This is a genomic window from Rhodococcus sp. ARC_M12 (assembly GCF_022810385.1).
Lineage (GTDB): Bacteria > Actinomycetota > Actinomycetes > Mycobacteriales > Mycobacteriaceae > Rhodococcoides > Rhodococcoides navarretei.
Map to the genome: position 1 here is coordinate 112,846 of NZ_JALGQI010000015.1, position 53,086 is coordinate 165,931.

The 53,086-nt window shown below is 64.4% G+C and carries 58 protein-coding genes and 1 pseudogene (1 of these 59 cut by a window edge); 26 read left to right on the forward strand and 33 right to left on the reverse strand.

All coding sequences use genetic code 11. The features are described 5' to 3' along the window. Positions 1 to 91: the start of an ROK family protein gene (locus MTX35_RS19125; protein WP_243596469.1), read on the reverse strand. It extends 1,163 nt beyond the left edge of the window; only the first 91 of its 1,254 coding nucleotides appear in the window; it begins with the start codon at positions 89 to 91; its stop codon lies off the left edge, out of view. Between the two features lie 336 nt (positions 92 to 427). Here MTX35_RS19125 and MTX35_RS19130 point away from each other — a divergent pair, with 336 nt between their 5' ends. Then, positions 428 to 1,183, forward strand: a complete 756-nt coding sequence (locus MTX35_RS19130) for an SDR family NAD(P)-dependent oxidoreductase (protein WP_243596470.1) — start codon at positions 428 to 430, stop codon at positions 1,181 to 1,183. 67 nt (positions 1,184 to 1,250) lie between these two features. Here the strand turns inward: MTX35_RS19130 and MTX35_RS19135 are convergent, their stop codons facing one another. From MTX35_RS19135 to MTX35_RS19145, 3 genes are all read right to left on the reverse strand, one after another. Beyond that, positions 1,251 to 2,447 carry an Ig-like domain-containing protein gene (locus tag MTX35_RS19135; protein ID WP_243596471.1) on the reverse strand — a complete coding sequence of 399 codons (1,197 nt, stop codon included), beginning with the start codon at positions 2,445 to 2,447 and terminating at the stop codon, positions 1,251 to 1,253. A gap of 84 nt (positions 2,448 to 2,531) precedes the next feature. After that, complete coding sequence (locus MTX35_RS19140) at positions 2,532 to 4,082, reverse strand: MBL fold metallo-hydrolase (protein WP_243596472.1); 1,551 nt, start codon at positions 4,080 to 4,082, stop codon at positions 2,532 to 2,534. A gap of 61 nt (positions 4,083 to 4,143) precedes the next feature. After that, complete coding sequence (locus MTX35_RS19145; protein WP_243596473.1) at positions 4,144 to 5,160, reverse strand: UDP-N-acetylmuramate dehydrogenase; 1,017 nt, start codon at positions 5,158 to 5,160, stop codon at positions 4,144 to 4,146. Positions 5,161 to 5,218: 58 nt separating this feature from the next. Between MTX35_RS19145 and MTX35_RS19150 the strand changes: the two genes are divergently transcribed. The 3 genes from MTX35_RS19150 (at position 5,219) to MTX35_RS19160 (ending at position 7,090) form a co-directional block, all read left to right on the forward strand. Beyond that, positions 5,219 to 5,725, forward strand: coding sequence for a DUF2505 domain-containing protein (locus MTX35_RS19150; protein WP_243596474.1), 507 nt, complete (start codon positions 5,219 to 5,221; stop codon positions 5,723 to 5,725). Between the two features lie 85 nt (positions 5,726 to 5,810). Then, complete coding sequence (locus MTX35_RS19155) at positions 5,811 to 6,314, forward strand: DUF2505 domain-containing protein (protein ID WP_032380350.1); 504 nt, start codon at positions 5,811 to 5,813, stop codon at positions 6,312 to 6,314. A gap of 2 nt (positions 6,315 to 6,316) precedes the next feature. Further along, positions 6,317 to 7,090 (forward strand): class I SAM-dependent methyltransferase, encoded by a 774-nt coding sequence (locus tag MTX35_RS19160; RefSeq protein ID WP_374230333.1) that lies wholly within the window; start codon positions 6,317 to 6,319, stop codon positions 7,088 to 7,090. 52 nt (positions 7,091 to 7,142) lie between these two features. Here MTX35_RS19160 and MTX35_RS19165 read toward each other — a convergent pair whose 3' ends face one another. Beyond that, positions 7,143 to 7,730, reverse strand: coding sequence for a hypothetical protein (locus MTX35_RS19165; RefSeq protein WP_243596475.1), 588 nt, complete (start codon positions 7,728 to 7,730; stop codon positions 7,143 to 7,145). A gap of 110 nt (positions 7,731 to 7,840) precedes the next feature. On the opposite strand from MTX35_RS19165, the gene MTX35_RS19170 reads away from it, so the two are divergent. After that, the gene (locus tag MTX35_RS19170) at positions 7,841 to 8,587 is read left to right on the forward strand and encodes a DUF2993 domain-containing protein (RefSeq protein WP_243596476.1); all 747 of its coding nucleotides are present in this window, start codon (positions 7,841 to 7,843) and stop codon (positions 8,585 to 8,587) included. A 67-nt stretch (positions 8,588 to 8,654) separates the two neighbouring features. On the opposite strand, the gene deoC is transcribed toward MTX35_RS19170, so the two are convergent. Continuing rightward, on the reverse strand, positions 8,655 to 9,308 hold the full coding sequence (gene deoC, locus MTX35_RS19175) for a deoxyribose-phosphate aldolase (RefSeq protein WP_374230331.1): 654 nt from the start codon (positions 9,306 to 9,308) through the stop codon (positions 8,655 to 8,657). Positions 9,309 to 9,367: 59 nt separating this feature from the next. Here deoC and MTX35_RS19180 point away from each other — a divergent pair, with 59 nt between their 5' ends. After that, positions 9,368 to 10,210: a class I SAM-dependent methyltransferase gene (locus tag MTX35_RS19180; protein ID WP_243596477.1), complete on the forward strand. Its 843-nt coding sequence runs from the start codon at positions 9,368 to 9,370 to the stop codon at positions 10,208 to 10,210. A gap of 13 nt (positions 10,211 to 10,223) precedes the next feature. After that, positions 10,224 to 11,108, forward strand: a complete 885-nt coding sequence (purU, locus tag MTX35_RS19185) for a formyltetrahydrofolate deformylase (protein WP_243596478.1) — start codon at positions 10,224 to 10,226, stop codon at positions 11,106 to 11,108. A 98-nt stretch (positions 11,109 to 11,206) separates the two neighbouring features. Here the strand turns inward: purU and MTX35_RS19190 are convergent, their stop codons facing one another. The 5 genes from MTX35_RS19190 to MTX35_RS19210 all read right to left on the reverse strand — a co-directional run bounded on the left by MTX35_RS19190 (position 11,207) and on the right by MTX35_RS19210 (position 15,267). Then, positions 11,207 to 12,232 carry an alpha/beta fold hydrolase gene (locus MTX35_RS19190; protein ID WP_243596479.1) on the reverse strand — a complete coding sequence of 342 codons (1,026 nt, stop codon included), beginning with the start codon at positions 12,230 to 12,232 and terminating at the stop codon, positions 11,207 to 11,209. Between the two features lie 81 nt (positions 12,233 to 12,313). Then, positions 12,314 to 12,604: a DUF2516 family protein gene (locus MTX35_RS19195; protein ID WP_121873494.1), complete on the reverse strand. Its 291-nt coding sequence runs from the start codon at positions 12,602 to 12,604 to the stop codon at positions 12,314 to 12,316. Between the two features lie 67 nt (positions 12,605 to 12,671). After that, positions 12,672 to 13,460 carry a heparin-binding hemagglutinin gene (locus tag MTX35_RS19200; protein WP_243596480.1) on the reverse strand — a complete coding sequence of 263 codons (789 nt, stop codon included), beginning with the start codon at positions 13,458 to 13,460 and terminating at the stop codon, positions 12,672 to 12,674. Next, the gene (locus MTX35_RS19205; protein WP_243596481.1) at positions 13,453 to 13,920 is read right to left on the reverse strand and encodes a helix-turn-helix domain-containing protein; all 468 of its coding nucleotides are present in this window, start codon (positions 13,918 to 13,920) and stop codon (positions 13,453 to 13,455) included. The genes MTX35_RS19200 and MTX35_RS19205 overlap by 8 nt, the downstream gene beginning before the upstream one ends. Before the next feature lie 72 nt (positions 13,921 to 13,992). After that, the gene (locus MTX35_RS19210) at positions 13,993 to 15,267 is read right to left on the reverse strand and encodes a DUF445 domain-containing protein (protein WP_243596482.1); all 1,275 of its coding nucleotides are present in this window, start codon (positions 15,265 to 15,267) and stop codon (positions 13,993 to 13,995) included. Positions 15,268 to 15,340: 73 nt separating this feature from the next. Here MTX35_RS19210 and MTX35_RS19215 point away from each other — a divergent pair, with 73 nt between their 5' ends. Then, complete coding sequence (locus tag MTX35_RS19215; protein ID WP_243596483.1) at positions 15,341 to 16,078, forward strand: TetR/AcrR family transcriptional regulator; 738 nt, start codon at positions 15,341 to 15,343, stop codon at positions 16,076 to 16,078. On the opposite strand, the gene MTX35_RS19220 is transcribed toward MTX35_RS19215, so the two are convergent. Beyond that, positions 16,075 to 16,251 (reverse strand): hypothetical protein, encoded by a 177-nt coding sequence (locus MTX35_RS19220; protein WP_243596484.1) that lies wholly within the window; start codon positions 16,249 to 16,251, stop codon positions 16,075 to 16,077. The two genes, MTX35_RS19215 and MTX35_RS19220, sit on opposite strands and share 4 nt — an antisense overlap. Positions 16,252 to 16,313: 62 nt before the next feature. Here MTX35_RS19220 and MTX35_RS19225 point away from each other — a divergent pair, with 62 nt between their 5' ends. Both MTX35_RS19225 and MTX35_RS19230 read left to right on the forward strand, forming a co-directional pair. Beyond that, positions 16,314 to 16,859 (forward strand): type 1 glutamine amidotransferase domain-containing protein, encoded by a 546-nt coding sequence (locus tag MTX35_RS19225; RefSeq protein ID WP_243596485.1) that lies wholly within the window; start codon positions 16,314 to 16,316, stop codon positions 16,857 to 16,859. Positions 16,860 to 16,875: 16 nt separating this feature from the next. Then, a complete protein-coding gene (locus tag MTX35_RS19230; protein ID WP_243596486.1) occupies positions 16,876 to 17,865 on the forward strand; it encodes an iron-siderophore ABC transporter substrate-binding protein in 990 nt (329 codons plus the stop codon). 24 nt (positions 17,866 to 17,889) lie between these two features. On the opposite strand, the gene MTX35_RS19235 is transcribed toward MTX35_RS19230, so the two are convergent. Further along, positions 17,890 to 18,351, reverse strand: a complete 462-nt coding sequence (locus MTX35_RS19235; RefSeq protein WP_032394153.1) for a PPOX class F420-dependent oxidoreductase — start codon at positions 18,349 to 18,351, stop codon at positions 17,890 to 17,892. Between the two features lie 33 nt (positions 18,352 to 18,384). Between MTX35_RS19235 and MTX35_RS19240 the strand changes: the two genes are divergently transcribed. Continuing rightward, positions 18,385 to 19,242, forward strand: a complete 858-nt coding sequence (locus tag MTX35_RS19240) for a PPK2 family polyphosphate kinase (protein WP_243596487.1) — start codon at positions 18,385 to 18,387, stop codon at positions 19,240 to 19,242. A gap of 79 nt (positions 19,243 to 19,321) precedes the next feature. Here the strand turns inward: MTX35_RS19240 and MTX35_RS19245 are convergent, their stop codons facing one another. From MTX35_RS19245 to aceA, 4 genes are all read right to left on the reverse strand, one after another. Continuing rightward, complete coding sequence (locus MTX35_RS19245; protein WP_243596488.1) at positions 19,322 to 20,362, reverse strand: NAD(P)-dependent alcohol dehydrogenase; 1,041 nt, start codon at positions 20,360 to 20,362, stop codon at positions 19,322 to 19,324. Positions 20,363 to 20,458: 96 nt separating this feature from the next. After that, positions 20,459 to 20,734, reverse strand: coding sequence for a hypothetical protein (locus MTX35_RS19250; RefSeq protein ID WP_243596489.1), 276 nt, complete (start codon positions 20,732 to 20,734; stop codon positions 20,459 to 20,461). A 65-nt stretch (positions 20,735 to 20,799) separates the two neighbouring features. Beyond that, positions 20,800 to 21,675, reverse strand: a complete 876-nt coding sequence (locus tag MTX35_RS19255) for a 3-hydroxybutyryl-CoA dehydrogenase (RefSeq protein ID WP_308198145.1) — start codon at positions 21,673 to 21,675, stop codon at positions 20,800 to 20,802. Positions 21,676 to 21,839: 164 nt separating this feature from the next. Continuing rightward, positions 21,840 to 23,129 (reverse strand): isocitrate lyase, encoded by a 1,290-nt coding sequence (gene aceA, locus MTX35_RS19260; protein ID WP_008713563.1) that lies wholly within the window; start codon positions 23,127 to 23,129, stop codon positions 21,840 to 21,842. A 531-nt stretch (positions 23,130 to 23,660) separates the two neighbouring features. On the opposite strand from aceA, the gene MTX35_RS19265 reads away from it, so the two are divergent. Next, positions 23,661 to 24,641 (forward strand): DUF559 domain-containing protein, encoded by a 981-nt coding sequence (locus tag MTX35_RS19265; RefSeq protein ID WP_243596490.1) that lies wholly within the window; start codon positions 23,661 to 23,663, stop codon positions 24,639 to 24,641. A gap of 194 nt (positions 24,642 to 24,835) precedes the next feature. On the opposite strand, the gene MTX35_RS19270 is transcribed toward MTX35_RS19265, so the two are convergent. After that, positions 24,836 to 25,240 carry a hypothetical protein gene (locus MTX35_RS19270; protein WP_243596491.1) on the reverse strand — a complete coding sequence of 135 codons (405 nt, stop codon included), beginning with the start codon at positions 25,238 to 25,240 and terminating at the stop codon, positions 24,836 to 24,838. Positions 25,241 to 25,387: 147 nt separating this feature from the next. On the opposite strand from MTX35_RS19270, the gene ramB reads away from it, so the two are divergent. Together ramB and MTX35_RS19280 are read left to right on the forward strand one after the other, a co-directional pair. Continuing rightward, positions 25,388 to 26,800: an acetate metabolism transcriptional regulator RamB gene (gene ramB, locus MTX35_RS19275; RefSeq protein ID WP_243596492.1), complete on the forward strand. Its 1,413-nt coding sequence runs from the start codon at positions 25,388 to 25,390 to the stop codon at positions 26,798 to 26,800. A 17-nt stretch (positions 26,801 to 26,817) separates the two neighbouring features. Next, a complete protein-coding gene (locus tag MTX35_RS19280; RefSeq protein ID WP_243596493.1) occupies positions 26,818 to 27,582 on the forward strand; it encodes an LLM class flavin-dependent oxidoreductase in 765 nt (254 codons plus the stop codon). On the opposite strand, the gene MTX35_RS19285 is transcribed toward MTX35_RS19280, so the two are convergent. Beyond that, positions 27,579 to 28,574 (reverse strand): MBL fold metallo-hydrolase, encoded by a 996-nt coding sequence (locus tag MTX35_RS19285; protein WP_243596494.1) that lies wholly within the window; start codon positions 28,572 to 28,574, stop codon positions 27,579 to 27,581. The genes MTX35_RS19280 and MTX35_RS19285 overlap by 4 nt on opposite strands. Before the next feature lie 159 nt (positions 28,575 to 28,733). On the opposite strand from MTX35_RS19285, the gene MTX35_RS19290 reads away from it, so the two are divergent. Genes MTX35_RS19290 through MTX35_RS19305 form a run of 4 tightly spaced genes read left to right on the forward strand, consistent with a single transcriptional unit; the run spans position 28,734 to position 34,500 of the window. Continuing rightward, entirely contained in the window at positions 28,734 to 30,173 is a 1,440-nt protein-coding gene (locus tag MTX35_RS19290; protein ID WP_243596495.1) for a gamma-aminobutyraldehyde dehydrogenase, read from the forward strand. Further along, positions 30,170 to 32,107, forward strand: coding sequence for a primary-amine oxidase (locus tag MTX35_RS19295; RefSeq protein WP_243596496.1), 1,938 nt, complete (start codon positions 30,170 to 30,172; stop codon positions 32,105 to 32,107). The genes MTX35_RS19290 and MTX35_RS19295 overlap by 4 nt, the downstream gene beginning before the upstream one ends. 28 nt (positions 32,108 to 32,135) lie before the next feature. After that, positions 32,136 to 32,990, forward strand: coding sequence for a universal stress protein (locus tag MTX35_RS19300; RefSeq protein WP_243596497.1), 855 nt, complete (start codon positions 32,136 to 32,138; stop codon positions 32,988 to 32,990). Next, positions 32,983 to 34,500, forward strand: a complete 1,518-nt coding sequence (locus MTX35_RS19305) for an APC family permease (RefSeq protein WP_243596498.1) — start codon at positions 32,983 to 32,985, stop codon at positions 34,498 to 34,500. The genes MTX35_RS19300 and MTX35_RS19305 overlap by 8 nt, the downstream gene beginning before the upstream one ends. Positions 34,501 to 34,519: 19 nt before the next feature. On the opposite strand, the gene MTX35_RS19310 is transcribed toward MTX35_RS19305, so the two are convergent. The 5 genes from MTX35_RS19310 to MTX35_RS19330 all read right to left on the reverse strand — a co-directional run bounded on the left by MTX35_RS19310 (position 34,520) and on the right by MTX35_RS19330 (position 38,028). Continuing rightward, complete coding sequence (locus MTX35_RS19310; protein ID WP_243596499.1) at positions 34,520 to 35,287, reverse strand: MerR family transcriptional regulator; 768 nt, start codon at positions 35,285 to 35,287, stop codon at positions 34,520 to 34,522. A gap of 18 nt (positions 35,288 to 35,305) precedes the next feature. After that, positions 35,306 to 36,517, reverse strand: a complete 1,212-nt coding sequence (locus MTX35_RS19315; protein ID WP_243596500.1) for an MFS transporter — start codon at positions 36,515 to 36,517, stop codon at positions 35,306 to 35,308. A gap of 126 nt (positions 36,518 to 36,643) precedes the next feature. After that, complete coding sequence (locus tag MTX35_RS19320; RefSeq protein ID WP_243596501.1) at positions 36,644 to 36,970, reverse strand: hypothetical protein; 327 nt, start codon at positions 36,968 to 36,970, stop codon at positions 36,644 to 36,646. Between the two features lie 321 nt (positions 36,971 to 37,291). Further along, positions 37,292 to 37,819: a hypothetical protein gene (locus tag MTX35_RS19325; RefSeq protein ID WP_243596502.1), complete on the reverse strand. Its 528-nt coding sequence runs from the start codon at positions 37,817 to 37,819 to the stop codon at positions 37,292 to 37,294. Continuing rightward, the gene (locus tag MTX35_RS19330) at positions 37,816 to 38,028 is read right to left on the reverse strand and encodes a helix-turn-helix transcriptional regulator (protein WP_243596503.1); all 213 of its coding nucleotides are present in this window, start codon (positions 38,026 to 38,028) and stop codon (positions 37,816 to 37,818) included. Before MTX35_RS19330 ends, MTX35_RS19325 begins: the two co-directional genes overlap by 4 nt. Before the next feature lie 179 nt (positions 38,029 to 38,207). On the opposite strand from MTX35_RS19330, the gene urtA reads away from it, so the two are divergent. The 6 genes from urtA (at position 38,208) to MTX35_RS19360 (ending at position 43,722) form a co-directional block, all read left to right on the forward strand. Further along, positions 38,208 to 39,485 (forward strand): urea ABC transporter substrate-binding protein, encoded by a 1,278-nt coding sequence (gene urtA, locus MTX35_RS19335; RefSeq protein ID WP_243596504.1) that lies wholly within the window; start codon positions 38,208 to 38,210, stop codon positions 39,483 to 39,485. 72 nt (positions 39,486 to 39,557) lie between these two features. Next, on the forward strand, positions 39,558 to 40,442 hold the full coding sequence (gene urtB, locus MTX35_RS19340) for an urea ABC transporter permease subunit UrtB (protein ID WP_243596505.1): 885 nt from the start codon (positions 39,558 to 39,560) through the stop codon (positions 40,440 to 40,442). Continuing rightward, positions 40,439 to 41,530 carry an urea ABC transporter permease subunit UrtC gene (urtC, locus tag MTX35_RS19345; protein WP_243596506.1) on the forward strand — a complete coding sequence of 364 codons (1,092 nt, stop codon included), beginning with the start codon at positions 40,439 to 40,441 and terminating at the stop codon, positions 41,528 to 41,530. Before urtB ends, urtC begins: the two co-directional genes overlap by 4 nt. After that, positions 41,527 to 42,357: an urea ABC transporter ATP-binding protein UrtD gene (urtD, locus tag MTX35_RS19350; protein WP_243596507.1), complete on the forward strand. Its 831-nt coding sequence runs from the start codon at positions 41,527 to 41,529 to the stop codon at positions 42,355 to 42,357. The genes urtC and urtD overlap by 4 nt, the downstream gene beginning before the upstream one ends. After that, a complete protein-coding gene (gene urtE / locus MTX35_RS19355; protein ID WP_243596508.1) occupies positions 42,350 to 43,042 on the forward strand; it encodes an urea ABC transporter ATP-binding subunit UrtE in 693 nt (230 codons plus the stop codon). Before urtD ends, urtE begins: the two co-directional genes overlap by 8 nt. A gap of 11 nt (positions 43,043 to 43,053) precedes the next feature. Beyond that, a complete protein-coding gene (locus tag MTX35_RS19360; protein WP_243596509.1) occupies positions 43,054 to 43,722 on the forward strand; it encodes a GntR family transcriptional regulator in 669 nt (222 codons plus the stop codon). A gap of 6 nt (positions 43,723 to 43,728) precedes the next feature. Here the strand turns inward: MTX35_RS19360 and MTX35_RS19365 are convergent, their stop codons facing one another. Further along, positions 43,729 to 44,652, reverse strand: coding sequence for an iron-siderophore ABC transporter substrate-binding protein (locus MTX35_RS19365; protein WP_279396084.1), 924 nt, complete (start codon positions 44,650 to 44,652; stop codon positions 43,729 to 43,731). 91 nt (positions 44,653 to 44,743) lie between these two features. Between MTX35_RS19365 and MTX35_RS19370 the strand changes: the two genes are divergently transcribed. Both MTX35_RS19370 and MTX35_RS19375 read left to right on the forward strand, forming a co-directional pair. Further along, positions 44,744 to 45,304, forward strand: coding sequence for a carboxymuconolactone decarboxylase family protein (locus MTX35_RS19370; RefSeq protein ID WP_243596510.1), 561 nt, complete (start codon positions 44,744 to 44,746; stop codon positions 45,302 to 45,304). Beyond that, on the forward strand, positions 45,301 to 46,068 hold the full coding sequence (locus tag MTX35_RS19375; RefSeq protein WP_243596511.1) for a class I SAM-dependent methyltransferase: 768 nt from the start codon (positions 45,301 to 45,303) through the stop codon (positions 46,066 to 46,068). The genes MTX35_RS19370 and MTX35_RS19375 overlap by 4 nt, the downstream gene beginning before the upstream one ends. 7 nt (positions 46,069 to 46,075) lie before the next feature. Here the strand turns inward: MTX35_RS19375 and MTX35_RS19380 are convergent, their stop codons facing one another. The 8 genes and pseudogenes from MTX35_RS19380 to MTX35_RS19415 form a co-directional block, all read right to left on the reverse strand. Then, positions 46,076 to 46,645: a hypothetical protein gene (locus MTX35_RS19380; protein ID WP_243596512.1), complete on the reverse strand. Its 570-nt coding sequence runs from the start codon at positions 46,643 to 46,645 to the stop codon at positions 46,076 to 46,078. 16 nt (positions 46,646 to 46,661) lie between these two features. After that, positions 46,662 to 47,606, reverse strand: coding sequence for an MlaD family protein (locus tag MTX35_RS19385; protein WP_243596513.1), 945 nt, complete (start codon positions 47,604 to 47,606; stop codon positions 46,662 to 46,664). Then, positions 47,603 to 48,637: an MlaD family protein gene (locus MTX35_RS19390; protein ID WP_243596514.1), complete on the reverse strand. Its 1,035-nt coding sequence runs from the start codon at positions 48,635 to 48,637 to the stop codon at positions 47,603 to 47,605. Before MTX35_RS19390 ends, MTX35_RS19385 begins: the two co-directional genes overlap by 4 nt. Beyond that, positions 48,628 to 49,737, reverse strand: coding sequence for an MCE family protein (locus MTX35_RS19395; RefSeq protein ID WP_243596515.1), 1,110 nt, complete (start codon positions 49,735 to 49,737; stop codon positions 48,628 to 48,630). The genes MTX35_RS19390 and MTX35_RS19395 overlap by 10 nt, the downstream gene beginning before the upstream one ends. Then, positions 49,737 to 50,747 carry an MlaD family protein gene (locus tag MTX35_RS19400; RefSeq protein WP_243596516.1) on the reverse strand — a complete coding sequence of 337 codons (1,011 nt, stop codon included), beginning with the start codon at positions 50,745 to 50,747 and terminating at the stop codon, positions 49,737 to 49,739. Before MTX35_RS19400 ends, MTX35_RS19395 begins: the two co-directional genes overlap by 1 nt. Further along, positions 50,744 to 51,751, reverse strand: coding sequence for an MlaD family protein (locus MTX35_RS19405; protein WP_243596517.1), 1,008 nt, complete (start codon positions 51,749 to 51,751; stop codon positions 50,744 to 50,746). The genes MTX35_RS19400 and MTX35_RS19405 overlap by 4 nt, the downstream gene beginning before the upstream one ends. Next, positions 51,748 to 52,785, reverse strand: coding sequence for an MlaD family protein (locus MTX35_RS19410; protein WP_243596518.1), 1,038 nt, complete (start codon positions 52,783 to 52,785; stop codon positions 51,748 to 51,750). The genes MTX35_RS19405 and MTX35_RS19410 overlap by 4 nt, the downstream gene beginning before the upstream one ends. A 2-nt stretch (positions 52,786 to 52,787) precedes the next feature. Next, positions 52,788 to 52,958, reverse strand: a pseudogene (locus MTX35_RS19415) (ABC transporter permease); the annotation flags it as partial. Between the last annotated feature and the right edge of the window lie 128 nt (positions 52,959 to 53,086).

The following is a 53,086-nucleotide window of genomic DNA, read 5'->3' on the forward strand; positions in this document are numbered from 1 at the left end:
GGCCGTCGGCGATCCGCAGATCGGGTGGGACGAGTTGGAGACGCGATCGCAGCGCGGCAGATCGGGTGTGGTGCAGCGTGGTGACAGACATCCGTCGAAGATCCTCAGCAGGTGCAGGCCTTTCACCGCGGACGAACAGCGAAGAAAGGGAGAAGTGGTGCAGGTCAAGGGTGGGTGCGGTGGCCACGAAGGGGCCACGGCACGCGAATCGACTGCCTGAAGCTCGAAGAGGCTAGAGACAGATTCCTTGGCCGGGACAACACAGTTCCCGAGGAAGCGGCAAGCGAGAACCGAGTGATGCGGTCACATAGGTGACCCGCATCGCGGTGGTATCGCCGGCGGACATGGAACCAAAATTAGCACCCACCCGTCCGATGTCCAATCGGGCCCCGGCGAGCATGCGATGCGCCCGACATAGAATTTCGCCATGACCTCGTCCGAACACATTTCTCCCGATACCCGAATCGCCGTCGTCACCGGAGCGAGTACCGGCATCGGCGCGGCCACCGCCCGCCAACTCGCCGCCGACGGATTCCACGTCGTGATCGGTGCCCGCCGCCTCGACCGGCTGGAGGAGTTGGCGTCGGAGATCGGTGGCACCGCGCTGGAACTCGATGTGACGGACGAGGATTCGGTGGCCGCATTCACCGCCGTCATTCCCCGCGTCGATGTGTTGATCAACAACGCCGGTGGCGCGAAGGGCTTGGCCCCGGTGATCGACGCCGACCTCGACGACTGGCGCTGGATGTGGGAGACCAACGTGCTCGGTACATTGCGGGTGACGAAGTCGTTGCTGCCCAAGCTGATCGACTCCGGTGACGGCCTGATCGTCACCATCACCTCCGTCGCGGCGTTCGAGGCCTACGACAACGGATCGGGCTACACCTCCGCCAAACACGCTCAGGCAGTGCTGCATCGGACGCTACGCGGCGAACTGCTCGGCAAGCCGGTGCGGTTGACCGAGGTTGCGCCGGGTGCCGTCGAAACCGAGTTCTCGCTCGTCCGGTTCGACGGCGACGCAGACAAGGCCGACGCGGTCTACCAGGGCATCACGCCGCTGGTGGCGAGCGATATCGCCGAGGTCATCGGCTTCGTCGCGTCGCGCCCGTCGCACGTCAACCTCGACCAGATCATCATCAAGCCACGTGATCAGGCCGGTCCGGGGCGCTTCTCCCGCAAGTAGCGGCTTCGCCGCATGTGCACGGAAATTCGTAGTGGACTACGAATTTCCGTGCACATGCGCGTAGCGCTCACACCGCACTCATCGACTCCCACGTCGGCCAGTCGATGGCCCAGTCGTACAGGTCGCCGTCGGCTGCCGAGAGGTCGATGCGAGTTCCGGTGACCTCGACGGGGTCGCCGTACATCGCCGTCTGGAAGTACTCCTGGGCGTCGGCGTCGGAGAGGTTGATGCAGCCGTTGGTGACGTTCGATGCGCCCTGCACACCGGTGGTCAGCGGGTTGGCGTGGATGAATTCACCGTTGTTGGAAATGCGCACCGCCCAGCGTTCGCGGACGTTCTCGTAGAACGGCGGATTGGACATCAGGAAGTCCTCGTGCTTCTCGGTGACGACGTGGATGCCGCTGCGGGTGACGTTGCGGTCCTCGTTGCCCTCGCCGTAGCTGACGGGAATGTCCATGATCGTCTGGCCGTCGCGGACCACCTGCATGCGGTGGCTGGTGGCGTCGGCGACGACGATCTGACTGCGTCCGATGCTGAAGTTGAGGGTGACGTCGTCGGCCCCGTACGCGCCGTCGCCGTAGTTCACGCCGTAGAGGTCGGCGTTCACCGAGACCGTCGTGCCGGGAGCCCAGTAGTCGGTGGGCCGCCAGTGGATGCGTGAGCCGTTGTCGTCGGGGAACCAGGCCCATGCGCCGGGAGTCGGCGGGTTCGTGGTCACCGTCAATGCCTTCTCGACGGCGGCCTTGTCCGCGATCGCGGAGTCGAACTGCAGGATGATCGGCGCGGCGATGCCCACTTCCTGGCCGTCGCCGATGTTGGTGCTCACCGAGGTGCGACTGTCCGGTTCGACGGTGGTGAAGGCACCGGCGATGTCGACGATCTTGTCGTCGCTGCCCAGCGCCGAGCCGGACCAGGTGTACTCGACGCCGTAGCCAAGGGGTTCGGTGATGGCGTACGAGGTCTTGTCCGGCGAGAGCGCGCCCTGGACTACCTTGCCGTCGGGGTTGGTCAACGCGACCTCGGTGAGCGTTCCGTCGGCCACCGAGACCGAGATCGGCGCGACGGGACTGACGTCGACGGCACCTGCGACCGGGTTCTCGGTGACCTGTGCGACGGGCGCTGCCTCGGTGGTGGGGGCTGCGGCACCCGAGCCGCCCGAGCCCGATCCGACGGTGCAGCCTGCCACGAGTGCCACCAGGGCGACGAGCACGACGATCAACCACACCGCGCGCGTCCGTTTTGTCTGTTCTACCTGCTCATGCACGTTGTCCAACGTACCTGCGTCTGCGAACTACCCCGATTTTTGGGGGCAGTCTCACAGCTGCAGGAGTGGAGCCTGCGGAGTGACTCAGAGTTTGCGCGTGCGCAATTCGTGACCTTTGGAGGTGAGGCAGCGGCCGGAATCGAGGCTCCAGTCCCACCCGTGCAGATTGCAGGTGAGCTTGTTTCCCTCGACGATGCCGAACTTCGTCAGGTCCGCCTTCAGGTGTGGGCAGCGACGTTGGATCTCGTAGCCGCCCATCGTGATCGTGGCGGTGTCGTCGTGCGCCTCGGAGAACCAGCCGTCGGCGTAGGCGATGCGCTCGTCGGTGAGGCACTTGAAGAACGTGTAGAGGAATTCGTTGTAGCCGCCGACGCGTCGAGCACGGAAGCGGGTGGACAGGAAGATCGAGTTGACCCAGTCCGGCTCCTGGTCACGTATGGCGGTGCGGACGAGTTCCGGCGGGATGGTGAAGCTGTAGCGGAACTTCTCGTTCGAGATCGGTTCGCGCACGATTCTTTTCGGGAAGTCGAGCACGACGGTTTCGTCGCCCATCGTGATTCCGACGGGGTAGCCGATGCCGTCGCAGATCAGATCCGTCTGCGCCATGATCGGCTCGAACAGGCCCCGCATCGGCTCGAGCAGTGGCTCGCCCGCGGCCGGAGCCCAGCCGGCTTTCTCGGCCGCGATGACCGACGCCTGACGCTGGGCGTAGGCCTCGATGTAGTCGGCCTTGCCGGTGGTGAAGATGGCCTCGGCCTCGGCGGTGGGGATCGGGTGCTCGTGCGAGAGGAGCTCGGAACCGTCGAACGTTGCGGCGGTGCCCGGCATCATCAGCAGGCCCTTGTCGTGCCCGTGCAGTCGCATCTGCTCGAGAAAGACCATCTGATCCGGGAACACGTTGGCCGGATCGCCGTAGACGTCGTTGAGCGAGCGCAGCTCGTCGTCGAGGAAACACGGCGGGCCTGCCGACGGGATGACCCACGTCGAGCCGACCTGCTCGATGTACTGACGCGCCCGATCCATCTGACGCTGACGCTTCTGGATACCGAAGTTCTTCTTGGCGCGCGAGACCATGTCGTAGACCATCGGGTACCAGATCGCACCCGAGTACTGCAGCATGTGCACGTCCACGGGACCGAAATTCTCGGTCATGACGTCCAGGTCCACCGGCCTGGCGTCGTTCATGTTGAACGCGACGGTCTTGCCGTCCGAGACGACCAGACCCGAGTCGCCGATGGGACCGTCTGCGGGTGCTCGCAGCGCGATGATCATGATGTCCAGATCGCCCTTGGGACCGGAGATCGTGTGCTTGACCGAGTCCGTCGTCTCGTAGAACTTGTGAAAGCCGAGCTTCTCCAGCTCGTGCTTGAGATCGAGCACCGGGTAGTCCGGCAGCAGCACCGTGGCGTCCTTGTTGACGTGCTCGGCCAGGTTCTTCGGATCGAAGTGGTCCTTGTGCAGGTGCGAGACGTAGAGGTATTCGCAATCACCCAGAGCGTCCCAGTCAAGGGCCGAGTTGTCGGGGAACGGGAACCACGACGCGTAGAAAGACGGGTTCACCCACGGATCGCACAGGATGCTCCCGGCTTCGGTCCGAATATGGAATCCCGCATGTCCCACGCTGGTGACCTGCACTGATTTACCTCCTACGAGCTGGACGCGCAAAGCTCCATCGTATGCGCCGTTTCGAGTAGCTCTAACCCAGCGCGCAGTTGACGAGGTCACATTCGGGCGTGAGCGTGACGCCGAACTTCTCCTGCACCCCGTCTCGCACGTGCGCGGCAAGTGCCATGATGTCCGACGCGGTCGCCCCGCCCCGGTTCGTGATGGCCAGTACGTGTTTGGAGGACAGAGCTGCGGTCCCGCGGCCGAATTCGGTGCCGTAACCGCGCGGGAAGCCCGCGTTCTGAATCAGCCAGGCAGCCGGGATCTTGGTACCGGCAGGGTCGGGAAAGCTCGGCGCGTGGGTCGCCTGCTCCGGCACCTCCGGCAACACCGGGTTGAGGAAGAAGGACCCCACGCTCCACGTGTCGTGATCGGCCGCGTCGAGCACCATGCCGCGCTCGCCCCGCAGAGCCAGTACGGCTGCGCGGACGTCCGGCACCGGTACGACGTCGCCGATCTGCACGTCGAGACGCTCCGACAACGCCGCGTAGCGCACCGGGAGCGACTCGGTCGTCTTCTTCAGCGCAAACGTCACGTCCAGAATCACGTAGCGGGAGGACCGCTTGAACACCGACGACCGGTGCGTACCGAAACCGCACTGCTCCGGCGTCCACACCGCCGTCTCCTCGGTCTCACGGTCGTAGACGGTGAGACCGTGCAACAGCTCCGACGTCGACGCGCCGTACGCGCCGACGTTCTGAATGGGCGTCGCGCCCGTCGTTCCGGGAATCCCCGACAGCGCTTCCATACCGGACAGCCCGGCATCGATCGTCGCTTGTACGACGACATCCCACTCCACGCCTGCATCGACCGTGACGATCTCGCCCTCGATGTCCAGCCGCGAGCCGGTCACCTGAATCACCCGGCCGTCGAACCCGTCGTCGCCGACGACCAGGTTGGATCCACCGCCGACGACCAGCACGTCGGTTCCGGCCCGATCCGCGTCGCGCACCAGCGAAACCAACTCGTCACCCGTCGTCGCGACACAGAATTCACGGGCCGGGCCGCCCACTCGAATGGTGGTGAGCTCCGAAATTGCAGTAGGCACGGACTCTCACGCTACCGGTCGCGCACGAACGTCTTCAGTCACCCGGTAACCTGCGGGGATGCCTCGCCCCATTGAGCACAGCTCGACTGTGCCCGCCTCCGCCGACAAGGTCCATGCCGCACTGACGTCAGAGCAGTACTGGAAGGACCGCATCGAGCAGATCGGCGGCCCCGGTGCCAGCTTGAAGAGCGTCGCCGTCGGCGACGGCACCATCGACGTCGTCATGACCCAGTCGGTCCCCGAAGAGGAGTTGCCCTCCGCGGTGACCGCCTTCAAGAAGGGCAACCTCATCATCGAACGCACCGAGAGCTGGGGGCCGTTCGACGGCACCCACGCCGACGGCATGTTCGGAGCCACCGTCGAGGGTGCACCGGCCCGTATCACCGGCACCACCACGCTCGACGGTGTGGGCGAGACGACGATCGTCGCACTGGCAGGCACCACCGAGGTCAAGGTCCCGATCTTCGGCGGCAAGATCGAAGCGATGATCAGCGAGCAGGTGCTCTCCCTCATCGACAACGAACAGGACTTCACCGGCAACTGGATCGCCGCGAACACGAACTGAGCAACCGGGTCGCTCCGCAGGCTCCGCTCCTGCGGACCCAACCTGGTCGTTCCGCAGGCTCCACTCCTGGGTAACCTGGCGCACTATGGCTCGCCGAATGAACTACTCCGCCCGGTTCACCCACTCGACGCAGCAGGTCTATGCAGCGCTCTCCAGTCGCGATCACTGGGATGCGCGCATCGAGGAGATGCGTAAGTACTCGGAGAACGAGCTGAAGAGCTTCGAGGTGTCCGACGCTGGAATCGACATCGTGATGCACCACGTCATCCCGCGTACCGAACTGCCCGACATCGCGCAGACGGTGATGAAGAAGGACATGGTGATCACCCGCAACGTGCACTTCGACGCCTACGAGGAAGTCACCGCGGGCCACTACGACGCGTCGATTCCGGCCGGACCGGGCTCACTCAAGGGCACCACCTCGCTGTTCCCGACCAACGGCGGCTCGACCCTGCGCACCTCCTCCGAGGCCAAGGTCTTCCTGCCGTTCATCGGAGGCAAACTCGAGCAGCTCATGCTGGTCAACCTGATCGACCTGTGGCGCGGCGAGGGCGAAGTGACTGCCGACTGGCTCGAAAAGAACGCCTAGCCCTGAACAGACCTGAAGGCGTCATCACCCGCGGCACCACCGGCATCAATCGGTTGCGTCGCAGCGACCGATGGCTGACGCACAACCCCGATGTTCGACGCGTTCTGCTCGACTCACCGGATCCCCTCGTCGTCGATCTGGGCTACGGCGCGATGCCCAACACCACGCTCGAACTCGCCGGTCGACTGCGTACCGTCCGGCCCGATGTTCGCGTGACGGGCCTCGAGATCGATCCCGCCCGCGTCGTTCCGGGGAGTGACGGCGTGGAGTTCGCCCGCGGCGGATTCGAGTTGGCTGGTTTGCGCCCGAACCTGGTGCGCGCGTTCAACGTACTGCGGCAATATCCCGAGGACGCGGTACCGGCTGCGTGGCAACGCATTCTGTCCGGCCTGGCACCCGGCGGCCTGCTGGTGGACGGCACCTGCGACGAACTCGGTCGACGCTGCGCCTGGGTGTTGCTCGACGCCGACGGCCCGCGATCACTGACGCTGGCGTGGGACCCGTTCGACGTCGCGATGCCGTCGGACATCGCAGAGCGGCTCCCGAAGGTACTGATCCACCGCAACGTCGAGGGTGAGCTGGTGCACGATCTGCTTCAGCGGGCAGACAGAGCGTGGTCGGTGTCGGCACCGCTGGCCCCGTTCGGGCCTCGACTGCGCTGGCGCGCCGCCCTGAAAGTGCTTGCCGAGCAGGGTCTTCCGGTCACACTCCCCCGCCGGCGCATGCGCGACAACGTATTGACGGTGCCCTGGTCGGTAGTCGCACCGACAGCGTGAATCGGGTGCAGCCGGCCGCGGTGAGCGCGGTCGGCTGCACCCGATTTCGCGGCTACGTGCAGGCCGACAGTGCCAGTTCGACGCGTTCGGCCACTCGATCGGTACTGCTGCCTGCCTCGAAATACAGCGCCTGCGGGTCCACCCGACCGATCGCGACGGCGTCGCACACCACCTCGTCGAGGGTGATCTGAGAGATGCCACCCGCGGCGAGGTCGAGCACCGTACGCACCGGGGTGGTGAGATTGAATGTGCCTGCCGATTCGACGTCACGCGGCTCGAGCCGGAGGCGATGCACCGCGAGCCTGGTGTCGGTCAGTCGAAGGTCGCCGAAGGCGCAGACGTGCACGAATTGGGGGTGCAGATGCCCGAAACCGTGTAGCTCGGCCGCACTCTGGTGCGAGATCACCGCCTCGCCGCCGAACCAGGCACACCACATCGCGAACACTTCGAGCTCGCTGTGTGGCCATTGGCCGAGACGGAACAGGTTGCGCTCGACGCGAGTCCACGTGTTCGTGGCAAGGTTGACGCGCACCATCGCCGGATCGAAGCCGAGCTCTCCGGCCTGCTCGGCCGTGAAGTAGCCGTCCTGACGAGTGGCCAACGAGTGCAGTTCGTGCACGCTCGGTCCTGTCGTACTCATGACGCAAGCCTACGTCACAATGTGTTACAGGTCACAAAGTTTCGACCCGATGCCGCAGGTTCGGCGAGTTTCACAGAGCTTGCTCAGAATCATCGGGAAGACTGCCGGGAATGTCATCCACAGCCAAGCGCAGCAGCGTGCCGTTGATCGCAGTCTCCGTCGTCGTAGTCCTCCTCGTCGCCGTCATCGGCGGCGAGTTGTTCGTGCGTCAGCAGATCAAATCCTGCCTCGCCGGCCAGCTCGAATCCGAGCTCGGCAGCCAGGTGGAGGTCGGTCTCGGCCTCAAGCCGGTGCTGCTGTCGTTGGTGGACAAGAAGGTCTCCTCGGTCACCGTCGACAGCGACGACGCGCGCTTCGGCCCCGCCGAGGGCATGGTCGTGCAGGCCGAGGCACGGGATCTGAACCTGACGCAGACCGCCGACTCCGGCGGCACCATCGGCAGTTCGAGTGCCGACATCGCGTGGTCCACCGACGGCATCACGCGCACCCTGCAGAGTCAGGGCATCGGCGCGATCGTCTCCGGCGTCACCTCGGACGCGTCGGCAGGCACCCTCGAATTCGCGGTCGGCGCTCTGGCGAACCTCACCGTCGAGCCGCAGGTTGTGGACGGCAGGGTCGACTTCCAGACCGTGGATGCATCGATTCTGGGCCTCGGTATCCCGACCGATCTGGTCGACTCCGTCGTCGGCGTGCTGACCGACAGCCTGCAGGCGTACCCGTTGGACATGACGCCGACGTCGTTGACCGTCACCGACAGCGGCATCGAGCTCACCCTCGAGGGCGGGCAGTACACGATTCCGGTGACTCAGCAGGATCAGAATCAGCCGACTCCCGAGGGTTGCTCGCTCGTCGCGTAACCCGTCCCCATGTGCGTGGAACTTCGTAGCGGGTTACGAAGTTCCACTCACATGCGACGCAGTCGCTCTAACCCAATCCGTCGAGCACCGCGCGGGTTCCCGACAGCCCCAATCGTGTTGCGCCCGCGTCGATCATGGCCAGGGCGGCCTCCGTGGTACGGATGCCGCCGCTGGCCTTGACGCCCAGTCGCCCGCCGACGGTCTGTGCCATCAAGCGCACCGCCTCGACGCTCGCGCCGCCGGCCGGGTGGAACCCGGTGGACGTCTTGACGAAGTCGGCTCCGGCCTTCTCGGCGGCGCGACAGACCTCGACGATCGCGTCGTCGGACAGCGCCGCCGATTCGATGATGACCTTCAGGACAGTGCTTCCGGAGATGCCCTCGCGGACGGTGACGATGTCTGCCAGTACCGCGTTGTAGTCCCCCGCGATGGCCGCTCCGACGTCGATCACCATGTCGACCTCGTCGGCACCCTGCTGCACCGCGAGCCGCGCCTCGGATCCCTTGATCAACGAATGATGCTTGCCCGACGGGAATCCGGCGACGACGGCGGTCAGCATTCCTTCGGCGCGAATCGGCAGCATCGACGGTGAGACGCAGACGGCGAGCACTCCGAGCTCCCGGCCTTCCTCGATGAGTGCGGCCACGTCGGCCGTCGTCGCTTCGGGCTTGAGCAGCGTGTGGTCGACCATTCCGGCGAGGGCAGCGCGGGTGAGTGTCATGCCCTCCAGCTTTTCACAGCTCTGCCGTCGGGAGCCCTGTCGGTCTACGATTTTTCTTCATGACCGCAGCCTCGCTCGCCGCCACCTTCAATGCCACCAGCAGGGAGTTCGACGCGGTGACGCCGCAGGTCTGGGGGCCGGCCGGGCAATCGCTCGCCTTCGCGCTCGAGTTGGCCACCGGCGACGCGGTTCTCGACGTGTGTTCCGGCACCGGGGCGTCGGCGATTCCTGCGGCGGCGGCCGTCGGCCCCGAGGGTCTCGTGCACGCCATCGACCTCGCCGACGACCTGTTGGAAGTGGGCCGTGTGAAAGCTACCGACCGCGCCTTGCGCAACATCGACTTCGTCGTCGCCGACGCCACCGTGTGGGAGCCGCCGTCGACGGTGCCCGACGCCGGGTACGACGCACTGGCCTGTTCGTACGGCATCTTCTTCTTGCCCCATCCCGCGCAGGACTTTGCGCGACTCGTCTCGTTGGTTCGACCCGGTGGTCGCGTCGGAGTGACGGTGTGGCGCAAGGGTGCGATCGAGGCGTTCGCGGGCACGTTCTTCGAGGTCATCGGTGCGCATTCTCCGCCGAGCGAGCATGCCGGGCCCCTCGCGCAGGACGGGTACGACAAGCATCCGATCCGCCGGATGGAAACCGTGGATCTTCTGCGTGGGTGGCTCACCGACGTGGGCGCTACCGACGTCCGGGTCGTCGAGCTGTCCAACCACGTTCCTGCGACGGAGTCGTTCGAGTGGGATCTGGTGCTGGGCAGCGCGATGCGCGGGGCGCTGACACCGTTCGACGATGCGACTCGGGCGCAGATCCGTGCCGAGTTCACGACGCTGCTGGCCGAGCGCGGCATCGATTCGATCGATCTCGGGACACTGGTGGCAACCGGGGTCCGCACGCCCTGAGAGAATCGACGGCATGAGTTCTTCCGTATCCGAGGATCGCCGCTACGTTCTGTCGCTCGGTTGCCCCGACAAGACGGGCATCGTCGCCCGCATCTCGACCTTCCTCGCCGAGGTCGGTGGATGGATCGTCGAAGCTGCGTATCACGCCGATCCCGATACCGGTTGGTTCTTCACCCGGCAGGCCGTACGAGCGTCGTCGGTCAGCATGAGCGTCGAGGATCTGCGATCACGGTTCGCCGAGGTGGCCGCCGAGCTGGGGCCGGAAACCGAATGGGCGCTTCACGATTCGGGCGAACCCAAGCGCGTGGTGCTGCTCGTCAGCAAGGAAGCGCATTGCTTGCACGACCTGCTCGGACGCGCCGCGGGCGGCGAACTGCCCGCCCAGATCTCCGCGGTGATCGGCAACCACAAGTCACTCGAGCCGATTGCTGCCGCGCACGGCACTCCGTTCCATCATGTCGAGTTCGCGAAGGATCCGGCCGAGCGGGGGCCCGCCTTCGAGGAGGTGCGGTCGCTCGTCGATTCCTACGACCCGCACGCGGTGGTGCTGGCGCGCTTCATGCAGGTTCTGCCGGAATCACTGTGCGCGCACTGGGCCGGCCGAGCGATCAACATCCACCACAGCTTCCTGCCGTCGTTCGTCGGCGCGCGTCCGTACCACCAGGCGTTCGCAAGGGGCGTCAAACTGATCGGCGCGACGTGCCACTACGTCACCGCCGAGCTCGACGCGGGTCCGATCATCGAGCAGGACGTCATCCGCGTCGACCACTCCGACGAAGTCACCGACATGGTGCGCCAGGGCCGCGATATCGAGAAGCTGGTGCTCTCCCGCGGTCTGCGATGGCACCTGGAAGACCGCGTGCTGGTGCACGGCCGCAAGACCGTGGTGTTCAGCTAGGCGCGGGAGTGGAGCCTGCAGGAACGACCCGGTTCAGGAGTGGAGCCTGCAGGGCCGACCCGGTTCAGGAGTGGAGCCTGCAGGAACGACCCGAAGACTCACAAGTTACGGAGCCGAACGACCTCGGCGTTGAATTCGTCGATTGCTTCCACCGAGCTCATGTGTCCGATGCCCGGGATGACGATCAGGCGGCTCAAGTGGTCGTGGTCGTCGAGGGCGCGGGCGAGTTTGCGAGCGTGCACCGGCGGGGTCAATCGGTCGGCCGAGCCGACGAGCACGCTGGTGGGCACGGACATGTTCCCCAGTGCCTCCCGAATGTCGAGGTCGGTCAGGGCGGCTCCCCAGACCCCACGGGTCCGAGGCGCGCATTCCAGCACGATCTTCTCGCAGAACGCCACCTCGGCCGGTGTCGCTCCGGGTGCCATCGAGATGTACTTGATGGCCTGACGCACCACCGGCGACGGCCGCAGCGGAAGTGCCGAACCGAGCACAGCGCGTCCGACCGGGGTGGGCACTCGGGGGAAACGCTGCGGCAGCGGGATGACGGTGGTTTCGCGGATGAGAGAGTCGGTGGCAGTGCTGGCGAGGAGCACAGCGCTGACGAGCCGATCGACCTGCTCGGGATAGTTGCCGGCCCACGCCATGATCGACATGCCGCCCATGCTGTGCCCGACCAGGACGGCCTTGTTGTCCTCGGCGACCGTCGCGGCGAGAACTGCGGCGAGGTCGTCGGCGAGGATGTCCGGACTCAGCGGACGCGTACCGACATCACTGCGGCCGTGCCCGCGCTGGTCGTAGGTGATGACGCGATAGCGGCCGGCGAGCGCATTGATCTGCGGGTACCAGTAGTCGGCCGAGCAGGTCCAGCCGTGACTGAAGACGATCGGTTCGGCATCGGCGTCACCGTAGCTCCGAACGTGCAGGTGCGCCCCGTCATCGGTGACCACCTCGGTGAGGTGCGGTTCGTAGGTGGGGTATTGCAGTAGTTCGTCGGGCTGGACGTCGGTCGTCTTGGTGAACGAATGCAGGCGACGTCGCCGAACGACGAGTGCACCGAGACCGGCCGCCGCAGCGGCGCTGCCGATTCCGAACAGCGCGAACTCGACTGCTTTGCGTGAAACCACTGAAAATCCCCTCTACCTCGAACCCCCTGGCGGGTGCGGTAGACGGTACGCCCACAACGAAGCGGGCGTCGATGTGACCACCTACCAGCGGGGTCCGCGCTGGATACTGTCGATCTTGGGTCGGACGTCGACGAGGTACACCGCGATTCCGACGATGCCGATGATCCAGAACATGATGACCATCGGGCCGATCAGCGTGAGCAACAGTCCCACCGCCAGAATGCCCAACCAGGCGTTCTTGGTCAGCTTTCCGGCCGCGGGAAACGCATCCGGCCGTTGGCGCAGCGCATGAAAAATGGCGAACGCGGCTCCGGCAATCGAAATGATTTGCAGGATCAGGAAGATCGTCTGGGAGAAGCTGCTCGCAATCACGCCCGCCAGTGTACGAGAAACGACCCCCGCACCGCGCGGCGCAGGGGTCGTTTTCTTTACGAATGCTTTAGCGAGTGGTCTTCTTCGCCGGAGCCTTCTTGGCCGGAGCCGGGGTGGCCTTCTTCGCGGCCGGTGCCGGTGCCGTCTTCTTTGCCGGAGCAGGCGTCTTCTTGATCGGCGAGTTCGCGTTGCTGCGGGTCTTGGCCTCGACCGTGCCCGCCACGCCGCTCACCTTGTCGGAAGCGTCGATGGCCTTCTCCTTGGCCTCGTCGCCCGCCTCGTCGATGTTCTCGGCGAGCTCGTCGGCCGCGTCGGAGATCTCCTCGGCACCTTCACGAACCTTGTCCGACGCGAGGCCGGCCATGGCAGCGGCGCGCTCGCCGACTGCGCGAGTCTGCGAGGCGACGGTTCCGAGGGCCTGCTCGGTGAGGTCGACGACGTCGTTGGCAGCGGAGTTGGCGCGCTCGAGGCTCTCTTCGACTGCCGGGGTGCGGCGAATGCGCTCGACGGTCTCCTCGCCACGCTCGGCGAGCGAGGTGTACAGATCGGAGGCGACCTTCAGGTAGGCCTCGGCAACCTTGCGCAGCTCCTCGGGGGTGAACCGCTCGCGGAGCTCGGCGATCTCGTCGGGAAGCTCGGCGGGCAGGTTCGCCAGACGCTCGCGCAGGCTCTCGACGCCCTCGGTGACGTCTTCGGAAAGGTCTGCGATGCGGGCGTTGACCTCGCTGGTGCGGCTCTCGGCGCGCGAACGCACCTGTGCGACGACGTCCGCTACTGCCTGGACGACGGCGTCGCCTGCACCGACGGCTGCGAAGATGGGGGTCTTGACGTTCTCGAAGTTCTTGGAATCAGACATCGGGTGTCTCCTGTTCGTCGGGTTCGGGCTCCTGCGTCGACTCGTTCTCACGACAGAACGAGTCGTAGATCTCGATCAGCACTTGCTTCTGCCGCTCGGTGATGTGCTCATCGCCGAGCAGAGCTTCGCGCACCGGACCGTGGGGACGCGCTTCCAAGATCCCGGCCCGGACGTACAGCACCTCCGAGGAGACGCGCAGACCCTTGGCTATCTGCGCTAGCACTTCTGCGGACGGGTTTCGTAGTCCGCGTTCGATCTGACTCAGGTAGGGGTTGCTCACTCCGGCCCGGCTTGCCAGTTGCCGCATCGATACCTGTGCGGCTTCGCGTTGGGATCGGATGTAGCTGCCGATGTCCTGGGCTGCAGTCGTCACGACTGCGGCGACAAGATCCCCGGCCTCGGCAACCACCTGCGTCGCTTCGGTCGCCTTGGCGACCAGATCTCCCTCGTCCTCGGCCATCTCGGCCTCCTGTTTCGGTGTCCTACTGGACGGTACCGAAGGGTGCTAACTATTGCAAGCACTCTGCTAGCACTAGTGCCCGAAGATCAGATCCGAGATCGTGTAGATGGCCAGACCAGCGATGGAACCGACGACGGTTCCGTTGATGCGAATGAATTGGAGATCGCGTCCGACCTGGAGTTCGATCTTCTTGCTCGCTTCCTCGGCGTCCCAGCGAGCGACGGTGTCGCCGATGATCGTGGTGATCTCGTCCGCGTAGTTCGCGGCGATGTAACTCGCCCCACCGAGGAGCCAACCGTCCACCTTGCCGCGCAGTTCCTCGTCGTCGCGCAGCCGCACGCCGAGGTTGGCGGTGTTCTCCTTGATCTTGGTACGCAGCGTGCTCGTCGGATCGTCCACCGACTCGGTGATCAGCCGCTTGGCCACCTTCCACGTTGCCGCCGCGAGGCCGGTGATCTCCTCGCGCCCCATGATCTGAGCCTTGAGCTTCTCGGCCTTCTCGATCGTCACCGGGTCGTGCTGCAGGTCGTTGGCGTAATCGACGAGGAACTTGTTGGCGGCCAGGCGCACATCGTGCTCGGGGTTGGAGCGGATCTTCCAGGTGAACTCGACGAGTTCCTTGTAGACCTTCTCTCCCAACAGGGTGTCGACGAACTTCGGCGACCAGTTCGGGGAATCCCGCGCGACGACGCGATCGATCATCTCCTGGCTGCCCAGCGCCCACTGATGAGCGCGCTCGGCGAGCATGTCGATGAGCGGCAGCTGACGGTTCTCGCGAAGCAATTCGTCGAGAATGCGGCCGATCGGCGGTCCCCACTGCGGATCGGCGAGTCGGCGGACGATGGTGCTGTCGATGACGGCCGTGATGTCCTCGTCGTTGAGAACATCGACGACACCGTGCAGCACGGTCGCCGCCTCGGCCGCGACACGTTCGGCATTGTCGGGCTGGGCGAGCCAGGTGCCCAAGCGCAACGGAACCTGAGCCGACGCGACCTTCTCCGACACCACCTCGGGTGCCAGGAAGTTGCTACCGACGAACGAACTCAGACTCGCGCCCAGCTGATCCTTCTTCTTCTTGATCAGCGCCGTGTGCGGAATCGGGATGCCCAGCGGATGCTTGAACAGCGCCGTCACCGCGAACCAGTCCGCGAGCGCGCCCACCATGCCCGCCTCCGACGCCGCGCGCACGTACCCCACCCACGCCCCCGCACCCGTCGACTCCTGCCACCGGCAGAACAGGTAGACGATCGAGGCGAAAACGAGGAAGCCGGTCGCGACCGTTTTCATCTTGCGGAGGTCGCGGCGTTTGGTCTCGTCGTCGAAGTTCATGAGCTGCACAACCGACATTGTGCCCAGAAATGTGACGGATCAACCGGACACAGCCTGCAATGGTGTCGGAGCAGGCGCATAGGGTGGCATTGTGGCGAGAAATACGACGGAGGCAAAGCTGGACGAGTCCGAGCCGAGCGAGGACAAGCCCAAGGCCGAGAAGCCGGACGGCCGTAAACGTCGGTGGCGCGAGCACAAGATCGCGCGACGCGAGGAACTCGTCGACGGCACATTGGCCGCCATCCGGCTGCGCGGCCGCGAGATCGGAATGGACGAGATCGCGTCGGAGATCGGTATCTCCAAGACCGTGCTCTACCGGTACTTCACCGACAAGAACGATCTGACGAGCGCGACCATGTCGCGGTACGTCGAAACGACGCTCGCCCCGCGCATCTACGCCGCGATCTCGCACGAGCTGGACGAGTACGAGCTCACTCGCGTCGTGGTGACCGCGTACGTCGAGACGGTGGCCACCGATCCCGAGGTGTACCTGTACGTCATGGCGAACAACGCCGGCAACAACCGCGACGTCGTCGCGGAGTCGGAGCGAATGATCGCCGAGTTGCTCTCGACCGTGCTGGGCGAGCGCCTTCGCCAACGCGAGATGGACTCGGGCGGCTCGGTGCCGTGGGCGTTCGCCATCGTCGGTGCGGTCCAGCTGGCCACCCACTGGTGGATCTCCAACAAGTCGATGTCGGCGGACGACCTGATCGACTACCTCTGCATGATGATGTGGGGCGGAATCCACGGGGTCGCCATGGCCGACGGCTCACCGGCGAAGTTCAAGTCGCAGCCCCACCCTCTGGTCGACGAGTCCGGAACGTCCTAACGCTCGTCGTACCCCTCGTCGTCCAGTGGCACCTCGGCTCGCTGGTCCAGAACGTCTCGGGCGTCGGCCTCGACGGGCAGATCGTCCACGTTCGGCTCGGCCGGCTCGTCCACGATCGGCAGGTCCTGCTGCGCGCGATCCTCGGCGGGAGTTTCGATGGGTGATTCGCTCATGTCTCCATTCGTACCATCGCTCGTCAGTTTGAGATCCGGCCCGGTCGGACATCCGAACAGGTATGACCAACGAAACACTGACCGGACGCCGCATCGCCATTCTCGCCACTGACGGCGTCGAGCAAGTCGAGCTGGTTCAGCCCCGCGAAGCCGTCGAAAGAGCCGGAGCCACAGTCACATTGGTCGCACTCGACCATGGCGACATCCAAGCCATGGAGAGCGACGTCAATGCCGCCGACACCTTCACCGTCGACCGCGTCGTCGCCGACGTGTCTGCGGACGACTTCGACGCCCTGATTCTGCCCGGCGGAACCACCAACCCCGACCAACTTCGTGTCGACGCGGACGCGGTCGAGTTCGTCCGCGCATTCGTGCAGGCCCGCAAGCCCGTCGGCGTCATCTGCCATGGAGCCTGGACCCTCGTCGAGGCCGACGTCGTGAAGGGCCGGACGTTGACGTCCTACCCGAGCATCCGCACCGACATCCGCAATGCGGGTGGCACGGTCGTCGACGAGGAAGTGGTCGTCGACGGGAACCTGGTCTCGAGCCGCAACCCGGACGACCTGCCTGCCTTCTGCGCGAAGATCGTGGAGCATTTCCGCGCTTGATAGGTTAGCGTGCCCTATGCGCATCTCTCGTTCGGTGGCTCTGCCTGCGGCAGTCCTCACCCTTGCCCTCGCCCTCACCGCGTGCAGTTCCGACGCCGCTGACGGCGACACCACCGACCCCTCCGAGGCCGGTGGTGCCGTGGTCACCGACATGTTCGGTGACGTCGAAGTTCCGGCAGACCCCCAACGCGTGGTGGCGCTCGGTTGGTCGGACGCAGAGACCGCGCTGGCCCTCGGCGTGGAACCGGTCGGGGCCAGCGACTGGCTCGGCGTCGGTGGAAACGGCTTGGGGCCGTGGGTCGACGAGTCCTACGACACCGACCCCACGATCGTCGGCACCTTCGACGTCGACTTGGAATCGGTTGCCGCTCTGGCCCCGGACCTGATTCTCTGGACGCGTAGCACCAACGACAAGGCGGTCTACGACCAGCTGTCCGACATCGCACCCACCGTCGCGGCACCACCGGGAACCGACGTCGCCTACGGCACCACGTGGGACGGCCAGACCGAGATCGTCGCCGAGGCGCTCGGAAAGGTCGACGAGGGCACGAAGCTCGTCGACGACACCCAGGCGCTGATCGACGACACGATCGCGGCCAACCCGGAGTTCGCCGACAAGACCGTGGCCGTCGGCACGCTCTACAGCGGACAGATCGGTGCCTACGTGCGCGGCGACACCCGCGTCGACTTCCTCGAATCACTCGGCATGACGAACACCCCGGCCATCCAGAACCTCGCCGAGCCGGGAGCGTTCAGCATCGAACTCTCCGAAGAGAACGTCGCTGCCCTCGACGCCGACCTCACCGTCATGTTCCCCATCGGCACCGGACCCGAGGTGATCACCGAGAACCCGTCGATCCAGGGCCTGCCGTCGGCACGCGACGGACGCCTCGTAGTTCTCGGTGACCTCGACTTGTCCAACGCATTCTCGGCCGCCTCGGTGGCAGGTACCCGATACGCACTGGAGAATGCCGTACCGCTCTTCGCGGCACCGCTGAAGAGCTAGATCACACTCTCCCGGGCGGGCTTGTCACACTCTCCCTGGCGGGAATCCACCCGCGGCGATCGGTCCCCAGGTGTCGATCACGATGCGTATCAACGACTTTCCCTGCTTCACCATCGCCGCGCGGTACTCGTCCCAGTCCGAGTGCTCGCCTGCGATGCTGCGAAAGTACTCCACCAGCGGCTCGACGGCGTCGGGCAGATCGATGATCTCGGCCGTCCCGTCGACCTGCACGTAGTCACCGTTCCAGTCGTCACTGTGCACCAGCACCGTGACGGCGGAATTGCGGCGGATGTTGTGCACCTTCGCGCGCTCGGGGTAGGTGGCGATGACGATGCGGCCTTCCGAGTCCACCCCGGCCGAAACCGGAGAGACCTGCAGACCGTCGTCGCGCTTGCGGGTGATCAGGGTGTGATGGTGCCGCGGGGAGACGAATTCGAGCAATTCCTCACGCGACACGGTTTCTGCTTTTGCGATGGTAGGGGCCATGAATCCCATGGTAGAGAAGTAGTCTTCTCGCCTATGGCCGACAAGTCGAAACTGTGGACGCTCTCGCCCGTCGATGTGCTGCGCGCCGGCGCATCTCCCCGTGTGGAGGACATCGATTTCACGGCAACCCCGGGATTCGACGGCGCGAAAGCACACGGCAACGACGTCCTCGAGCAGCGCGGTGCAGTACTTGCGGCGCTCCAGGAAAAGCTCTATGCCCACGGGCGCGCAGGCGGCACCAAGTCGGTCCTGCTGGTGTTGCAGGGCATGGACACCGCGGGCAAGGGCGGCATGGTCAAACACGTCATCGGGATGGTCGATCCGCAGGGTGTCGACCTCGCCTCGTTCGGGGTGCCGACCCAGAAAGAGAAGCAGCACCACTATCTGTGGCGCATCCGCAACGCACTTCCGCGGGCCGGCCGAATCGGGGTGTTCGATCGGTCCCACTACGAGGACGTGCTCGTCGTCGCGGTCCACGATCTCGTGCCGCGGCAGGTGTGGGAGAAGCGATTCGACGAGATCAACGCCTTCGAGAAGGAATTGGTCGACGAGGACACGGTCGTCGTCAAGGTGGCCTTGTTCGTCTCGGCGGACGAGCAGAAGAAGCGGTTGCAGGAGCGGCTCGATCGACCGGACAAGCACTGGAAGTACAACCCGGGCGATGTGACCGAGCGTGGCTTCCTACCGCAGTACCGGGAGGCGTATCAGCGGGTCCTGGATCGTACGGATACCGACCACGCACCGTGGTACGTCGTTCCGTCCGACCGTAAGTGGTACAGCAGACTTGCTGTCACGGAAATTCTCATCGACGCCCTCGAGAAGCTCGATCTCGACTGGCCTGCAGCAGATTTCGACGTCGAACACGAGAAAAAGCGGCTGGCCGAGAGCTGAACCCCCTTCGAAGGTGTGAATGGTCCATTGACCCCCGTCTGGGCAGGTCAATGGACCATTCACGCGTACAACGAGACAGTTACAGCGTGGCTGCGTCGATCACGAAGCGGTAGCGCACGTCGGACTTGACGACGCGGTCGTATGCCTCGTTGATCTTCTCGGCCGGGATGACCTCGATCTCGGCACCGATATGGTGCTCGGCGCAGAAGTCCAGCATTTCCTGGGTCTCGGCGATGCCGCCGACCATCGAGCCCGCGAACGAGCGACGGTTGGCCAGCAGATTGAATGCAGGCACCTCGAGGGGCTTCTCGGGAACACCGAGCTCGACGAGGGTGCCGTTACGGGCCAGCAGTCCCAGGTACTTGCCCATGGGCAGGTTGGCCGAGACGGTGTTGAGGATCAGGTCGAACTTGCCCTGGAGATCCTTGAGCGCGGTGGTGTCCTTGGTGGCGTAGTACTCGTCGGCACCGTAGGCCTTGCCGTCTGCCTCCTTGGCATCGGTCTGGCTCAGCACGGTGACATGCGCACCCATGGCGTGAGCGATCTTGACGCCGATGTGTCCGAGTCCGCCCATTCCGATGATGGCGACCTTCTTGTCGGGGCCCGCTCCCCAGTGCTTGAGCGGCGAGTACAGCGTGATGCCTGCGCACAGCAGCGGTGCCGCGACATCGAGCTCGATGCCCTCGGGGATGCCGAGCACGAACTTCTCCGTGACGACGATCTGGGTGGAGTATCCACCGTTGGTGAACTCACCCTCGTAGGTCTTCGAGTTGTAGGTCTGGACGACGCCCTTGGTGCAGTACTGCTCGTCGCCGTCCTTGCATGCCTCACACTCGCCACAGGAGTCGACGAAGCAGCCGACGCCGACGCGGTCGCCGACCTTGCGGCTGGTCACCTCGGAGCCGACCTCGGCAACGATGCCGGCGATCTCGTGTCCGGGAACCACGGGGTACGAGGTGCCGCCCCATTCGTTGCGGGCGGTGTGGATGTCGGAGTGGCAGATGCCCGCGAACTTCACGTCGATGAGGATGTCGTTCGGTCCGACGGCGCGCCGCTCGATCGTCGCCTTCTCGAGCGGGGCGTCCGGAGCAGTGGCCTGGTAAGCGGTAGCTGAAGTCATGACTACATTGCTACCTACGCATCTGTGTAAGCGCAACACAGCTACCGCCCCGACCAGGCTATTCCTATTTCAAACGAGTCGTTCGCAACACTAACTTCAGCCGTTCTTGGCGATATTCACGCCGAGCCATCCAACATACGCCGCCAGACCGATCAGTCCGATTTTGCGAGTCTTGGGGTACGCGATGGCCGCGCCGACGGCCAGTTCAGTGGCTCCGTTGCGGCTGATCCACGTTCGAGTGTCCGTAGGGAACGGGAGCTTGGTGATTCCTTCGAAGGCCTCGGGTACCACGAAGTGGGCGGCGCCGGTGGCGGCCAACCCGATTCCGAATGCCTTGGGTACCAGACCGTTCGACTTCTTGGACTTGCTCACTGACACGCTCCCTGCGATCGAAGTGGTTGAACTGGCAAAACGACAATAGCGCTACGAGACGGTGGTTACTTTGCGACCCGGCCGTTCTCGTAGCGATAGAACCCGATTCCGGTCTTCTTGCCCACTTGCCCGGCCCCGACCATCTGCAGCAGCAGCGGCGGCGGCGCGAACAACGGTTCCGCGAATTCCGAGTACATGGAATCTGCAATGGCTTTCACGGTGTCCAGACCGATCAGATCGGCGAGCGCGAGCGGGCCCATCGGGTGCGCCAGTCCCAACACGGTCGCTTTGTCGACATCTTCCTTGGTGGCGAATCCGGATTCGACCATGCGAATCGCGGAGAGCAGATACGGCACGAGCAGCGCGTTGACGACAAATCCCGAGCGGTCGGCCGACCGCACCACCTGCTTGCCGAGAACGTCGCCTGCGAATCGCTCGGCGCGGTCGGCGACCGTCTCGGAGGTCGCATCGGTGGTGACGAGCTCGACGAGTGGCAGCACCGGTACCGGGTTGAAGAAATGCAGTCCGATGATTCGGTTCGGAGACGTCGTAGCGGATCCGAGCGTCGTGATGGGAATGGAGGAGGTGTTCGAGGCGAGTACGGCGCCGGGGTCGGTCACGACCGCGTCGAGCTCGGTGAAGATATCCGTCTTGATCTTCTCGTCCTCAAGCACTGCTTCGACAACGAGTTGGCGATCGGCGAAGTCGGCCAGATCGAAGGTGAAGCGGAGCCTGCACGCCGCGTTCTCTCGTTCGCGTTCGGTGATCTTGCCGCTGCTGACGCCGCGGTCCAGTGATCGGAGGATGCGATTGCGGCCGGCCGCGGTCAGTTCGCGGGTCTGCTCGTAGACCAACACATCGACGTGTGCGCGGGCGCAGACCTCCGCGATTCCCGCCCCCATCTGTCCCGCTCCGACGATCCCCACCCTCTCGACCGTCACAGAAAACTCCTAGCCAATAATGTTGCAGCACAACAGCTTTTAGTGAGATGAGGGTAACTCTGATCGGGTACGCCCAAAACCTTCGTCGTACAGAACAGGCGGCCCGCAACGAAAGTTGCGGACCGCCTGACTAGTGCGCTGAAGATCCGGGGAGGCGGGCTAGCTCAGTGGAACTGGCCTTCTTCGGTGGAGCCCTTCAGTGCAGCCGTCGAGGTGTTGGGGTCGACGGTGGTGGCGATGCGGTCGAAGTAGCCCGCGCCGACCTCACGCTGGTGCTTGATGGCGGTGAAGCCGCGCTCTTCGGCAGCCTTGAACTCGCGCTCCTGCAGGTCGACGAACGCGGTCATGCCTTCGCGGGCGTAGCCGTGTGCCAGGTCGAACATGCCGTAGTTGAGCGAGTGGAAGCCTGCGAGGGTGATGAACTGGAACTTGAAGCCCATGGCTCCGAGTTCCTTCTGGAACTTGGCGATGGTCGCGTCGTCCAGGTGTGCCTTCCAGTTGAACGAAGGCGAGCAGTTGTAGGCGAGCAGCTGGTCCGGGAACTCGCTGCGAACCGACTCGGAGAACTTCTTGGCGACCTCGAGATCCGGCACGCCGGTCTCCATCCAGATGAGGTCGGCGTACGGGGCGTAGGCCTTGGCGCGAGCGATGCAGGGCTCGATGCCGTTCTTGACGCCGAAGAAGCCTTCTGCGGTGCGGGTTCCGTCCAGGAACTCACGGTCGCGCTCGTCGACGTCGGAGGTGATCAGCGTGGCTGCCTCGGCGTCGGTGCGAGCGATGATGACCGACGGGACGTCGGCGACGTCGGACGCGAGCCGCGCCGAGGTCAGGGTGCGGATGTGCTGCTGGGTCGGGATGAGAACCTTGCCGCCGAGGTGGCCGCACTTCTTCTCCGATGCGAGCTGATCCTCCCAGTGCACGCCTGCGGCGCCGGCCACGATCATGGCCTTCTGCAGCTCGTAGGCGTTCAGTGCGCCACCGAAGCCGGCTTCGGCGTCGGCGACGATCGGTGCAACCCAGTTCTTGACGGACGTGTCGCCCTCGATCTTGGCGATCTCGTCGGCGCGCAGGAGTGCGTTGTTGATGCGACGGACGACCGACGGCACCGAGTTGGCCGGGTAGAGGCTCTGGTCCGGGTACGTGTGGCCCGAGAGGTTCGCGTCGCCTGCGACCTGCCAGCCGGAGAGGTAGATCGCCTGGAGGCCGGCGCGAATCTGCTGCACGGCCTGGTTGCCGGTGAGGGCACCGAGCGAGTTGATGTAGTCCTCGTTGTTCACGAGGTCCCACAGGACCTCGCTGCCGCGGCGAGCGAGTGTCGCTTCTTCGACGACGGTGCCCTGGAGGTCGGAGACCTGCTGCGCGGTGAAGTTACGGGTGACGCCCTTCCAGCGCGGGTTGGTGTCCCAATCCTGCTGAATCTCGGCGGTGGTCTTCGGGGTGCCGGTGGTCGACATCTTCAGCTCCAGTCTCTTCTGCTTCTCGGCCTGCCTCGAGACGAATCTTCACATCGTTGCCAGGCCCTTCTGGTGTACTCCAAAACAATGGCACAACGGAAAACAGGCGTCTACCAGTTGTTAGTGCCAATCTTGGCTAGCTTTCCCTGCACGCTTGCTAACTTTGCAAATTTTCGGCCACGACAAACCTCTCCGATCGGACGGCGCGGTTACTCGTCAGTAGCGATGAATCCCCAGTTGATGAACGCAATGAACAAAAACTCATACAGGACGCTTGTACGGTTTGAACGGCACGTCTGAATCGAGTCAGAACTCGGGTTCGACGTGACGGACATCACACTACGTCTATCCCAGAATGTGAACACTCACGGGGTGCGCCGCTCGACGCCACTTCCATGGGGAGCCCCGGCTCGACGCCTCCGAATGGAGCGCAACGTGCACTCATCCACAGACACGCAGCTATCCACAGGGCATTCCATTCCCCCAGGTCGGCCCACCGACGCCACCCCAGCGCTCCCCGACACTGCACCCATGACACCCGACGCAGGCTCCACTCCCAGACCCACAGGTCATTCCGCAGGCTCCACTCCCAGACCGACAGGTCATTCCGCAGGCTCCACTCCCAGACCGACAGGTCATTCCGCAGGCTCCACTCCCAGACCGACAGGTCATTCCGCAGGCTCCACTCCCGGCCCCGCCACCCTCCAGCAGCTCCTGGCCTCCGGACTCCACCCCAGCACCGTCTCGCGTCACTTCACCCGTGTTCTGCCGACGGTCCACATGCGCGGGGAACCGTCGACGATGGATCGGTGTCGGGCCGTTTCGCTGTGGCGACCGGACGCCGTGCTCAGTCACCGGTCGGCCGCCTACTTACGGGGCTGGACGACCGAACCGACAACCCTCGACGCCACGGTCCCCAGCTCGGCGAGATTGCGGCCACCGCCATGGCTTCGGCTACACCGTCGGACACTCGATTCCAGGCTCGTCGACGAGGTCGAGACCCTGCCGTGCACCACGCCCGCACAGACGATTCTCGATTGCCTGGCGGTACTCCCCCGCGCCGAGGCCGAGTTGCTGATCGACGAACGCCTGAAGTTCGGACTCGACCCCGCGTCGTTGCTCCGCCTGCTCGAACGATTCCCGGGTCGACGCGGCAACGCAGAGTTGGCTCGCCAAGTTCGGCTGGCAGTGACCAGGTTCGCCTCGGAACCGGAGCGGTCACTGGGACGCGCGCTGCACCGGATCGGGCTGTACCTGGAGATGAATGCGGCAGTCGGTCCGTACATCTGCGACCTCGTCGACCGTCGCAGCCGAACGATCATCGAAGTGGACGGACGCGAATTCCACAGTGCAGCCGGGGTATTCAGCAAGGATCGGCGCAGGCAGAACGCGCTGGTGCTCGATCGCTGGCTGGTGCTGCGCTACTCGGCATTCGACGTACTGGCCGCACCGGACGTCATCGCCGGAGAGATTGCGTCGGTGATCCGACGACGTCGGGAATCGAGGCGATGACTGCACATGGTGCTCCACTCCCGTGCTCGTAAGCGGGATCCAGCGGTTCTGCCGCATCGAGTGGAGCACCTGTTGCACCAGGCCGGTCGCAGTAGCCGACTCGGCGATGACTGCACACAATGCTCCACTCCCGTGCCCGCGTACGAGGTTCATCGCACGCGCCCACGGGAGTGGAGCACCAGTTGCAGGAAATCTCAGATACGAACGCCGCTGCGCTCGTCACTGGCCGCAACCACCCGAGAGGTGACCGGTGCCCGGCGCGAGGCCAGCACCCCGAGCGCGCCCATGGCGGCGATCACGAGTCCGCCGATGATGGCGAACAGGTCCGCGGCCAGTAGGCCGGACGGGAACACCATCAGTGCGGGCGAGACCGCGAGCAACAGACCGAGACCCACGTGGGTCCAGTGGCTCTGCCTGGACGCGGATCCGATGGCCCAGAGCGCAGACGACGCCGCGAGGATGCCGAGCACCAGGATGGCTCCGGTGACCTCCTGGTCTCCCTGGACGGGAAGCCAGACGGTGGAAGCCACGAGCACGGCTCCCGTGACGAACACGACGACGTCCCTGACGATTTCGGATGTGCGCTGACGGTTGGACATGACCGCTCCTCGTGGTGCGTGGTGAATAGCTCGTATACCGGTATACGCCTTTACCTCGGCTAATGTTCCCGAACAGCACTGCATTGTGATCCAGCAGCTATCTGCCAATGCTGTTAAGCCAATTCTTCGCAGGCGTAGCCTGACACTGTGTCCAAGACTTTCGTCGGCGTGCGGCTTCGGCAGTTACGCAGCGAACGCAGCATGAGTCAGGTGTCGCTGGCGCAGAAGCTGGGCATCTCGGCCAGCTATCTCAACCAGATCGAGCACGACGTGCGCCCGTTGACAGTTCCGGTGCTGCTGCGCATCTCGGAGGTTTTCGGCGTAGACACCTCGTTCTTCTCCTCGGAGGACGACACCAGGCTGGTCGCCGAGATGCGCGAGGTCGCCCTCGATCAGGACATGGGTATCGACGCCGATGCGCACGAAATTGCGCAGATGGTCAGCTCGCACCCGCAGTTGGCGCGAGCGATGGTCAACATGCACCGCCGATACCGCAATACGACAGCTCAGCTTCTGGCCGCAACCGAGGACCGCTTCTCCGACGGCAGTGGCAGTGGTTCGATCAGCAAGCCACACGAAGAAGTGCGCGACTACTTCTATCAGCGACAGAATTATCTGCACGATCTGGATACCGCGGCGGAGGCACTGACCTCGAGAATCCGATTCCATCGCGCCGACCTGGGCGGCGAGATCGCCAAGCGGCTCCGGACGGTGCACGATGTCCAGATCGTCAACCGGATCGACCTCGGCGAGAACGTGCTGCACCGTTTCGACCCGCAGTCGCGAGTGTTGGAGATTTCACCACATCTGTCCGGTGGGCAGAAGGTATTCCGGTACGCAGCCGAACTGGCCTACCTCGAATGCGGAGATCTGCTGAACAAGATGGCCGACGAGGGAAACTTCACGAGCGAGTCGTCGAAGAAATTGGCGGTTCTCGGATTCGCGAACTACTTCGCTGCCGCGACGGTGTTGCCGTATCACCATTTCCACGATGTTGCCGAGGATTTTCGCTACGACATCGAGCGACTCTCGGCCTTCTTCTCGGTCAGTTACGAGACGGTCTGCCATCGGCTCTCCACCCTGCAGAGACCCGAGCTGCGGGGCGTCCCGTTCTCGTTCGTCCGAGTCGACCGCGCAGGAAATATGTCGAAAAGGCAGTCCGCCACCGGCTTTCACTTCTCGTCGAGCGGCGGTACCTGCCCTCTGTGGAATGTGTACGAGACTTTCGCCTATCCCGGAAAGATCATGACGCAGATCGCCGAGATGCCCGACGGCCGCAACTACCTGTGGATAGCACGCACAGTGGAGCGTCGGGCCGCGCGTTACGGACAGCCCGGCAAGACCTTCGCCATCGGCCTCGGTTGCGAACTCCGCCACGCCGGACGTCTGGTGTATGCCGACGGACTGGACGTACAGGGCTCGGTCGCTGCGACGCCGATCGGCGCCGGTTGCCGGGTCTGCGAACGCTCGAACTGCCCGCAACGTGCCTTCCCGCCGCTGGGGAAAGACCTCGACATAGACGAGCACCGAAGTTCGGTGTCCCCGTACCTCGTTCGCTGAGAAGAAGGAGATCTGCAATGACGCGAATCGGCGTCGTACTTCGACCCGAGGTTCCGCCGGAGGCAATAGTCGAAGCAGCACGTGCGGCCGACCGCGCTGGCGTCGACGAGGTGTGGTTGTGGGAAGACTGCTTCTTCTCCGGTGGAATGACCACTGCTGCACTGGTTCTCGCGAGCACCGATCGCGTGAACGTCGGCGTCGGGGTGTTGCCCACTCCGATGCGGAACGTGGCAGCCACAGCCATGGAGATCGCAGCAGCGGCCCGAGTTCATCCGGGACGGCTGCGCGTCGGACTCGGACACGGGGTGCAGTCGTGGATGGGCCAGATCGGCGCGCGAGTGCAATCGCCTCTGACATTGCTCGACGAACAGATGGCGGCGCTCACCGCGCTGTTGGCAGGCGAGAGCGTCACCGTGCAGGGCCGGTATGTTTCACTCGACAATGTGCAGCTGAATTGGCCTCCAACGCAGGCTTTTCCGCTGCTCGTCGGGGCGACCGGACCGAAAACTCTGGCGCTCAGCGGCCGCACGAGCGCGGGCACCATTCTCACGAGCGAGACATCACCGGATCAGGTGCGAACGGCAATCGAACAGATCGACGGTGGGCCGGGACACGAGATCGTCGTCTACGTGGCCGTAGCGTCCGATTCCGATGCCGACCCCGGCAACCTGCAACGCTGGATCGATGCCGGCGCTACCACCGTCGTGCTCGAACCCGCCGCGGACCGATTCGATCTGTCCACCCTGTTCGCACAGGCGGCGGCGTCGACGCAGCGGTTCTAGCACTCTCTCAAGAACCGCCCCGCGTCCGCGAACGCCCGTGCTCGACGCGTCAGCGTGGGTGGCGCAGCGGGCTCCCCTCGCCACAGGCGGTAGAGCGTGCTCATGCTCAGGATCAGTCGTTCCGGTGAGTCCCAGTGTGCATACCGACCGAATTCGGGTGACTTCAGCAGATTGAGGGCGGCCTCGGTGGAGTCGAGTCCGGCGTCGAAGCACGTGCGTCCGGCCTCGGACACCCAGGTCCAGTAATTGCGGACTGCGCGGATCTCGTCGGTGCCGCACAGGGGTCCGTGGCCCGGGACGTAGACGGAGGCGTCGAGTTCGAGAAGGTGGTCGAGGGCGTCGATCCAGTTCTGCAACGGGCCGTGCCAGAGCACCGGGGTGGCGTCGATGAACAGCAGGTCGCCGGCGAACACCACTCCGACATCGGGGAGGTGGGCGATGAGATCGCCCTCGGTGTGCGCCGGGCCCAGGTAGCGCAGGTGCACGGATCGCCCTGCTACGTCGATGGTGTCGGTGGTCTCGAAGGTGTGATCCGGCAATCGCGGCAGCGTCGTGGGGAAGGTGGCGTTGCCGCGGACTCGGTTCATGTAGGAGCCCATTGCTCCCACCGGTCCCGGCACCCAGCCGATCTTCGCGCCGAGAGAGGCGAACGCGTTCACCCCTTTCGGTGGTGTCTCCTCTTTCATGGCGTGCAGTGACGCAGCGCTGGTGGTGATACGAGCAGTGGCGGGGACGGTGTCGTTTCCCCACCAGTGATCGCCGTCCGAGTGAGTGTTGAGCACCTCGGTGATCGGCGCGTCGGCAACCAATTCGGCGGTGTCGGCAATGATCCGCTGCGCCCAGTTCACGTCCCAGACGGTGTCGATCAGCATCGACGCGGAACCGGGCCCCACGATCAATCCGGTGTTGGTCTGTCCCCAGCTGCCGGGCGGCCGCATGAATGCCCAGGTGTCGTCGGCGATCTGTCGGTACCCCACCTCTGTGTCTGCCACCGCCACAGGCTAGCCGGTCAGCAGCTGGTTCGCGTCCGAGATAGACCGACATTTCGTCCTGATCGAGACCCAGGCATTGGACGACTTGTCGGGTGGCGAAGTCTCGTCCGTAGGTGCAGGCTTTGCAGAACCGAAACTGTCGACGCTAGGGGTTCAGAGATGACGGTGCCTGTCCTGCAGAACTACATCGACGGGGCGTTCGTGACGCCCTCGGGCACCGAGATGCTCGATGTGGTGAATCCGGTGGACGAGTCGATTGTCGCCCACTCCCCCATCTCCGACGCCGCCGACGTCGAGGCCGCAATGTCGGCCGCTGCCAGCGCATTCGAGACCTGGGGCAAGACGACACCGGGTGAGCGACAGAAGGTTCTGCTGAAGCTGGCCGACGCCATCGAGGCGCACAGCGACGAGATCGTCGAGGCGCAGAGCCGCAACACCGGTCAGCCCAAGGCCACCATCGCCGCCGAGGAAGTGACGGTCGGTGCGGATCAGATCCGATTCTTCGCAGGCGCGGCGCGGATGCTCGAGGGCAAGTCGGCCGGCGAATACATGGACGGCTTCACGTCCTATGTTCGACGCGAACCGATCGGTGTCGTCGGCCAGGTGACCCCGTGGAACTACCCGTTCATGATGGCGATCTGGAAGATCGGTCCCGCGCTGGCCGCCGGAAACACCGTCGTGCTCAAGCCCAGTGACACCACTCCCGAGAGCACGCTGGTGCTGGCGAAGCTGTCGAAGGGCATCGTTCCGGACGGCGTGCTCAACGTCGTCCTCGGCAACGGCGGCACCGGTGCCGCGATCGTCGAGCACAAGACTCCAGGCCTGGTGTCGATCACCGGATCCGTCCGCGCCGGCATTGCCGTGGCCGTGGCCGCCGCCAAGCAGCTCAAGCGGGCGCATCTCGAACTCGGCGGCAAGGCACCGGCAATCGTGTTCGACGACGTCGACATCAGCAAGGCCGCCGACGGCATCGCCGAGGCCGCATTCTTCAACGCCGGCCAGGACTGCACCGCCGTCACCCGAGTCCTGGTACACGAGTCGGTACACGACACCCTCGTCGATGCCCTTGTGGCCAAGGCGAAGACACTGAAGGTCGGCCTACCCGACGACCCCGATACCTTCCTCGGGCCACTGAACAACATCAACCACTTCGGCCAGGTGAGCTCCAAGGTCGACGGTATCGGCGCGCATGCCACCATCGTGACCGGCGGTAAGCGCATCGGAGACAAGGGCTTCTTCTTCGAGCCCACCATCATCACCGGCGTGCAGCAGTCCGATCCCATCGTGCAGGAGGAGACGTTCGGCCCGGTGCTCACGGTGCAGAAGTTCACCGACGAAGCCGAGGCGATCACCCTGGCCAACGACGTCGACTTCGGTCTCGCGTCGAGCGTCTGGACCTCCGATCACGCACGCACACTTCGCATTTCAGCAGCCCTGGACTTCGGTGCCGTCTGGGTCAACTGCCACATCCCGTTGGTCGCGGAGATGCCGCACGGTGGATTCAAATACTCCGGTTACGGCAAGGACCTCTCGGCTTACGGCGTCGACGACTACACCCGCATCAAGCATGTGATGAGCTCGACGGAGTCCATCTCGTGACCTCTCATCCCCTTGACCCGCTGTCGAGCGACGAATTCTCCACCGTCGCCGAGGTTCTGGGTCGTGAACACGGCGTCGGCGACGGGTGGCGATTCGCGTCGATCGAGATGATCGAACCGCCCAAGTCCGAGGTAGCCGCATTCGATGCGGACGGTACGGTGCCTGCGCGTCGAGCAGTGTCGGTGGTGTTGAATCGCGCCGAGAACACCACGTTCAAAGCCGTGGTGTCGCTGGACAGCAGAAGCACCGAATCGTGGACGCACATCCCCGATGTGCAGCCCAACTTCACCGTCGACGAGTGGGAGGAGGCCGACTCGGCCCTGCGTGCCCACCCCGATGTCATTGCTGCCCTTGCCGATCGCGGTATCACCGATCTGGATCTGGTGTTCATGGACACCTGGACGTACGGCGAGGCGGTGACGCCCGAGAAGTACAAGGGTCGACGCCTCGGCTGGTCGGATACCTGGGTCAAGGCCGCGGAGGGTGCCAATCCCTATGCCGGGCCGGTCGGCGGTTTCCACTGCGTCATCGACGTGAACACGATGGAACTGCTCGAGATCGAGGACACGTACCGCGTCGAGCGGCCGGAGATCATGGGCGAGTACGTGCCCCGACACATTCCGGAACGCATCCGCAACGCCAGTAGCCGGCCGCCGCTGAAGCCGCTGGAGATCACCCAGCCGGACGGCCCGTCGTTCGAGCTGGACGGCAACAAGCTCACGTGGCAGAACTGGTCGCTCCGCGTGGGGTTCAACTACCGCGAGGGCATGACGCTGCACGCCGTCAGCTACAACGACAACGGGAACGTGCGGTCGGTCGCCAATCGAATGTCGTTCGCGGAGATGATCGTTCCGTATCGCGATCACACCGAGGACCACTACCGGCGTACCGCGTTCGACATCGGCGAGTGGGGCCTCGGTTTCATGACCACCTCGCTCGAACTCGGCTGCGACTGCCTGGGCGAGATCCGCTACCTCGACGCGGTGCTGCACAACAGCAAAGGTGAGCCGTACACGATCACCAACGCCATCTGCATCCACGAGGAAGACAATGCCGTGCTGTGGAAGCACGTCGATCACGACGCCGGGGCCGAGGTGCGTCGGATGCGCCGCCTCACCGTCAGCTTCCACGCCACCGTCGCCAACTACGAGTACCTCGTCTACTGGCGGTTCTACCAGGACGGCAACATCGAGTGCGAGGTGCGCGCGACGGGAATCATGGTCGTCACCCACTTCGCGCCCGGGCAATCTCACCCATCCGGAACGCTGGTCGACAACCGCACCTACGCGCCGTACCACCAGCACTTCCTGGTCGCCCGCCTCGATCTGGACATCGACGGCACCGAGAACACCGTGTATGCCAGTGAGACACAACGGGTTCCGATGGGCCCGGACAATCCTTACGGCCTCGCCCTCACTCAGATCAACACTCCCCTGACCACCGAGTCCCAAGGCAAGCAGGATTACGACTGGAACACGCAGAAGGCGTGGAAGGTCGTCAACGACAACGTCACCAACGGCCTCGACACCCGGCCCGCCTACAAACTGGTTCCGGGAGCGGCGATCCCATCGATGTTCGATCCCGCGTCGCCGATCTTCCAGCGTTCCCAGGTGATCGGCCACACCGTCTGGGTCACCCCCAACTCACCCGACGAACGTTGGCCCAGCGGCGAATTCGTCAACCAGAGTGGCGTCGACCATGGGCTGCCGGAGTGGACCGAGGCGGATCGAAGCATCGAGAACACCGATGTCGTCGTCTGGTACACGTTCGGAATCCATCACATCACCCGGCCGGAGGATTGGCCGGTGATGCCGGCGGACACGGTCTCGTTCTGGCTGAAGCCGTTCGGCTTCTTCGATCGCAACCCGTCACTGGACGTTGCCCCCTCCGCGTCGAAGCATTGCCACACCGATCCCGGTAGCACCTGTCATTAGCTCGACCGACTTCAGGGAAGGTCCGAAAATGCGTCTGATCGTGGGGTACCAGGCAACACCGAGTGGCGCGGACGGAATCGCCTTGGGCGCAACCCTTGCCCGCTCTCTGCAAGCATCGCTGGACATCGCTCTGGTGCTGCCGCAGGAGCGTCCGGTGCCGTCCAAAGCGCCTGTCGAGGCGGGGTACGACGACATCTTGATCGACCAGGCCACCGAATGGCTGGCCGAGGCACTGAAGATGGTGCCCGAGGACGTGGAGGCGCGTACGCACCTGCTGTTCGACGAGTCGTTCGCACAGGGACTGCTCGACTGTGTCGACGAATGCGAGGCCTACATGATCGTGGTCGGGGCGGCCGGCGACGGTCTGCTCGGACGCCACTCGATCGGCACCGTCACCAGCGATCTGCTGCACGTGGCGCACGTGCCCCTCGCGCTGGCTCCGCGGGGGTATCGGCATTCGCCGCCGCAGCGCATTCGCGAGATCACGTGCGCCATCGGAAACAGGCCGGGGGCAGCAGAACTCGTCGACGCGGCCACCGACCTGTCCGTCACCGCCGAGTTGCCGCTTCGCCTACTCTCCCTCGTGTCCGCAGACCCGCAATCGGCACGGGGACCGGGAGGTCTCGCCGAGGCCGAAGAGGTGCTGCGCACCGTACAAGCGGGACTACCCGAGGGATCGGACGTGCAGTTGAGGGTGGCGGAGGGCTCCGGCATCGAGAAGGCCGTGTCATCGCTCGACTGGCACGACGGCGACGTGTTGATGGTGGGCTCGTCTCGGCTCGCCCAGCCGCATCGCCTGTTCCTGGGATCGGTTGCCGCCAAGATGCTTCGGGTCGTTCCCGTTCCGATGATCGTTGTTCCGAGAGAGGCCGGCGATGAATGAGCACAAGGTAGTGGACGTCGAGTCCAAGGGACTGTCCGCCGGCCAGCTCGGGTTGCTGGCGAGTGTGGTCCTGGGCATCTCGACCATCGCACCCGCGTACGCGCTCACCGCGTCGCTCGGGCCGACGGTCACCGAGGTCGGGGTACATCTGCCCGCGATCTTCATCGTCGGCTTCATCCCGATGTTGTTGGTGGCGTTGGGCTATCGAGAGCTCAACGCGGCCGAGCCCGACAGCGGCACGTCGTTCACGTGGGCGTCGAAGGCCTTCGGCCCGTACGTCGGCTGGATGGGCGGGTGGGGCCTGATCGCGGCGACCATCATCGTGCTCTCGAACCTGGCCGGAGTGGCCGTCGACTTCTTCTATCTCTTTCTCGCCCAGGTCACCAGCAACGACTCCTTGGCCGACCTGACCGGGAACAAGCTCGTCAACATCGTCACGTGTCTGGTGTTCATGGCATTGGCGGCGTGGCTCTGCTACCGCGGGATGCAGGAGACCAAGCGCGTCCAGTACACGATGCTCGGCTTCCAGCTACTGGTGATGGCGTGGTTCATCGTGGCGGCATTCGTCAAGGTGGGCTCGGGCGAGGGGGCCCAGGACATCTCGTTCGGCCTGGACTGGTTCGACCCGTTCGGCATCCCGAGCTTCTCCGCGTTCACGGCGGGCCTGTCCCTGTCGATCTTCATGTACTGGGGTTGGGACGTCTGCCTGACGGTCAACGAGGAAACCTCGGGCAGCGCAAAGATTCCCGGCCGCGCCGCGCTGGTCACGGTGTTCTTCATCATCGTTCTGTACTTGCTCACCGCCGTGGCCACCCTGCTCTTCGCCGGCACCGGCGACACCGGAAACGGACTGCAGAACCCCGACACCACCGACAACGTGTTCGCCGCCCTCGCCGGGCCGGTGATGGGTCCGTTCGCGATCCTGCTGTCCCTGGCCGTGTTGAGCAGCTCCGCCAGTTCACTGCAGGCCACGTTCATCTCGCCGGCCCGCACGTTGCTCGCGATGGGCCACTACCAGGCCCTACCGAAGCGGTTCGCCTCCATCACACCGCGATTCAGCACTCCGGGCTTCGCGACGCTCGTGGCAGGCGGCGCGTCGGCCGGCTTCTACGCCGTGATGCGAGTGGTGAGCGACAACGTTCTCACCGACACCATCGCCGCGCTCGGACTGATGATCTGCTTCTACTACGGCATCACGGCGTTCGCCTGTGTCTGGTATTTCCGTGAAGAGTTGTTCACCAGCACCCGCAACTTCTTCTTCAAATTCCTCGCCCCGCTCCTCGGCGGCGTCGGCATGGCCGTGGTGTTCGTGCAGACCTCGGTCGACGCCTGGGACCCCGAATTCGGTAGCGGCTCATCACTGTTCGGTATCGGCATGGTGTTCCTCATCGGCGTCGGCATCATCGTTCTCGGCATGGTGGTCATGGCGGTGGTGGCACTGCGCAAGCCGGAATTCTTCAAGGGCAACATTCTCCGCCGCGATACTCCGTCCCTGATCGTCGAAGACTGACGATCGGCGACGGCCGTCGTCAGGGTCGGGAGTGTTCGATGCCGCGCTCCTGCAGACCGTGCATGATCAGCTCGGTGACGCGCACCCAGGCCGGCCGGTCGGCCCACTGCTCCGCGAGCAGTGAGTTGGCCGCGGGGTCGTCGAGACCGCGCTCGAACGACCACTCGAGGGCATCACCGGCCCAGGCGTTCACCATCCATTCGACCGTGTCGTCCGCGAGTTGCTGGATCCGTGGGTCATCGGGTTCGAGCTCGGCAGCTCGAAACGAGCGCACCATCAGTGCCAGATAGTCCGGGTCCCTGAGCATGACGGCACCGAACTCCTCCAGCCAGGGATCGAGCCGGGGCCGGTAGACGGCATACGTCAGCACCCAGGCATCGCGATAATGATCGACGACGGCGGAGTCTATGCCCGCTTCGCGAAGATGCGTGATCAGGCCGACGATCACATCGGGAAGGACCAGCGCGTCGCCGGCACGCAGCAGCCTGAGTCTGTCGCGGTCCTTCTCCAGCCGTTCGATCCTGGTGCTCAGCTCGGCGTCGATGTCGACCAAGGCGAGGTCGAGTGATTCCTGCGAGGCGTCGAGCAGATCGTGGACACGCGCCAGTGGCACACCGGCCGAGGCGAGAGCAACGACGCGGGAGAGCCTCAGCACGGCTTCCCCGTCGTACAGACGGTAACCGGAGGTGTCGCGCTTCGGCTCGTCCAACAGCCCCTGCTGGTGGTAGAACCGCACGGTTCGGGTCGTCACTCCCACATAGGATGCCAGCTCACCGATACGCAGCATGGCGACCATTCTTGCCGATCAACGGTCCACCCCGGCAGAGTCCGGCACCGGTTCGGTCAGCTCACGTGCACCGGGACTGAGCACCGCATAGGCAGCGACAGCGGTCCAGCCGATTCCCATCACGACGGCCCCGAGAGCAAGATCACCGCCGACGAGCACCACCGACATCAGTCCCAGCCCCATCGGCCCGGCCACGAGCCCGCCCATGTTCAGCCAGCCGAGAACGCGCCCCCGGACGTCTGCGGGGACGCGTTCGGCCACGTAGACATTCCAGATCGGGCCGAACAGTCCCGACCCGAGACCCATCACGAGCATCCCGGCCGCCACGATCCAGAAACCGTGCAGCTGTGCGAACAGCCAGATGCCCGCCGTCATCGCGGCCATTCCCGTCACGAAGGTGGCCCGTCGCGATCGAGCGGCCAGGAAAGCGAACAGGGCCGACCCTGCCAGGGCACCGATGGCGAACGCAGACATGGCCAGGCCCAGCTGCCCGGGTTCGCCGATCTCGTTGAAGTGACCGGGCAACAGCAGGCTGATCATCGGCGGGGTGACCAGGCTTGCGAGGAACGCGAAGATCAGCATTGACCGCAATGCGGGCGTGGCACGGATCAGGCGCAGGGCACTGCCTGCCCCCGTGGCAGAAGTCGCGAATGCCTGGCCCATGACCGGAACCAGCGCAGTCAGCACCGCAGCGGCCGCAGACGAGGCGGCGGTGACGGCAACGACGTCGATCGGATCCAGCACGCTGAGCAGGAGACCCGCCAGCGCCGGTCCGGCCAGGAACGCCAACGAGAAGCCGGTCTGAAAGAACCCTGCCACTGTCGTGACCGACGTTCCCGAGATCGACGCGACGTCGGCGAGCATTGCCTGGCGAGCTGTCATCCCCGGAACATCGAAGACAGCGCCTGCGACTGCCAGCACCACGAACCATGGCACCGACAATCCCACCGTCGCACTCACCACGATCAGGCCGAGCACTGCGGCCGCGCTGCCGAGATCGGAGGCGACGGCCACGTTGCGTGCCCCGAACCGGTCGATCAGCCGACCACCGGCAAACGTTGCCGGTACCGCAGCGATACCTGCCGCCGCGGCGATCAGGCCTGCCGACGACAGGCTTCCGGTCGTGGCCAGCACCAACCAGGGCAGGACGATCGTGATGGCCGAGTTGCCGAACAGTGACAACGACGCGCCACCGATGTACAGCGGGACAGCAAGACGGATGCGGTTCATGACTCGATCATCACGATTGACGTTGCGTCAAGGTCAAGATGAAAGTGCCCGACGGGCCACGACACGGTGACGGCGCATCAACCGTCGGGCGGGGCGGCGGCATTCACTCCGTATCGGGCGGAGGTATTACGAGCTGCGTCGAACCTCGAACTGCTCACCGACGACGACGGTCTGCGCTTCGGTCACGCAGTCCAGGCGTCCGTCCAATCGCAGCGAGACGTTGTATTCACCCTGCTTGAGGTTGAACGTGGTGATGGTGACACTGGTGGCGCTGTCTTCCACGACGACGCGGTGACTGAGCGACAGCATGCCGTTGTGCAGGACCTCGCACATCTGCCCTGGTAGAACGTTGTCTACGTGGACCGTGATGGTCTTCGGCCCGCCGAGAGCCTCGATGGTGGGCTGCGGCGTGCTCGTCCCGACGAGTCTGAGGTAGCTCTTGTCTTTGCGCACGGCCTCGACTTCCCTGTTAGCGTGCTTCACCCGAAGGTGAACGTCCGACGTGGTCTCGTTGGTGCTTCGTGGCGCGATGGATAACGGATTGGTTTCGCACGTCGTCATCGGCCTCGACCCGAGCCTCTCTTTACATCGGGGGCGTAACCGTCCGCGTTACGAACCCGCCTCCGACCAGCCCACCAACAGCCGCAGACACCAGGGAATCGCGATGTCATCGGTCAGAACATACCCCCCGCGCCGTGGATCTGCGAACGGACCGTTCGAACCGAGACCTTTACGTATCCTTTCGCCGTGTAAGACCGTTCGCATGCCTTCCGATTACTGAGGTCGGTCCGTTTCATCGAAGCCCTGTAGTTCGACCTTCTCGGCGGCGAGCTCGGCGTTTCTCCGCCGACGCCGGTGTCCTTCGACACCGACCGCCGCGGCCGTGGCTCCCAGAGTTGCTCCGGCGGCCACCCCGATCCAGGTCGACACACCGATGTCGCTGCCCTGAACGAGCAATCGCACCAGGGCACCGCCGAAGCCCAAGAGATACAGAACGCCGGCGATCGCCGTCCGCGGCCGCCGAAGCTTCTGCACCGTGTACATGTCGATGCCCCGAGCTCGGGCGAATCCGATCACCACGTAGGCCACGACGATCAACGCGACGATGATCCCGATCGCAATCCACGCCCCGGTGACGCCCGCCGCGTAGGGCAATATCGCGCCTGAGATCAGTCCGATCCACAGCAACGACTGGAATCCGACGGCCGAGGCCTCGTTCCAGATGTCGCGTTGCAGCTCGTCGGCGTAGAAGTCGTCGTCGAGATCTCCGACGAATCGAGCGGCTCTGACGAATGCGCTCATGATGTTGACTCTCCTTCGTCTCCGAACAGTGCTTCCACCGTCGTGTCGAGTGCGCGGGCCAATCGCAGTGCCAGGTAGACGCTCGGCGCGTAGTCGCCGCCTTCGACGGAGACGATGCTCTGACGACTCACCCCGCAGATGGTGCCGAGCTCGGCCTGTGTGATGCGCGCCTGTTTGCGATGCTCGCGAACGTTATTGGTTCCGGGCATGGCAAAAGTCAACTCTGCTTGTCATAAAATGTCAAGCACACTTGTCATCGGTGTGCATTTACGTCCACGTAACGCGGGAAACAGACTCGTCACCGCAGAACATACCTACGCAATAACGGCCCTTTACTGTTCGCAATCGCGAATACATCTCCGTATACAAACCTCCGAAAGGGCCGTAGATGCCTACTGTCTCGAAGCGCATGTCCGTCAAGCGCGTCATGGTCGTTCCCGCAGCACTGGCTGCATTGAGCCTGGTCGCCACCGCCTGCGGGAGCAAGGCGAGCGACACCACCTCCGCCGAAGGAGGGGGCGGTTCGGCGACCTCGTGTGTCGACACCTCCGGCGACACCATCAAGGTCGGCTCGCTCAACTCCCTGTCCGGCACGATGGCGATCAGCGAAGTGACAGTGCGTGATTCGATCGCACTGGCCGTCGAGCAGATCAACGCAACGGGCGGAGTCAACGGCAAGCAGATCGAGGTCGTCGCCGAGGACGGCGCGTCCGAGCCGACGGTGTTCGCCGAGAAAGCCGAGAAGTTGATCAGCAGCGACTGTGTCGCAGCGGTTTTCGGCGGCTGGACCTCGTCGTCACGCAAGGCGATGCTGCCCGTGTTCGAGGACAACGACGCGCTCCTCTACTACCCCGTGCAGTACGAGGGACTCGAGGCGTCGGACAACATCTTCTACACCGGTGCCACCACCAACCAGCAGATCATTCCGGCCCTGGACTACTTGAAGGAACAGGGAGTCACATCCCTCTACCTGGTGGGCAGCGACTACGTGTTCCCACAGACCGCCAACCGCGAGATCAAGGCATACGCCGCCGCGAACGGTATCGAGATCAAGGGCGAGGACTACACCCCGCTCGGCTCGACCGACTTCTCCACCATCGTCAACAAGGTTCGCTCGGCCGACGCCGACGCGGTGTTCAACACGCTCAACGGAGACTCGAACGTCGCGTTCTTCCGCGAGTACACCAACGCCGGCCTCAAAGCTGCTGACATGCCGGTCATCTCGGTCTCCATCGCCGAGGAGGAGGTGGCGGGAATCGGAGCCGCCAACATCGAGGGCCAGCTGACCGCCTGGAACTACTACCAGACCGTCGACACTCCGGAGAACAGTAAGTTCGTCGCCGACTACAAGGCCAAGTACGGCGCCAACAAGCCCACCTCGGACCCCATGGAAGCGGCCTACACCTCGGTCTACCTGTGGAAGAACACCGTCGAGAAGGCCGATTCCTTTGCGGTATCGGACATTCAGGCCGCGGCCGACGGAGTCAGCTTCGCCGCTCCCGAGGGCGAGGTCGTCATCGACGGCGACAACCACCACATCTCCAAGACTGCCCGCATCGGTGAGATTCGCGCCGACGGACTGATCTACACGGTGTGGGAGTCCCCCGAAGCGATTGCACCCGACCCGTTCCTCGAGACCTACGACTGGGCCGCAGACCTCAACTGACCACCACCCATGTGAGTGGAACTTCGTAGCCTGCTACGAAGTTCCACTCACATGCTCCGAAGGAGCTCCCCCATGGACGTCGTGATCGGACAGTTGTTCACCGGCCTGTCGATCGGATCCATTCTCTTGCTCGCCGCCCTCGGACTCTCACTGACGTTCGGTCAGATGGGCGTCATCAACATGGCGCACGGCGAGTTCATCATGGCCGGCTCGTACACGGCCTACGTCGTTCAGCAGATCGTCTCCACCGGCGGCGCATCACTGTTCATCTCGCTGATCGTCGGCTTTCTCGTCGGCGGTACGATGGGAGTGTTGTTGGAGGTCACGCTGATTCAGCGCATGTACCACCGACCACTCGACACCCTGCTCGTCACGTTCGGCGTCGGGCTCATCCTGCAACAGCTCGCTCGCGACATCTTCGGCGCACCCGCGGTCAACGTCGTGTCCCCGGAATGGCTGAGCGGCGGGGTCGACATCCTCGGTGCCGTGGTTCCCAAGACCCGAATCTTCATCCTCGTCCTCGCAATCGTCGCCGTCGTCGCGCTGTCGATCGCACTGAAGAAGACCGCCATGGGTCGACGCATCCGCGCGGTGGTCCAGAACCGCGATCTCGCGGAGACCTCGGGCATCTCGAGCCGTAGGACCGACATCTCGACGTTCTTCCTCGGTTCCGGTCTCGCCGGTGTTGCGGGCGTGGCGCTCACCCTCATCGGCTCCACCAGTTCCACTGTGGGACAGAGCTATCTGATCGACGCCTTCCTGGTGGTCGTCGTCGGTGGCCTCGGCCAGATCAAGGGTGCCGTCATCGCGGCCTTCGCTCTCGGAATTCTCAACTCGTTCATCGAATACAGCACCACGGCGTCGATCGCCAAGGTCATCGTGTTCGTGCTCATCGTGATCTTCCTGCAGGCCCGCCCGCAAGGCTTGTTCGCCGTCAAGACAAGGAGCCTGGTATGAGCGAGTTCATCGCCAAGCGCGGTGCCCTCCTGGGATTCGCGATCGCCGCGATCCTGTTGTTCGCCGTCGCTCCTGCCGTCCTCAGCGACTTCCGGCTGAACCTGCTGGGCAAGTTCATCTGCTACGCGATCGTGGCGGTCGGAATCGGATTGGCATGGGGTCGAGGCGGAATGCTCACCCTCGGTCAGGGCGTCTTCTTCGGCATCGGTGCCTACATCATGGCCATGCACCTGAAGATCTCCGACGCCGATCTGCGTGGTGACGACGTACCGGATTTCATGTCGATCGCCGGAATTCGCGAACTGCCCTCGTACTGGGTGCCGTTCACCTCGCCGATCACCACGATCCTGGGCATCCTGTTCGTGCCCGCCCTGGTGGCACTGGTGCTCGGTCTCGGCGTGTTCAAGCGTCGAGTCAAGGGCGCGTACTTCGCGATCCTCAGCCAGGCACTCGCCGCCGCGTTCGCCATTCTGCTCATCGGTCAGCAGACCACGGGCGGCTCCAACGGGCTCAACAGGTTTCGCACGTTCTTCGGGTTCAACCTCAACGACCCCGCCAACAAGCAGATGCTGTTCTTCATCGCCGCAGGTGTACTGCTCGTCGTCGTGGCCATCACCCGGCAGCTGATGTACTCACGCTACGGCGAACTCCTGGTCGCTGTGCGCGATCAGGAGGAGCGCGTCCGGTTCCTCGGGTACGACCCCGCCAACGTCAAGATCGTCGCGTACGTGGCCGCGGCATTCTTCGCGGGACTGGCCGGGGCCCTGTTCGTTCCGATCGTCGGCATCATCTCCCCCAACGACGTCGGCATCGTCCCGTCCATCGCATTCCTCATCGGTGTCGCCATCGGCGGTCGCACCACGCTGCTCGGTCCGGTCCTCGGTGCACTGGGCGTCGCCTGGGCTCAGACCACACTGTCCGAGCAGTTCCCGTCGGGCTGGACGTACGCGCAGGGTCTGCTGTTCGTGGTGGTCGTCGGGTTCTTCCCCGCCGGTATCGCGGGACTGTTCGCACTGCGCAAACGAAAGAAGGAACTCGAACCGGTCCCCGAACCGAGTGAAGAGCCAGAGAAGGAATTGACGCGATGATTCATGTCGAAGGCCCGCACCCCACGTTCGGCGGCAACGCCGGCATGTCGAGTCAGTACCTCGAAGTACGCGACTTGACAGTCAGTTTCGACGGCTTCAAGGCCACCACCAACGTCGATCTGACGCTCATGCAGGGCGATCTGCGCTTCCTCATCGGGCCCAACGGTGCCGGTAAGACCACGCTGATCGACGCCATCACCGGCCTCGTCCCGGCCACCGGCTCGGTCACCAAGTCCGGCGTGGAACTGCTCGGCAAGAAGGTGCATCAGATCGCGCGCCTCGGCATCGGCCGAACCTTCCAGACCGCCAGCATCTTCGAGAATCTGACGGTGTTGCAGAACCTCGATATCGCCGCCGGGTCCGGACGGTCCGTGCTGACGATGTTGCGTCGTCGAGGATCGGTGCTCCCCCAGATCGAGGAGGCCCTCGAGACCATCGGCCTGACGGCCGAGCGAGACAAGCCCGCGGGAATTCTCGCGCACGGTCAGAAGCAGTGGCTCGAGATCGGAATGTTGTTGGTACAGAACGCCGACGTACTTCTGCTCGACGAGCCGGTCGCAGGCATGAGTCACGAGGAACGCGAGGAAACCGGCCAGCTGCTGCAGCGCATCGGCGGTGAGCGGACCGTGGTGGTGGTCGAGCACGACATGGACTTCATGCGCATGTTCGCCACCTCGGTGACGGTGTTGGCCGCCGGACGGGTCCTGGCCGAGGGCACGGTGGCCGAGGTGCAGGCAGATCCGAAGGTCCAAGAGGTCTATCTCGGCACCGCGGCTGCGGGCGAGGAACTCGGCCATATCGCAGGAGAGGGAGCCGATCATGCTTGAACTGGTGGATGTGCGTACCGGTTACGGCCGCAGCGAAGTCATTCACGGTGCGTCGCTGACGGTTCCGGCCGACGGTGTCGCCGCCGTGATGGGACACAACGGCGCGGGCAAGACCACTCTGCTGCGGGCAGCGGTCGGATTGCTGAAGGTCAATTCCGGCAAGGTCATGTTCGACGGTGAGGACGTGAGTGCGTTGCGTCCGAGCGCCCGGGTTGCCCGCGGACTCGCGTACGTGCCGCAGGGCCAGCAGTCGTTCGGCCAGTTGACCACGGCCGAGAATCTGCAGGTCGTCGCCGACGGTCGCAAGCGCGGTAAAGCTCTCGTCGACGAGGCACTCGATCTCTTTCCGGCGTTGAAGGAATTGCTCGGTCGCAGAGCGGGATTGCTCTCGGGTGGTCAACGCCAGCAGCTCGCGATCGCCCGGGCACTGATCACCGAGCCGCGAATGCTGATACTCGACGAGCCGACCGAGGGTATCCAGCCGTCGGTCGTCGCCGAGATCGAACGCACCATTCTCGAGCTCACCCGTCGCGGTGGTCTCGGAGTGTTGTTGGTGGAGCAGCACATCGGCTTCGCCCTCGAGTCGGCACAGAACTACTACATCCTCGAGGCCGGCCGAATCACGTCCACCGGTGTCGGCGGTACCGAGTCCGAGGCGGACGTCCGCGCGGCCATGGCGATCTGACCGGATACGTCGTGCCGCGCAAGGACCTTCGCGAGAAGGTCTATTCGTCACTGCGCCGGGATCTGATCTCCGGTGCCATCGGCTCCACGGAACGGCTCGGCGAGGAGCGTCTCGCCGAGCTGTACGGGGTCTCGCGCACTCCGGTGCGTGAGGCGCTGGCGCGATTGCAGGCCGACGGCCTCGTCACCCGCGACGACGCCGGGCTGCACGCCTATCGCCCTCGGCTGACCGACCTGCCCGATCTCTACGAGCTGCGGGCCACCCTCGAAGCTCGCGGCATCACTCGATCGATGTCGCACCCGTTCGATCGGTCGTCGCTGTCGAATCTGTTGGACACCTGGGTCGGTTTGCGGGCCGACCCACCCGGCACCACCGACGATCTGGTGTCCCTGGACGAGAACTTCCACGTCACACTGTTGACTGCCTCGGGTAACCCGGCTCTGACCGAGGCACTGTGCACCGTCAACGCGAAGGTGCGTCCGGTGCGGATTCTCGGCGGACTCGACGCCGCAGCCGTCGTCTCGGCAATCGATCAACACATCGACATCGTCGAACGCGTCCTCGCGGGGACCTTGGACTCGGCACTGGAACTGCTACTGACACATATCGATTCCTCACGCGACCGAGTGGTCGAGCGGGCCGAGCAAGCTGCTGCGCTGGCGGGTGCGGTCCGGATGTGAGTCGGTTTACTCCGAGAGAATCCGATCGATGTCGTCGAGCACGGTCTGCCCGCCCATCGGCCCGACACCGGTGATCCAGTAGGACAGGTCCACCGCGTGCGGATTCGGCAGTACCGCAGCGTTGGCGGTGATCGACGCCGGAATCGCTGCGGGGTCCGACGGGTCGGAGGCGGTGACGACGATCAGATCCGCAGCCGCCTCGGCCGCCAGCTCGGGCGAGAGGTCGACCGAGATCTCGTCGGCCCATTCCGGTCTCGGCGGAGTCATGAAGCCTGCGCACTCGAGGGTGCTCCCGGCGAACGACGTCGGCCCGTACAGGGTCAGCTCACCGGCGCGGGGGCGAATCAACTGTGCGGTCTTCCCTGCGGTGTCGTGCTTCTCGGCGATCTCGGCACACCGATCTTCGTAGGCGGTGAGCAGTTCCTCCGCCTTCTCCTCCTTGCCGAGAGTGCGTCCGACGAACCGGACGTTGTCGCGCCACGGGTCCGACTGCGATGCCATGAACACCGTCGGAGCAATGGCGGCGAGTTGGTCGTGGTACTCGGCGTGGCGAGTCTCCGTGCCCAGGATGAGATCCGGTTGCAGGGCCGCGATGTCCTCGATCGTCGGTTCGGCAACCGTACCGACGGTCGCGATGTTCGCCGCTTCGGTACCGAGGTACGACGGCACGCCGCTTGCCTCGCTGAGCACTGCGGTACCGACGGGCACGACGCCGAGGGCGACGGTGGTGTCGAGCTCGACCGGCTCGAGGGTGACGATGCGCAGTGGGGTCTCGGGAACGTCGACCGTTCCCCGGACGGTCTCGATCGATCGCGTCGCGCCGCCTGCACTGTCGGAGGTGGCGTCGGTGGACGAACACGCCGTCGCAGCCACACCGAGGGCGGCGATGGTGAGGGTGAGGGCCGTGATGCGGGCATGGGACTTCGTCAAGGGTCCTCCGAGGGGGAATTGTGCATAATCATAAAGAGGGTAGCCTACCCTTCTGCATCCCGGTGACGCCCGGCCGCGCAGTCGGTACGGTGTGGCTGTGACCACACCACGCATTCCGTCCGGTACCGCCAAAACTCTGGGGCCCGTCAACTGGGTCATCTGCAAGGTGATCGCCAAAGGTGCCGGGGTGCCCAATCCGCACCTGTTCACCACCCTCGGGCGCACCGGCGGTCTCTACCGAGCGTGGCTGTTCTACAGCGGCCATCTGATGCCCGGCGGTCGCATCTCGCGCAAGGAATCCGAAATGGTGATCCTCCGCGTGGCGCACCTCCGCGATTCCGCGTACGAGATGGACCATCACATCCGGTTGGGTAAGCGGGCGGGCATCGACCGGGATCTGCTCGAGCTGATCAAGACCGGACCCGATGCACCGGGGCTGTCGACGCGGTATCGGACCATCCTGACAGCGGTCGACGAACTCGTCGCCACCAAGATTCTCTCCGACGCGACCTGGGCCGAACTCGCCACCCAGTTCGATGAGCGGCGACTCATCGAATTCGTCCTGTTGGTCACCCAGTACGACGGCCTGGCAACCACTCTCGCGACCCTGCGGGTCGAGCGGGATTACGGCGACCGGCCACCGCGCCCATGAGCGAGTCAGCCGAGACCGCGCTGCACCGCGCGCTCGCCATGATCGAGCCGGCGACGCTGCGCGAGCTGGCGCGCACCGACGGCGGCTACGTCGAACTGCTGCCGGACGTGCCCGCACCGAACCCGTCGCCGGCCAGCATCGCGATGAACAACCGCGTGGTGGCAGCCATCTACGAGAAACTGTGGCGTCCGTTCGGGGTGTCCATGATGGGAATCGCGGGCATGTCGATGGCGGCCGAACGGGACAAAGCCGTTGCCGACCTGCGATTGCACGGCCCCCAGCGCGTGCTCGACGTCGCCTGCGGCCCCGGCAACTTCACCAGGTTTCTCTCCGACGCTCTCACCGACGACGGCCTCGCCGTCGGGTTCGACATCTCCGAGGCGATGATCGCCCGCGCCGTGGCGGACAATCGAGGACCACGTGCGGCGTACGTACGCGGAGACGCTGCCCATCTGCCGTACTCCGATGGCGCATTCGATGCCGTATGTTGTTATGCCGCACTGTATCTCGTTCCGAAGCCCATGACAGTGCTGGACGAGTTGATTCGCGTCGTCCGCCCGGGTGGACGCATCGCGATCATGACCAGCTGCGAGCCTCGTCCGGCCCCGCTGGGCACCGTCGTCGGCTTCGGAACCGGACTGGCGGGCGTGCGGATGTTTCCGAAGAACCTGTTCGTCGACGTGTTCGAGGCATCGGGACTGACCGAGATTCAGCAAGACGTCCGGGGATTGGCCCAGTTCGTCAGCGCCACCAAGGCCCACTGACGAAGTCTCAGGTCTTGGGTCCGTAGTCGCTGACGATCCACTGCCCGTCCTGATCGGTGACCGTCACCAGCAGAAGGTTGGGCACCTTCCCCGGGTCGGGCTGCTGCACGTTCTGCGTCGTCTGTCGAGCGAACACCGCCACCTTGTACTCGCCACCGGACTCGGAATCGATTGCTGCCGAGAGGACCTCGCCGGTCGCCACCACCTGCGACTCGTTCATGATCGCCGTCAGCGCCTCGCGGACCCCGTCGTACCTGTCCTGCAGGGACTGCGACGCCCCCTGGTCGACCCCCTGGAAGAAGGCGTCGAGGTTGCGGTAGTCGTAGGTCAACGACCGCGCGGTGTACTCGGTCGCCGTGTTCACCGCCATCTGCCGGTCCTGTTCTTGTTCACGCTCGGCAGCCAGATCGCCTTCTGCAGAATGCCACAGCACGCCGAAGACCACCGCAAGCACCACACCCGGCACTGCTGCTGCGACCACCGGCCACCGAATCCGGTGCCGTCTGGAGCCCTCGGGCACTGTTGCCTTGTCCTCGGGCACTGCTGTTTTCGCCTCGGCTGCGTCTGTCTCGACCATGAGGGGGTAGCTCCAATCAGTTCGGAATTTCTACGGAAAGCTTTGCCGGCCCGCCGGGAGGAAAGACGGTCTGCAGTACGTCGACGATGGACCCGGCGTCGACCCGCATCGGTTTGATGGGTGCGGTGTACGGCTCGAGAAGCGTTGCAATCAGCGCAAGATCAGGGGACAGAGGCGTCAGGTACTGATCGATCTTCGGGGTGATCTGCCCGAGTGGATCGTCCCAGACATCCGCGCCGACGTACGAGTATTCGTTGAAGCCCTCGAGCAAGTTGGCCACCCCCTCACCCGTCGCGCCGACCCACGGCGCCGCGTCGGTGATGACCGGCCCGTATCCGTATGCGTTGCGACCCGCCTGCTGAGCGTTGTCGTACAGTCGACGAATCTCGCCGCTCTTGTCGCGCAACGTCGCTGCCAGGAATCGGAATGCATCGACCAGGCGGTCGACGTCGCCTTCACGACCGTCGACAGCGGCCGATGCGGTCTCCGTCAGGCCTTTCAGCGCGTTCGTATCGAGTTGCGAGGCAAGGGCATCGCCGAGGCCGAGCGCCTCACTGACGGTGACCGATGCACGAACTTGCTCACTACCGAGCGCGTCTCCGTCCGTGAGATACGGGCCTCCGGTGCTGCGAGGGCGAAGATCGAGATACTGCTCGCCGGCGGCAGAGAGGTTCGCCACGACCACCTCGGAATCTGCAGGGATGCGATGGTCTGCATCGAGACCGAGAGTGACGTCCAACCCGCCCGGCACCACGGCGATCGACTCGACCCGACCGACCTGGATCCCGCGTGAGGTGACCTGCGAGGTGTCCATCAGTCCGCCGGAGGACTCCATCCGAACCACGACACGGTTCGTCGTTCGAGTCGGATCGATGTCGAGGACACCGACGGTCAGGTATCCGACACTGGCGACCGTCATCACCACGAGTGCGACGAGCGAGACCAGTGCGCCCGGCTTCATCGGACAATTCCTATCCCGCGCAGGATCCCGATCATGTCGTCCGCGCGCGCACTCGGCCCTCCGTCTGCAGACACCGATCGCACTGCGATGTTCGGCGTCGACTGGAAGTACGGGATCAATCGCTCTCTGAGCAGGGTATTGGCCTTGTCCACGTTCATCGGCACCGACGAGTCGGCATTCGCGATTGTGATCAACGCAGGCGCGATGATGTCCACAGCATCCGTCAGCTCCGGATACGGGCCCGACAGTACGTCCCCGACGTGCTGTGACATGTACCCCAGGCTGAAGATCATGTGGACGACGCTGAACAGAACCTCGGACAACCCTCCCGAACGTCTCGGGCCGAGCTCGAGGACGCGCTCAACTCCATCACGTTGTGTCACAACAGTATTCGAGACACTTTCCGCAGCACCGAGTATCCGATCGATATCCCCGGTGTTGTCGCCGATATCGGTGAGCGCGGCCCTCGCTGCGAGGTTGATCTTGTCGACCTCGGCCTGATCGGGAGGAATCGCGGCGTTGACGTTGTTCACCGCTTCCTGCAGTTGGACGTAATGGCCGCCGGTCACGATGTTCGACAGTCCGCGCAGCACGTCCTCGACATTGTCGGCCGGCACGGTTCGTTCCACGGGAATCACGTCACCGTCGCGAAGGTAGGGCCCGCCGGAGCTCGATCCCGAGCCGGACGAATCGGCCGGTGGCTGCAGCGAAATGTAGATCTCGCCCAGAATCGACGACTGTCGAAGCTCGGCGACGGTATCGGTGGGTAGCTGAACATCGGCGGACAGGTCCACCGTCGCGACAGCAGTCGAACCCACCAACTCGACGGCGTCGAGAACGCCCGCGTCGACGCCCTCGACGATGACCTTCGCCTTCTCCGGAAGATTGAGCACGCTCGCGAATTCGATTCGCAGAGAGTACTTGTCGCCCGCGACATAGCTACCGGGTATCGGAAGGTCGGCGGGATCGATGCTGCACGCCGACAGCAACGCAACACAGCACAGGCCGGTGAGCGCGCGCCTCATCGCCATCCCGCCGAACCGAGGATCAGCTGCACCAATCCGACATCGATGACGTCGCCTCGTTGCTGGTCCGTCGAGCACGTCGGTCTGTACTGGTTGAGCAGAGCGCAGACCTCGTTGGGAGAGTTGGTATCGATCTCGAATTGCGGCGGGTGATAGATCACGCGCCCGCTCTTGGAATCGTTGTCGTACATCGTCATCAAGTTCTCGCCTATGGTCGGCACCTGTTCGAGGATGTCCTTGATGTCGCCCACCCGCCCGAGGAGTACATCGACCACCGGCGCCACCTGGTCGAGAAATGCGTAGACCTTGTCGTCGTACTTCGCGACGTTGCGCGCCAGTGGCGGAATGAACTCGGTGGTCAAAGCGACTGTGGTCCCGAAGGCTTGGGTGAATTCCGACAGTGTGATCATTCCCCGCTTCAGATTGTCGAGCAGCTTCGCCACCTCGGGCCAGCTCACCACGAACGTGTCGATCAGACCGTCGAGATTGTCGATCAGTCGACGCACGGTGGTATCCCGGTCGGCCGGATCGCCGACCAGCTGGGCCAATTGTCGAAGACTGTCGTTGAGCTGGTTTCCGGAGCCACGCAGCGAACCGTCGACCGAACGCAGTGTGTCGCCCAGGATCTGCTCGTGATTGCCCTCGGCGTCCGCCGGACCGAGCAGGTCCGACGCCAGCTCGGACACGGCGTCGAGCGTGTCGCTGATCCCCAGCGGTGTTCTGGTGCGTTCCAACGGAATACAGTTCGACCGATCGAACTCCGGGCCGTCGGTGTACGGCTGCGTGAATTCCACGTGGCGGTCGGTGACGATCGAATTCGACAGTGTCACTGCCCCCATCCCGGCGGGCAGCCGGAGGCCACCGTCGACATCCATCGTGACCAGCACCGCGGTGTCGGTGTTTTCGATGTGCGTCACCGTTCCGACGACCACGCCGAGCATCATGACCGAATTACCCTCGTACAGACCGACCGTGTCGGTGAACTCGGCACACATCGAGGAAGTGCTCGTGCCGGTGTCGATGACAGCGGTCGCGGACGCGACCGAGCCGACGAGCGTCACGACGACGGCCGCCGCCACGGCGATCCGTAGCGATCTGCGGTTCATCAGCACACCCTCCCCGGCAACGGAATACACACGCCGACACCGACGACCGTGTCCTGTGACCGATCGACGACAGGGCCTTCACCACCGCCGATCAGAGCGGACAGGCCGTCCGCGCTTTCTTTCATGGTCGTGATCGCCCCGTCGACATCACCCAGCTGCGCGAAGAGCTTCTGCGTGATCTCTTCGAGCTGGACGATCGACGGCTCCAGCCCCTTCTCGAAGGCGACCACTGGGCGGTGGAAGAGCTCGAAGAGTCTGCCGAGGAGGTCGAAGGCACTGACGACCTCTGCGCGCTTGTCGCCGAATCCTTTGGTCAAGGTGCCGAGCTCGCGTACGAGTTCGGTGAGCATGACACGGTCGGCGGCCAACGCACCGACGTACTCGTCCGACACCACGAGCCCGCGTTCGAGTTGGTCGGTGCGGGTGGCGATCACGTCGGTGAGCGAGGACAGATTGTCCACGATGGCCCGCGTCGACTGTGGCTGTGTACTGACGGCCCGGTCCAACTCGGCCACCGTCTGTCGCAACGTCGGCCCGTCGATGTCGCGGACCAACGGTGTTGCCTGTTGGATCGCGTCGGACAATTCGTAGGGCAGTTCGACCCGTTCCGGTGGGATCGGTGCCGACCCGAGTTCGTCGTCACCGTGCGAGGTGAGCATCACGTAGTGGCCCCCGATGGGGGTCAGCAACTTCACCGTCAGGGTCGAGGCGTCGCCCACGAAAACCTCGGAGTCGACACTGAATTGGACGTCGACATGTGCACCTGCCAGCTGAACCGAGCGTACCGAACCGACCGAGATACCGGCGATCCTGACGTCGTCGCCGGCCTTCACACCGGCCGCCGAGCCGAACTCTGCGGTGTACGTCCGCTCGCCGAGCGGGATCGTGTACAGCGCAGCGGCAACGAGAACGAGCACCACGGCGAACGCGACACCGACCGCACCCCAGAAGAAATGCGTCTTGTTCTCCGACTGCTCGTCGCGAACGCCCTTGCGAACCACGCGTGTCATTTGCACACCACCAAATTTTGTCCGCCGAGCACTATCTGTCCGATACCCGGGATGTCCTGTCGGCCTTGACTGCAGGAGTAGGTCTGGGCACCCGGCTCGGGAATGCTCGCGTTGAGCCCCGTCAACAGAGACGGGGCGAGCGCGAGCAACTCGGTCACCTGATCGGTCTGCGGTAGCAACCGTCGCAGCGCTCCGTCGACCGGCGCGTAGCTGTTGTCGTACGCATCTTGCAGGCCCTCCAGCAAGCCGACCAGTGGCCCGAGTCCGTAGTTCGCCTGATCCAGCGAGGCCAGCACGCCGTCCATCTGGGTGCTCAGTCGCGACACCAGACCGTGCAGCTGTTCGAGGAGATCGGCCACCGCCGCCGACTGCCCGCCGATCGAGTCCGAGATCTGGCCGAGATTGTCGATCAGGAGTCCGATGATCGACTCTCGCTGAACGGCGAACTGGGTGATTCGGTCCACATCGCGGAGCACGGGAGCGAGTCCGGAACCGTCACCCTGCACCATGCGGAGAATGTTCTCCGTGAACTGATTGAGCTGTGCGGTGTCGAGAGTGTCGAAGATCGGCTCGAAACCGTTGAACAGAGTGGAGATGTCGAACGATGGGATCGTCCGATCGAGCGGTATCGTCTCGTCGGCCGCAAGCGGGGCACCGGAGGCCGCGTCCTTCTGGATCAGCTCGACATATCGCTGCCCCAGGAGATTCTGATAGCGGACGGCAGCCTGTGTGTCGACGAAGATCGGTCGCCGGCCTTCGATCTCGAATCCGACTCGGGCAACGGCTCCGTCGAGTTCGACCGACGAGACCTTGCCGATCTGCACCCCGGACATGCGCACGTCGTCACCGACGTACAACCCCGACACATCGTCGAACTCCGCGCCGTAGGACGAGAGCGGACCACTGACCGGGGTTCGAAGAGCGGCGACGATGATCACCGCACACACCGCGGTCACCGTGAAGAAGGCGAGCAGTTTGACGGCCGGGCCCGCTACTTTCTTCACCGGTTCGCCTCCTCGTGTGCGGCAACGGCTCCGGCCAGATTGGGCATGGTCTCGACGATCAGGTCGAGTTGCAACTGCGGCTTCCCGTCGACGACGGGGAAAGCGTCGGAGATGCCGTCGAGCACCTGCGGAACCCGGTTGTAGCTGGGCGCGAACGTGCCGATCGACGCTGTGATGGGCACCAGCAGATCCAGTACGGTCGACAGCAGCGGAGCCAGGTCCGGATTGTTCTTCTTCAGCAGGTCGCCCACCGGAACGAGCAACTGATCACTGAGGCCGTCGTTGGCCGCGATGGTCCTCGCCCTGTCGGCGGGTGCCTCGACGTACACGCTCTTGTCCACCACTCCCACCACCAGATCGAGCAGCCGCGGGATCAGATTGCCGATTCCCTCACCCAGCTCTGCACCACGATGCAGCTTCCAGGCCAACGGATCGATCTGGTTGTTCGCCATCATCTGTGCAGTGTCGAAGAACGGCTTCAGATTTCGGCTCACCTCCACCGACGTGTTCGCCAAGAGATCCAGCAGGTCCTGCACCTGCTGAGTGTCGAGAACCTCGGTGAGGTCGGCGACTCGCCGGAACACTCCGGTCACCGTTGCGCCCCGCAGGTCTGCCGACACTTCGAGAGTCGAATTGTCGGCGAGTCGATTGCCCGTTCCATCCGACAGCAATTCGATTGCCGTGGAACCGAATACGTTCGAGGACGAGAACTGGGCCTGCATCGTGTCGGTGAGCTCGCCCGCCTGACTCGGATCGATCTCGAGTTCCAGCCTCTGATGGCCGAAGCCGATGGTCTCGATGTGGTCCACGGTGCCGATCGACAGACCACGGAATTTCACCTCCGACCCGGGGGTCAGCCCGTCCCCGACCGACGCTGCATCGAGCGTCAACTCGAAGGGCGACTCGAAGGCCCCGCGCGCATACGCGGTGAGGCCGCCGGCGAATACGGCCACGACCACGGCAACCGCCAGTCCGCGCACACGGAGCGCGGCGGGACCGGCCGATCGACCCGTCAGATCGTCGAACACTGCCATCTCTACCCCGAAATCCTTATGCCCGAGTCGAATCCCCACAGGACCAACGTCATGATCATGTCCAGTACCACCACCGCGACGAGGCTGGCTCTGATGGCGCGTCCCGACGCACGGCCGACACCTTCCGGACCGCCCGAGGCGTAGTAACCCTGATAGCCGTGGATCAGGATGATCTGAGGTTCACCCCGGATGGTGGACACCGAGATAGCGGGACCGATGGTTCCGCTGGAAGGATGTCCGCATGTCCCGCAAACGCAGGTCGTTCACGACCGAATACAAGGTCGAGGCCGCCCGTAGGGTG

Bases quoted from the DNA above. Each gene is read 5' to 3' on its own strand.
- MTX35_RS19130 (WP_243596470.1), top strand. From the start codon at position 428: ATGACCTCGTCCGAACACATTTCTCCCGATACCCGAATCGCCGTCGTC.
- MTX35_RS19150 (WP_243596474.1), top strand. From the start codon at position 5,219: ATGCCTCGCCCCATTGAGCACAGCTCGACTGTGCCCGCCTCCGCCGAC.
- MTX35_RS19155 (WP_032380350.1), top strand. From the start codon at position 5,811: ATGGCTCGCCGAATGAACTACTCCGCCCGGTTCACCCACTCGACGCAG.
- MTX35_RS19165 (WP_243596475.1), bottom strand. From the start codon at position 7,730: ATGAGTACGACAGGACCGAGCGTGCACGAACTGCACTCGTTGGCCACT.
- MTX35_RS19170 (WP_243596476.1), top strand. From the start codon at position 7,841: ATGTCATCCACAGCCAAGCGCAGCAGCGTGCCGTTGATCGCAGTCTCC.
- deoC (WP_374230331.1), bottom strand. From the start codon at position 9,308: ATGACACTCACCCGCGCTGCCCTCGCCGGAATGGTCGACCACACGCTG.
- MTX35_RS19180 (WP_243596477.1), top strand. From the start codon at position 9,368: ATGACCGCAGCCTCGCTCGCCGCCACCTTCAATGCCACCAGCAGGGAG.
- purU (WP_243596478.1), top strand. From the start codon at position 10,224: ATGAGTTCTTCCGTATCCGAGGATCGCCGCTACGTTCTGTCGCTCGGT.
- MTX35_RS19200 (WP_243596480.1), bottom strand. From the start codon at position 13,460: ATGTCTGATTCCAAGAACTTCGAGAACGTCAAGACCCCCATCTTCGCA.
- MTX35_RS19205 (WP_243596481.1), bottom strand. From the start codon at position 13,920: ATGGCCGAGGACGAGGGAGATCTGGTCGCCAAGGCGACCGAAGCGACG.
- MTX35_RS19210 (WP_243596482.1), bottom strand. From the start codon at position 15,267: ATGTCGGTTGTGCAGCTCATGAACTTCGACGACGAGACCAAACGCCGC.
- MTX35_RS19220 (WP_243596484.1), bottom strand. From the start codon at position 16,251: ATGAGCGAATCACCCATCGAAACTCCCGCCGAGGATCGCGCGCAGCAG.
- MTX35_RS19225 (WP_243596485.1), top strand. From the start codon at position 16,314: ATGACCAACGAAACACTGACCGGACGCCGCATCGCCATTCTCGCCACT.
- MTX35_RS19230 (WP_243596486.1), top strand. From the start codon at position 16,876: ATGCGCATCTCTCGTTCGGTGGCTCTGCCTGCGGCAGTCCTCACCCTT.
- MTX35_RS19235 (WP_032394153.1), bottom strand. From the start codon at position 18,351: ATGGCCCCTACCATCGCAAAAGCAGAAACCGTGTCGCGTGAGGAATTG.
- MTX35_RS19240 (WP_243596487.1), top strand. From the start codon at position 18,385: ATGGCCGACAAGTCGAAACTGTGGACGCTCTCGCCCGTCGATGTGCTG.
- MTX35_RS19245 (WP_243596488.1), bottom strand. From the start codon at position 20,362: ATGACTTCAGCTACCGCTTACCAGGCCACTGCTCCGGACGCCCCGCTC.
- aceA (WP_008713563.1), bottom strand. From the start codon at position 23,129: ATGTCGACCACCGGCACCCCGAAGACCACCGCCGAGATTCAGCAGGAT.
- MTX35_RS19265 (WP_243596490.1), top strand. From the start codon at position 23,661: ATGACACCCGACGCAGGCTCCACTCCCAGACCCACAGGTCATTCCGCA.
- MTX35_RS19270 (WP_243596491.1), bottom strand. From the start codon at position 25,240: ATGTCCAACCGTCAGCGCACATCCGAAATCGTCAGGGACGTCGTCGTG.
- MTX35_RS19280 (WP_243596493.1), top strand. From the start codon at position 26,818: ATGACGCGAATCGGCGTCGTACTTCGACCCGAGGTTCCGCCGGAGGCA.
- MTX35_RS19290 (WP_243596495.1), top strand. From the start codon at position 28,734: ATGACGGTGCCTGTCCTGCAGAACTACATCGACGGGGCGTTCGTGACG.
- MTX35_RS19300 (WP_243596497.1), top strand. From the start codon at position 32,136: ATGCGTCTGATCGTGGGGTACCAGGCAACACCGAGTGGCGCGGACGGA.
- MTX35_RS19305 (WP_243596498.1), top strand. From the start codon at position 32,983: ATGAATGAGCACAAGGTAGTGGACGTCGAGTCCAAGGGACTGTCCGCC.
- MTX35_RS19310 (WP_243596499.1), bottom strand. From the start codon at position 35,287: ATGCTGCGTATCGGTGAGCTGGCATCCTATGTGGGAGTGACGACCCGA.
- MTX35_RS19315 (WP_243596500.1), bottom strand. From the start codon at position 36,517: ATGAACCGCATCCGTCTTGCTGTCCCGCTGTACATCGGTGGCGCGTCG.
- MTX35_RS19325 (WP_243596502.1), bottom strand. From the start codon at position 37,819: ATGAGCGCATTCGTCAGAGCCGCTCGATTCGTCGGAGATCTCGACGAC.
- MTX35_RS19330 (WP_243596503.1), bottom strand. From the start codon at position 38,028: ATGCCCGGAACCAATAACGTTCGCGAGCATCGCAAACAGGCGCGCATC.
- urtA (WP_243596504.1), top strand. From the start codon at position 38,208: ATGCCTACTGTCTCGAAGCGCATGTCCGTCAAGCGCGTCATGGTCGTT.
- urtB (WP_243596505.1), top strand. From the start codon at position 39,558: ATGGACGTCGTGATCGGACAGTTGTTCACCGGCCTGTCGATCGGATCC.
- urtC (WP_243596506.1), top strand. From the start codon at position 40,439: ATGAGCGAGTTCATCGCCAAGCGCGGTGCCCTCCTGGGATTCGCGATC.
- urtD (WP_243596507.1), top strand. From the start codon at position 41,527: ATGATTCATGTCGAAGGCCCGCACCCCACGTTCGGCGGCAACGCCGGC.
- urtE (WP_243596508.1), top strand. From the start codon at position 42,350: ATGCTTGAACTGGTGGATGTGCGTACCGGTTACGGCCGCAGCGAAGTC.
- MTX35_RS19375 (WP_243596511.1), top strand. From the start codon at position 45,301: ATGAGCGAGTCAGCCGAGACCGCGCTGCACCGCGCGCTCGCCATGATC.
- MTX35_RS19380 (WP_243596512.1), bottom strand. From the start codon at position 46,645: ATGGTCGAGACAGACGCAGCCGAGGCGAAAACAGCAGTGCCCGAGGAC.
- MTX35_RS19385 (WP_243596513.1), bottom strand. From the start codon at position 47,606: ATGAAGCCGGGCGCACTGGTCTCGCTCGTCGCACTCGTGGTGATGACG.
- MTX35_RS19390 (WP_243596514.1), bottom strand. From the start codon at position 48,637: ATGGCGATGAGGCGCGCGCTCACCGGCCTGTGCTGTGTTGCGTTGCTG.
- MTX35_RS19395 (WP_243596515.1), bottom strand. From the start codon at position 49,737: ATGAACCGCAGATCGCTACGGATCGCCGTGGCGGCGGCCGTCGTCGTG.
- MTX35_RS19400 (WP_243596516.1), bottom strand. From the start codon at position 50,747: ATGACACGCGTGGTTCGCAAGGGCGTTCGCGACGAGCAGTCGGAGAAC.
- MTX35_RS19410 (WP_243596518.1), bottom strand. From the start codon at position 52,785: ATGGCAGTGTTCGACGATCTGACGGGTCGATCGGCCGGTCCCGCCGCG.